The organism is Lactobacillus kitasatonis DSM 16761 = JCM 1039, assembly GCF_000615285.1.
GTDB lineage: Bacteria > Bacillota > Bacilli > Lactobacillales > Lactobacillaceae > Lactobacillus > Lactobacillus kitasatonis.
The window spans coordinates 111,870-169,540 of the sequence record NZ_BALU01000004.1 but is presented as its reverse complement, the minus strand read 5'-3'; the positions used below and the strand labels follow the sequence as shown (position 1 = coordinate 169,540).

Here is a 57,671-nt window from a genome sequence, read left to right as displayed (position 1 = left end):
GTTTTAAAATAACTTGCTAGATACAATAGAACTGTTAATAATAGGAGGAACCAACTTATGAAGAAGAGACTTTTGACCAGCATTGCTAGCGCAGTTATGTTGACTTCAGTAGCTACGCCAGTTGTAAACAATGCTATTAATATCGTTCACAGCCAAAAAGTTTCCGCAGCAACCACCGATGAACAAGCAGATTTTTTAAACAAGGCCGCAAAGCAAGCAGTAAGAGCTGCTAAGAAGTACGGTACTTATCCATCAGTCATGATCGCTCAAGCTATCGTTGAATCTGGCTGGGGTCAATCAGGTTTAGCAGTTAATGCGAACAATCTTTTTGGCATGAAGGCTGATGATAGTTGGACTGGTGCCACTTATACTTCTAAGACGCGTGAAGAAGATAAGAACGGCAAGAGTTATTACGTCACCGCTAAATTTAGAAAATACAATACATTGGAAGAATCATTCGAAGACAACGGACAAAAGTTGCGTGAAGGTGTGTCCTGGCAACCACTTCGCTACAAGGGTGCCTGGATCGAAAATGCCGACAACTATGCTCAAGCTACCAAGGCTTTAACTGGTACTTACGCAACTGATTCCAAGTATGATGCAGCTCTTAACTCAAGAATCACCGCTCACAATTTGAGCAAGTATGATCCAGTTGTCACTAAGACTGCTAAGGTTTACACCGTCGAAAAGGGCGGCTCAGTCTACAACTGGCCAACCGACCACTCAGTTGCTAGTCCAGTCGGCTCAGTTAAGCAAGGCGAAAAGGTTATTGTAACCAAGACCATTACCTATAATGATGGCTCATCCAGAATGTATATCGACGGCAAGGGCTGGATCAACGGCAGTGCTCTTGGCAAGGGCAAGAAGAGCAGTAGCAGTGAACCAATCACTCAAGCTCCAAAGGGTGCAACCAAGATCCAAAAGAACTTGATGCACAATGCCTACGTTTATGACAAGAACGGCAAGAAGCTCGCTGGCAAGATGTTCAAGGTGAGCGACGAAGAAGGCGCTAAGTTAATCAATACCTATGGCACCAAGACCATCAAAGGCAAGAGCTACTACCGTATTGGCGAAAATGAATACATCGCAGCCGGCAACATCGACGGTACTCTTAAGTTCTTGAAGCGTAATTCTTACGTTTACAACCAATACGGCAACCGTGATAACAGCTTGAAGCGCAAGAAGAACGAACAAGTTGCTACCTACGGTAGCGCCGTAACTATTAACGGTGCCAAGTACTACAGAATTGGTATCCGTCAATACATCAAGAAATCTAACTTCATGTAATAAAGGATGGTTTAGTGAAGCTAAAGAAATTAACGATCGCATTTATTGCGGCAATCAGTTTTATTGGTGCCTTTAGTTTTAATAATGAAGAAACTCAAGCGGCATCGATTAACACTGAAGCTAAGAAATATAAGTACAGCGGTGTTACTTATTTATACAAGGTGCTCAAACTTGAGGGTATCAAGTACAACAAATTCCCTGGCGTTGAATACCAAAATGGTAAACCAGAGGGAATTGTCGTTCACGAAACCGATGACCTTGGTGCTACTGCCCACGATGAAGCAATTTACTTCAACCGTGAATGGCAGAACATCCAGGCCTATGTTCATGCTTTCGTCGACAGTAAGCAAGTAATTCAGATGCGCTCACCCGACATGGGTACCTGGGGTGCAGGTCAGCAGGCGAACAACCGATTTATTCAAGTTGAATTGTGTGAAGAAGATAGTAGGGATGCATTTATTAAGTCAATTAATAATGATGCGATCTACATTGCTAAGCTTTTACACCGTTACGATTTGAAGCCGGACAATGCCTGCGATGATGGTCAAGGTACGATTTGGTCGCACCACGCCGTCAGCGACTTCCTTGGTGGCACTGACCACGTTGACCCCGATGGCTATTTTGAAAAATGGGGCTACAGCATGGATCAATTTTATTCATTGATTAAGTATTACTACGACTTGCAAAAGAAGAATACTCAATCTCAATCTAACTTGAAGAACAAGGATAAGGATCCAAACAAGACTAAGGAAGAAATCCCAGTTGTTCAAGGTGCTGTAACTTTAGGTCACGATGCTTACATCTATGATGCTAAGGGCAATAACACCAAGAAGCTCAAGTACGCCGGCAGTCCGGTTGTGGTCATGGGCTACAAGATGATCAATGGCAAGAAGTACTACCAGATTGGCAAAGACCAATACGTAGTTGCTTCTAACATTGACGCAACGCCTAAGACCGTAAATAAGGATACTTACTTACGTACTCGCACCGGTGAGATCGAGAAGCAAAACAAGGTCAATAAGGGCAGTCGAGTATTAGTCTACGGCAGCAAACTTACAATTAAAGGTCAAAAGTACTATGCACTTAATGCTACACAATATGTTTTAGCAAGTGACGTAAATTAAGAGAAAAATATGTCTTATTCCTAAAACGATGGGAATGAGGCATATTTTTTGTATAATGCATGTTGATTGAATGAGAAAAGGTGAGAGATATGGCACAATTATCGCTATTCTTAGTCGTATTATTGGCATTAATTATTCCAATATTTATGGCTCGTTTTCAAATTAGCAATGTCCCAACCGCGATAGCCGAAATTATCGTGGGGATTATCATGGGATCGAGCGGTTTCAACCTGATTTTTTCGACGCACGATCTGACTTTTTTGTCTAATCTGGGCGTGACCTTACTGATGTTTTTATCAGGGATGGAAATCGACTTCGATTTATTGCAAAGAAAGAATAATCCGAAGGGGAGATCACAAGCCGGAAAAATGGTGGATCCGCTGAAGACAGCCGTGATTGCCTTTAGTGGAATCGTCGTCATGGCTGTGGCCTTGGCCTTTGTTTTGAAATGGATCGGTTTGTTCAGCGAAGTTATGCTGGCTGCGATTATCTTGATGACCGTTGCTCTCGGCGTGGTGATTGCCACCTTGAAGGAAAAGGACATTTTGGGTCGGCCAATTGGCCAGACGATCCTGTTGACGGCTGTTCTTGGTGAAGTTATTCCACTGCTTTTGCTTACCATTTATGCATCAATCAACGGTGGTAATGCAGAACAATTATGGTTGATTATCTTGCTGTTTTTGGCCGCAATTTTTCTTTTGCGTAGATTTAAGCAACCATATTTGTGGTTTGCCAAGGTAACTAAGGCAACGACACAATTGGATATTCGTTTGGCATTTTTCTTGATTTTTGCTTTGGTTACCGTTGCCGAAACTGTTGGTGCCGAGAACATCTTGGGTGCTTTCTTGGCAGGTATGGTCATGAAGCTGCTTGAACCAAGTGAAGCAACTAAGGATAAGCTGACTTCAATTGGTTATGGTTTCTTTATTCCTATTTTCTTCATTATGACAGGGGTAAGATTGAATTTGCGTTCATTCTTGACCCATCCCTCAGCCTTAATGCTTTTGCCAGTCTTGGTTATCTTCTTATTGCTCGCTAAGTTGCCGGTTGTTTTAACCTACATGAGATTCTTTGAAAAGCGCAATGCTTTTGCCGGCGGCTTCTTAACTGCAACGACAATTACGATTGTTTTGCCAACCTTGCAAGTTGCGAGAAGATTGCACGCCATTACTTCAACGCAATCTGATGCCTTTATTTTGGCTGCAGTTATTGTATGTATTTTGAGTCCGATTGTCTTTAACTCAAGCTTCGTTTTGTCACCGGAAGACAGAATCAAGAAGACCGTTACCTTTATTGGGGCCAATGCCTTCACGGTGCCGGTTGCCCACGACTTGCACGATAATTGGTACTCAGTCAAGATTTATACTGCTAACAAGGTCAGTTATGAAACTTACGATAGCCGCGTTGATAATATTACCTTGTTGCCTGATTTGAATAAGGAGACCTTGGAGAAGGCCGGCGCATATGATTGTGATATCTTTGTGGCTGCCAGTCACACGGATGAGAATAATGCCGACTTGGCAAGGGATGCTAGAGAGATCGGAGTAGAGCGGGTTATTGCACGACTTAGTCAGGTTGATAGTGATATTGTTGATGAATTTAACCAAAGAGATATCGAGATTTTCAACTTTACCAATATTCGTTCTGCCTTGATGCGTGCGTTGATTGAATCACCAACTGTTTACCGGATTATTACTGATACGAAGAATGTGCTTTACTCAGTTAAGGTTACGAACACGCGGTACACTGGGCGTCCTTTGGCCGATTTGGACTTTATCGACAAGATTACGGTCAGTCGAATTTGGCGTGGAGATCAGTGGCTGGCTCCGCACGGCTGGACTGTGATTGAGCCGGGGGATGTTTTGGTCTTCTCTGGTGAATTCAAGGATGCTGATCAGGTACGGAATTTGTTGAGTAGTCATGAATAATTTTAGGGAAGTCATCCATTTGGATGGCTTTTTTGTTTGGAATGTATTCCAAATGAGAGGCAAAAGTGGCATTTATTTGGAATATGTTCCAAATAAAGGGCAAAAATCAGGTTTTTTTGGAGTATATTCCAAATGATGATAAAATTAAAGCAAGGGAAGTGAATAATATGGTAGAAAAACGATACGTTGCTAGAACTGAATACCTCGATTTTTTGAAGAGACACCAAGGTAAACACATTATTAAGGTCGTTTCTGGTGTAAGAAGATCAGGTAAATCAACTTTATTTTTACTATTTCGAGAATATCTTCGAGCTAGTGGTGTAGCACCTGAGCAAATAATTACCATTAATTTTGAAGATATGGCTAATGAACCTTTGCGTGATCCTCATGCTTTATATAAATATTTAACCAATCGTCTTGATGATGGCAAGATGACCTACATTTTTTTGGATGAAATTCAGCACGTTACTGATTTCGAAAAAGTAGTTGACTCATTGTTCATTAAAGACAACGTGGATTTATACATCACAGGCTCTAACGCTTATTTCTTAAGTGGTGAAATTGCGACATTGCTGACGGGTCGCTATGTGCAAATAAATATGTTGCCACTATCTTTCAAGGAATTTGTGGAATGGCACAAGCAGAACGATTTATTCACTAACGATACAGATATGTTCAATGAGTATTTGAAGAGCTCATTTCCTTATACATTGTTTGTCCAAGATGAACAAGAAAGAATGGAATATCTGCAGGGAATCTATTCGACAATTGTTTTAACCGACATTGTTACCAGACTTAAGGTGAGGGATGTCCCTGTTTTGGAGAGAGTAATCCGTACTTTGTTTAGTGATATTGGTAGTGCAATTTCAATTAGCAATATTGCTAATACCTTGAAAAGTGCTAAGCTGCCAGCAGACAATAAGACGATTGACCGATATGTGGAAGGCATTCTGAACAGCTTGCTAATGTACGAAGCTAAGCCATATGATATTCACGGCCGTTCGATTTTACGTGCTAACAGTAAATATTATGCTGTTGATTTGGGCTTGCGGCGTTTGCTTTTACCAGATCACCAACAAGATTATGGTCACATCATCGAGAACATTGTCTTTTTGGAATTGAAGAGCAGATATCCGCATGTTTATGTCGGTCGAAGCAATGATTTGGAAGTTGATTTTGTGGCATTGAATGTCAAAAATGAAGCAAGATATTTCCAAGTTGCTTTGACTACATTAGACGAAAAAGTGCTGGAAAGAGAGTTACGTCCGTTGAAACAAATCCATGATTCTTATCCGAAGTATTTATTGACGATGGATACTTTGAATAAGGATGTTAATTATGATGGTATTCAGAAGATGAATATTTTGGATTGGCTTTTGGAAAGAGATTAGAGAGCAAAAATAAAAGATTGATTATCAACGCTTTTGTAGCGAAGATAACCAATCTTTTTTAGTTTAATTTTTTATTCCTCAGAATTTCTTGCAGCGGTCAAAATTTGCATTGACTCAAGCGTATTTACAAATGCTTCATCAGCGTTCACCATATCATGATTATCGATGATCTCACTAAACGCATTAAACTCGCTCGTCATACGGTGGTCGTATTTATTCAAGTTGTAACGCTTAGGTTCTTTGCCTCGCATTTGTACTGTAAAGTTGTTAAGTTCGCCAGTTGAACCATCGATATAGATGCTGCCTTTTTCACCTTCAATGAATGAACGTGGCGTTACGTAACTATCCTTTGATGCGGTGAGGGATGCTTGCTTGTCAGGGTAGGACAAGTGCAAGATGCCTGATGTATCAACACCTTTTTGCATGTTTGCGTAATATTGAACCTTATCAGGCAAGCCGAACAAGGCCGCTACAAGGTGAATGTTATAGATGTTCAAATCCATCAAGGCACCACCATCTTTATTTGGATCAAAGACTGGTGCAATCTTACCTTCAAGGAAAGCATCATAACGGCTTGAGTATTGCGTATAGTTCATGTTGATAATATGAATTGGGGCAATATTCTTGAGCTCTTTTTGAATTTGCTTGAAGTTCTCCAAGTAAAGATTGGTGATTGCTTCAAGGATGATCAAATCTTTTTCATCGGCAAGTTGCTTCAATTCCTTGGCTTGAACCGTACTCTCAACAAATGGCTTTTCGCAGATGACATTTTTGCCGTGTTCTAGTGCCTCTTTGGCAATGTTATAGTGCAAGAAGTTTGGCACAGCAACATAAACCGTATCGACATCAGGATCTTCCATCAATTTTTTGTTGTCGGTGTAAGTTTTCTTAATGCCATATTGCTTAGCTAATTCCTGAGCAATATCTTTACTGCGAACAGTCGATGAAATTGCTACAAGTTCAAGATTGTTAATCTTATCTGCAGTCTTCAAAAAATCGTGGACGATCATTCCACTTCCGATAATTCCTAATTTCATAATTTAACCTCTACTTTTTCTTACTATTATTATCAGTTGTTGGCAATGACTTAGCATTAGTTGCGGAAGTTGGTACTTTTAAGAAGTCGTGGCTGCCAAAGTTACCGTAACTTTGACCAACCTTAACCGTCATCATCTTGCCCAGCTTCATGTTCACGAAAACGTTGAAGCCAGCCAATTTGTTGTCTCTAACGACAGTTTTTACAGTCATCTTCTTGTACTTGCCGTACTTTTGAATTTGCTTAAAGACCTTAGCTTGGTTTGAACTTTGAGCCACAGTGTTGAAAATAGGTGAAGCAGCTTTTTCCATTAAGTCCTTGTCTTTGATATTAGCAGTCAAAGTGTAAGTCTTTTCCTTCTTATTCCGCTTCATCTTGTACGCCTTAACCAAAGTATCGCTTGGGTTATGGATCAAGCGGTTATTCATAATTGCGTCAGTTAAGTCCGCATATGAGTGGCCCGTCAATTTTTCTAGATCAGCCTTGTACCAGGTATCACGACCATTTATGTAGACATTGTTCAAGTTGATCCATTCTTCACTAGAACTGGATTTACCCTTGCTGGTTGTTTGGTTAGTAATATGGTAGACAGTTGATTCACCACCAAAGGTAGTGTTAGCCAGAGCCACTTGGCTGGAAGTGTCAGTGCCCAATGTGACCGATTGAATGACCTGACCACTTCTAAAGCTCTTCTTCGCTTTTTGTACGACCTGACTCTTAGTTAAAACAGGATTGGGATTGGCCTTTTTCTGCTGACTGCAGCCGCCTAGTAAGAAGAGGGCGGCAAGTGAAATGCCAATAAATGTTTTTTTAAGTTTTGAATTCATAATTTTTCTCCTATTATTCCATACCTTTATTATAACTAAAAAAGCCCGAATCAACTTGGATTCGGACTTAGTATTAGTTGCTTTTGCTCATTTTTCCTAAATCGACTGCACCTTTTTTAACATTGGCTGGAACTTCCAGATGCTTAATTTGGTCGATTTGATCAGCATTCATGGTAAAGGTTCTATTTGTGCCTTCATCTTTATAGGTAGAAACCACCTTCACATCAGTGATGTGGTAGCTGTTATCAACGTCGATCAAAATTTCGTTGTTGATTGGTTTCACGTTGTCTAAATCGATGCCGATCAAAACCGTGATCGCAGAATCGGAGACGATGGCATTCCAAATTTTCTTATTGTTTCCTTTATAAGAGAGGGCATAATCGTTGCCATTGGGTTTAACTTTAAAACTCTTGCTGGTAGCAACGAATGGATCAAGCATGTTGTTTAAGCTATCTGTTAATACAGTATATGAATTGCTTTTACCAAGTTTTGTCTTAAACCAGTGGTTAGAACTAGTGCCTTTCATTTGGATGTAGCTGGTTTTGCCTTCGATCCACATCTTATAGTGGTTGGAAGCCGCTGCCACATTAGCGTAGATGACCGTTGGATCATTAACGTATTGGACTTCAGCTTTTTGGATCGTTGCGCCATTTTCAGTTTCGTCCCAAGTAGCATGCATAGAATCGAATTTAGTCTTTTGCGCCTTAGTTAAAATCGTCTTTGCACTTTGCAAAGTATTTTCTTTTTTAGTAGTAGTTTTATTGGTTGAACAGCCCGCTAAAAGCAGAACAAAAATGCCAATCAGGCCGATGATGAATTTTTTATTTTTGAATACCATAATTCCGCACTTCTTTTTTGATTAATATTTCTGTTCTAAGTTAGCACAAAAGGGCAAGTATTTGAAACAATGTCTAAAAATTAATGTTTTTTTGTCATTTCTCTATGAAAAAAACTGCGAAATGTGTAAAATATGGTTGAAACATTGAATTTTAAAAGGAGATATTTCATGTCAAAATTAGTTTTAATCCGTCACGGTCAAAGTGAATGGAACCTTTCAAACCAATTTACTGGTTGGGTTGACGTTAACCTTTCAGAAAAAGGTGTTGAAGAAGCTAAGAAGGCTGGTCGTTTAATCAAGGAACACGGTCTTGAATTTGACCAAGCTTACACTTCATTATTAACTCGTGCTATCAAGACTTTGCACTACGCACTTGAAGAAAGTGGCCAACTTTGGATTCCAGAAACTAAGACCTGGAGACTTAACGAACGTCACTACGGTGCTCTTCAAGGTTTGAACAAGAAGGCTACTGCTGAAAAGTACGGCGACGAACAAGTTCACATTTGGCGTCGTTCATACGATGTTTTGCCACCAGCAATTGATGACGACAACAAGTACAGCCAAGCTCACGACCGTCGTTACGCAAACTTGGACCCACACATCGTTCCTAAGGCAGAAAACTTACACGTATGTCTTGACCGTGTAATGCCATTCTGGGAAGATCACATTGCTCCAGACTTACTTGACGGCAAGAACGTAATTATCGCAGCTCACGGTAACTCACTTCGTGCTTTGACTAAGTACATCGAAAACATTTCTGACGATGACATCATGAACCTCGAAATGAAGACTGGTGAACCAGTAGTTTACACATTCGACGAAAACCTTGATGTTGTTAACAAGGAAAAGTTGGACGACTAATTAAATAGTGGTTATTCACACAAAAAGGACTTCGAATTTTCGGAGTTCTTTTTTTTAGGGTAAAAAAAGACATCCCCGGAAGGGATGCCCATTTTCATCAACTTGTTCCAAAAATTTTAATATATTATTCTATTTCATATTTTTTGAAACAAGTATATTATATTATAAATAAAGAAAAACTGCCATTTTTTTCTAAGAAAGGGGGCAAAAACATGAAGATCTTAGTAACTGGATTCGATCCTTTTGGTGGTGAAAAAATTAATCCAGCCATTGAAGCTGTAAAGAGACTGCCAGATGAAATTGATGGCAACCAAATAGTTAAGCTAGAAGTACCAACAATTTTTTATCAAAGCACAAAAGTTGTTAAAGAAAAAATTATTGCGGAAAAGCCAGACATGGTGATCAATGTTGGCCAAGCTGGCGGCCGAGCTGCAATTACACCAGAGCGAATCGCAATTAATTTTCAAGCAGGATCAACTCCTGATAATTCAGGCAAAGGTCCTAAAGAAGGCAAGATTGAATCTGATGGTGCTGATGGCTATTTCACTCAATTGCCAATTAAAAAGATGGTCACTGCAATGAGAAAAGCAGGTATCCCTGCCGAAGTCTCAAACTCAGCTGGGACTTACGTTTGCAACCACCTTTTCTACGAGGTGCAATATATGCGTGTGCACGATTTCCCTAAGTTAAAAGCCGGCTTCGTTCACATTCCATTTTTGCCTAGTCAAGCTAAAAATGGACGCCGTCCTTCCATGAATTTAGACGACATGGTGAAAGGTTTAACCGCTTCCATTAAAGTGGCAGTAGCTGACTAAAAATTGACAGTGACCCCTTTCAAGTGCTATTTTTGTCTTTGGAATTAAAGTTGGGAGAAAAATATGCAAACAATTGATGATTCTCTCTTTCAAGTCTCTGTCGATGAGAACGGGGCCAAAATGGCCCACTTAATATCAGTAACTGATAATTACGACTATCTCGGCGAAGACGGGACTAAAGAGGGTACGGCAATTGCTTTTCCAGTGATCAATCATGATAATGACTGGGCCAGCAAAATGCCTTGGACTGTCGTTGATAAAGGCGATACTCGAGTGAGTTTGACTCTAATTGATACACCGGAAAGCTACAAGAGTTTCCCGTATCACTTTGAAGTAATGACCACATATGTCTTGGAAGGTAACCAAGTCGAGATACGCTTTTTTCTAAAGAATTCTTCACATAAAGAAATGCCATTTTCACTAGGCTTTGTTCTACCAAATAATTGGCCGACCGAAGAGGGCATTAATAAGATTAGTTTAAATAATGGAAAATACGGAATTGATGTTGCTTCAACTGATTTTAAGTTAAATGTAGAAGAAGATCATGTTGCCGCATTTATAGATAAGATTAAGCTTGAAGCAGAAAGCAGTAAGACTTTTGCTTTAACCTTGACTTTGAAATAAAAATAAGTAACGATTTTAATAAGATATAGGAAGCAGGTCAGCGATGATTTGCTTTTTTTGTTATAATACACTAAATGTGAATTTACATATAGGTATGACTTATGGAGAAAAAAAGACAATATCATCCAAAAAGCACGCGAGTGCAAAATCATAAATATAGAAAACACCGCATTTGGCCGTGGATTCTTGGATTAGTTGTATTGGCTGCGATTGGTGTAGCAATTGCGTACTTTACTTCGGTTTACTTTAAGACGAAGAACGCAGTTGATAAGACCTACGATCCGCATACTGCAGTGAAAACTACAGGTGAATTTAATGGAAAGAAACGCTTCGCTGTTTTGCTCATGGGTACTGATACCGGTGCCTTAGATAGAACGGAAAAGCGGGGCAGAACCGATACCATGATTTTAGCTGTAGTTAACCCTACAAAGAAGCATTACACCTTGGTATCTATTCCGCGTGATACGATGGCGCAGATGATTGGTTATAAGGACGGTTTTAAGACCGAAAAGATCAATGCGGCCTATGAATTCGGTGGAGCCAAGATGTCGATGGACAGTATTTCAAAATTGATTAACGTGCCGATTAAATATTATGCCGTAGTTAACATGGGCGGAATCATGAAGATGATTCGTTATGTTGGCGGCATTAACATTCGACCAACACTCAGTTTTGAATATGGCGGCTATATCTTTAAGAAGGGCAAGTTAACGCACATGGGTGGTGCAGGTGCACTGGCCTACTCAAGAATGCGTTATGACGACCCACGAGGCGACTACGGCCGACAAGAAAGACAGCGTCAAGTTATTACGACTTTGATTAAAAAGGCTATTTCTGTCAGCTCGCTCTCGAATTTGGATTCAATCTTAACGTCAGTTTCAAGCAACGTTCGTACTAACTTGCCATTCAGCGCTTTGCAACAGATTGCGACGAATTATCGTGGCTGTGCTAAGACCTCTTCTAGTGACTATCTGCATGGTTATAATGCGATGATCGATGATGCTGCATATCAGGTTCAACCAACCAGTGAATTGCAGCGGATTTCTAATAAGGTTCGCTCAGAACTAGGCCTTGAAAGAGCAATCGTTGATAACAACGAAACTTACCAAAATGAGCGCAATATTGCTAATGGCTTTGATTTCAAGAGCGGCAAGACGCAAGACTATCATATTTATGACTACACAGAAAATACGACTACAACAGGAGATGATGATAATTGATGACGCCTATTTATGCGACGCTGATCGGTTATCTCTTTGGTAATTTCCTGACAGCGATGATTGTCGGAAAGATCTTTTTGAAAATAAATCCTACCCAATATGGTTCACATAATCCAGGAACGGCCAACATGGGTGCTGTTTTTGGTAAAAAATGGGGCATTCTAACATGTCTCGGTGATTTGCTTAAAAGCTTAATTGCCTTATTTATTGTTTACTTTGCTTTTCCAGCTCATATCAACATTGCCTTTTGCGGTTTAGGTTTGATTTTAGGACATTGTTTTCCGTTCTGGAATCATTTCCAAGGTGGCAAGGGAGTTGCGGTTGCAGCTCAGATCACAGTATTTTATGATTGGAAGGCTGGTTTTGCGACCTTGCTGGTGGCACTCGTGCTGACAGCAATCATGCAAAATTTGACGATTCCGCCTTTAGTGTTTATGCTTTTATTCGGTGTTTATGAATTTTTGCAAAACCAAGAGGCAGGAATCATCTTCATGGTGATTACTTTGATCATGGTCTTCAAGTTCTGGAAGGATATCGTTGATTTCTTTACCGGTCACGGCAAGAAGGTCGATATCTTGTACTCGATTAAGAAGAAGCTTGGGATCAAGAGCAAGTAATTGGCAAAAAAGAATTTTTAGTAAGGACATAGACTAAGAAAATGAGTGAGATTAAGAATAAAAAATCACTAAATGTTGTCCAAATTATTTGTATAATTGTGGCAGCATTTTTCATGCTAGTGCAAATGTTCTCATGGGGAAAGCTGTTTGGTAGATTGCCACTCAGCACTTTAATGAGATTCATTCCAGGGCTGCTTGGTCGAAGCACAATGGTGCTGGTGCCAATGGTCTTTGGGGCTGTCTACAGCAAGAAGAAGGTCCATCCAACTGAGGCCATCAGATTCTGGATTATGGCAGTTGTCACACTAGTATTGCTGTACTTGGCTAACTTTATTAAGCGGCCAGGCAGCTTTAACATGTGGAAGTTGTGGGGCGTATTTTTCCCAGTATTGACTAGTACGTCAGTACTGCTTGCCGGACTGATCTTCAGTATGCTGGCTCAGCCTTATATCTACGAACTGCAACACCGCATTACCGTTAAGCAAAACCTGCTTTTGCTTAGTGCATTGACTTTGGTTGGCTTTGCGACTAACGCAGGTACAATGATTTTCAACTACTCCATCTATGGGATATACCTAATCTTGTACTTCGCATGGGGTATGTTTTTAGCCAACGTTAAGATTCCTAAGAAGGTCTTCGGCTGGACGATCGGTGCCGGCATCGTATCATTCTTCGTAATGTTTATCGGTGTTCCCGGTTTTAACGGTGTTTACTGGTACCAACGTTTATCTGGTCGTAGTGGTGTTTATTCTTGGAATCCAAGATTCTTAAGCAACGTTACATCACCATTTCTATTCTTAATGGTTCTTGCCGCATTTCTGATTTTCAGAAAAGTAATCGTTAGCTTCTCTGCTAAAGAAATGCACTTCTTTATTCCGGTAGTCATCTTTATGGATGCACCAGTCATTGGTGGGTTCGTAAGATCATTCTGCTTTACTGGCAGTGCCGGATTTAACAAGTTCTTGATGATTGTCATCATGACGCTTGTTGCCTTTGTTTTGAGCTACTTGTATGAAAAATACCTGTTCAAGATAAAGCCAGTTAAAAACGCAATTACATTCTTTAATAAACATGATAATCTTGCGCAAATCGTCGAAGATCTTTGGGGTAAGTTCACTGCTTGGGTTGTAGAAAACAGAGTAAGACTTCTTACTTGGGGTTGGTTCTACATCTTGAGTTTTGCCTCATTCTTGATCGAATCAGACAATTTACGTATTCAAATTACGACTGCTACTGATATCAACGCAGTTATCTTCTTGCTCGGGACTAGATTCTTCGCCATCATTTTGACGGCTATCTTCCTCGATGCAATGTTTGCGATTTTCTACTTCATTACTACACGTTACTGGACTTCAACAGTTTTAGTCAGCGTAATCACTATTGGTTGGCTATCGCCAACAAGATTAAGTTGAACCTTCGTGGTGAACCAATTTACCCAACTGAAATTGATGAAATCGTAAACTGGAAGACTTTACTTCCAATGGTCGGTGAAAAGACAGTAATTATGGTTGCTGTTGCTTTGATCATCATCATTGCATTATGTGTCTTCCTTGAAATCAAGTTTCCAATTAAGAAAAAGGGCTCATGGAAACGTCGTGGTATTTGGGCATTGCTCAGCTTGCTCTTATTCATGACTCCGATGCGCTTCAACCACGATGGCGGTATGATCTACCACATTAACCGTGGTTTCGACAACAAGCAATCATTCAGAAACCCTGAACGTGATATTCAAATTAACGGTCCATTATTGAACTTCTTGAACTACTTCGACTTGCAAATCATGAACAAGCCGGCCAACTATTCACAAGCTACAATTAATCATTTGGACCAAAAGTACAGCAAACTTGCTGACGAAATTAACAAGACAAGAAAGAATACTTTAAAGGATCAAACTATTGTCTACAACTTGAGTGAAAGCTTCGTTGATCCATATACTTTCCCAACTATCAAGATTGATCCAAAGGCTCCAAACCCAGTTAAGTTTATCCAATCAATGAAGAAACGTGCCACATACGGTAGCATGCTTAGTGCCGGTTACGGTGGTGGTACTGCCAACATGGAATGGGAAACTTTGACCGGATTTAACATGGGTATGTTCAAGTCAACCTTGACTCCATACGTTCAAGTTGTACCAAACTATGACTTCTACCCAACCATTGGTATGGACTTCAACTACAAGTCAGCTGTCCACCCATTCATTGGTACTTACTACTCAAGAGTAGAAGACTACAAGAGATTTAAGTTTAACAAGTTCGTTTACCTTGGTTCTAAATACAAGATCATTGATCAAAAGAAACTTGGTAAGAGTACTTACAACTCTGACTTCACTACTTATGCTAACGGTTTGAGACAAATCAACAGCATGAAGGGCGGTCAATTTATTAACTTGATCTCAATTCAAAACCACATGCCTTACAACAACTGGTATCCAAACAACGAATACATGGGTAAGGTATCTGGTGAACTCTTCAACACTGCCGCTGTTCGTGAGCAAATGGCAACTTACATCAAGGGTACGCAATACACCGACAAGGCAGTTAAGAAGTTTATTGGTCAAATTGATAAGATCAAGAAGCCAATTACCATTGTCTTCTACGGTGACCACTACCCAAGTATCTTGTCACAAAACTACACTGGCAGATATCCTGTTCAAATGCACTCAACTCGCTACTTCATTTACTCAAACAAGTACGCAAGACAACACGGTGCTAAGAACAAGTTGACTCACAACACTAACTTCGTCAACACTAGTGACTTCACTGCTATGATGCTTGAACAAACTAACACTAAAGTAACTCCTTACCAAGCACTTTTGACTGAAGTTCACGAGAAGCTTCCTGCAATTACCATTAACTTCAATGGTGACAAGGGCTTCCAATTGGTTGACCAAAAGGGTCACTTTGTAGATCCTAAGAAGTTGACTTCAGAACAACAAGCTATATTGAACGATTACGAAATGGTTCAATATGATATGACCGCTGGTCAAGCTTATGGTTTGAAGGCTAAAGGCTTCTACAAGATGAACAATTAAAGTAAATAAGAAAATCCCACTAAAGTGATTATTCACTAAAGTGGGATTTTTTCTGTCTAGAAATATATTAAACTCCTAAGTTTTTAAAGTAACCGTCTAGATTATCTATCTTGTTATCATCATCAGGAATTGAACCATTTATGATAGCAAGCTCTTTAAGCATTGTCTTTTTACTTTCTTCATCGATTTTGAGATTTTTTGAATCAGTTGTCATAGCTAATCCTTCTTTCGAATGCTTTGTTTATAAATATTATACTAACTGAGAGTCTATGAAATAGCGAAAATGCTATATCGTTTTACGCTATTTAAGTAAATGATAAAATAGACATAAGTTCAAAAAGAAAAAACTAATTTTAATATAGGTGAATAACATGAAGAGATTTATGACGATGGCACTTGCTAGTGCTGCAATGCTTGGACTTACTTCTACAACTGTTCAAGCTGGTACATATAATCCTAAGAATACAACTAGTTTTAGTATTAATCAGCGTAACTATGTAGCTAAGGGCAGGGTCTACAAGTTGCGCTTGCCGGTAGCTGGTCGTTTGATTACTAACGGCGATGTTACTTTGAAGAATAGTATGGAATGGACATGTATTCCTTATGGTAAAAACAAAAACACATATTACTTGCGTAAGGGCACATACTACTTGACTAGTTCAAAGAATGCTAATGTGAAGACTACTTTCACTCGTTTGACCAAGGTTCGCAAGAGTTTAGAAACTTACGTTGAAACTCAAAAGAATAATGACAATAGTGGTCAAAATGCTAGAAAGATCGAAGTTGGTCAAAAGATTAAAGCCATGGGTGAGATGTACAATTACGATAATATCGATTACTATCGCTTTACGATTGATTCACCTCAAATGGTCACAATGAAGATGACTAACAATCCAATTTATCAATCTGGAAAAGGCAATATCTTCAGCAAGATGGATGTAGTTATGTTTAATGATAATAATCCTGTTGGGGATGGTACTATTCTTTATCCAGAGCAATTTAAAGTTAACGGCAATAAGACTGCTAGCCAAAGTTGGTATTTAGCTAAAGGTACTTATTACTTTAGCGTAAGTACACGTGGTCTTTATAATTTCCAATTGACTGCAGTTACTGATACACGTATAGTGCCAGCTGATACTGAGATTGAATCTTTGAAGGATACTAAAGATGGCGTAGTTGCTACGTTGAGGGATGCACTTCATGCCAAGACTTATGAACTTGCATGGCGTGAAAAGGGTTCAAAGAGAGCTGCATTTTCTTCTAGCAGCAATACTACAGAAGTAAGCACAGCTCCAACTACACGCAATTTAGAAGTGAATGGCCATGAAATTCCAGTAAGAATGGGTAATAAATTGGTTAATGGTCAAACTTACGAATTTGCTGCTCGTGGCGTAAGTAATCCAAAATATATTCGTTACGGTAACCCAGAAACTAACAATTACTTTGGCGCTTGGACTAAGATTGTAGAGCACACTTACTATGCTCCTTCTGATGCAACACCAGGTGCGGTTAATTTAACAACTGCTCAAGCAGACAATACTTACCATAATATCCACGTTGCTTGGAACAAGATTGATTCCGCTCAAAGTTACCGTGCTGCATATCGTCAAAAGGGTACAAGCAAGTGGTACTACGAAGTTACTGACCAAGCTTCTAATGCCGTTACAGGTATTACTAGAAATAGAACTTACGAAGTGAAGTTGCAAGCTTTAAACGGAAAGCAAGAAGGTCCATGGTCAGCTGTAAAAGAAGTTTTCTTGAAATAGTAGTTGACTAAAATAGTTTTTCTAGTTAAGATCATACTTAACGATAAGTAGCAAATCGATTCAGCGTTCAGAGAACTAGCGGTAGGTGTGAGCTAGACAGGTCGATTTTGACGAAATACTGATAGGGTGGTTTCTTTATCAACCATTATGAGATGCCAATTTGGCATGAACGTGGTGGTACCACGGCTAAAGATGATAATTAGTCGTCCCTTGAGATTTATTCTTGAGGGACGTTTTTTATTGGAGGAAAAACATGGCAAAATTTGATATTTTAGAAGACTTGAAGTGGCGCGGCGCCATTAACCAAGAAACTGACGAAGAAGGTTTAAAGAAGTACTTAGCTGAACATGATAATTTGGCTCTTTACTGTGGTACTGACCCAACTGGTGACTCACTTCACATCGGTCACCTTATCCCATTCATGATTTTGAAGAGATTCCAAATGGCAGGTTACCACCCAGTAATCTTAATCGGTGGTGGTACTGGTGCAATCGGTGACCCATCAGGCCGTAAGACTGAACGTGTTCTTCAAACTGCAGAACAAGTTAAGCACAACGAAGAAAGCTTAACTAATCAAATGAAGAAGTTGTTTGGTACTGAAAACTTCGAAATCAGAAACAACGCAGAATGGCTTAGCAAGCTTAACTTGATCGACTTCTTGCGTGACTACGGTAAGTACTTCCAAGTTAACAACATGATCAACAAGGACGTTGTTGCTAGCCGTCTTGAAAATGGTATTTCATTTACTGAATTTACTTACCAAATTTTGCAAGCTATCGACTTCTACCACTTGAACAAGGACGATGGCGTTCAATTACAAATCGGTGGTAGTGACCAATGGGGTAACATCACTGCTGGTATAGACTTGATCCACAAGCTTGAAGGTCCAGATCGTCCAGCATTTGGTTTGACTATTCCTTTGATGCTTAAGGCTGACGGTACTAAGTTTGGTAAATCAGCTGGTGGTGCTGTATGGCTTGATCCTAAGAAGACTAGTCCTTACGAATTCTACCAATTCTGGATTAACCAAGACGACCGTGATGTTGTTAAGTACCTTAAGTACTTCACTTTCCTTAGCCGTGAAGAAATCGAAGACTTGGCTGAAAAGACTGAAAAGGAACCTTGGAAGCGTGCAGCTCAAAAGAAGCTTGCTGAAGAAGTTACTAAGTTCGTTCATGGTGAAGATGGCTTGAAGGAAGCTCAAATGATTACTGACGCTTTATTCTCAGGCGATATCAAGAACTTGTCAGTAACTCAAATTGAACAAGGTTTGAAGAATGCTCCAAGTGCTGAAGCAGGTAGCGAAAAGAAGAACTTGGTTGACTTTTTAGTTGATACCAAGATCGAACCTTCAAAGCGTCAAGCTCGTGAAGATATTAAGAACGGTGCCATCTACGTTAACGGTGATCGTGAACAAAGCGTAGACTTTGACGTTGATCCATCAAGCGCATTTGATGGTAAGTACGTAATTATCCGTAAGGGTAAGAGAAAGTACACTTTGGTAACTATTAAGTAATTAAAGATATATTTTTAAAATAAAATATATCTTTAAAAATAGAGGGTTTTGACCCTCCATTTTTTTGCCCTTTTTTAATGCTATACGATTTTTGAAAAATATTTTTTATGCCTAAAAAAGTAAAATAATATTTTACTAATTAAATTGTTATTTTTAATATTGTTCAAGTAGTTTAGAATTGTTATTCACAAATTCACATTATAACTATATTAATACACAAATATAAATAATACTAGTGTATAAATATGCACATATATAATTTAGAAACGGTGGTATATAGCAATATTTAAAGGCACATCCTTATCATGAAAAATTGTGAAATTATTAACTAAATTATTTACTTTTTGATGAAAGGTGTTATAGTAAAAGCGTAAAGAAAAAACGAGTAAATAAAAAGAGGTTATTAAAATGCTAGAATCTAGAAAAGCTTTAAAAGTTATTTCAAGTTTGGTAATCGGTTTAAGTCTTGTCGGTGTTGGTAGTGGCGTTGTTCAAGCTACTTCATTCACTGCTCCAAAGCTAGGTGCTGCAGAAGTTGTTCCAACTGACCCTTCAATTAAGAAAGGCGACAAGATTTTCGTAGTTGTAAAAGATACTAAGAATCAAAAAGTCGCTGTTTACAACCAAGACGCTAAGAAGACCGGTGCTAAGGTAACCATGGCTCAACTTACACCGCTAAGGCAGTTAAGAAAGTTAACAGCAAAAAGATTGTTAAGATCAACAAGAGTCAATGGTTGAACACCAAGGACGTTGTTAAGATCTAACTTCAAAATTTTACTTAATATGAAATTTAATAACCTCGAATTATTTCTTATTTTCGAACTCTTGGATTAGGAAATTTAAAAAGGCGAAGGTATTCACTTCGAATATCCTTGCCTTTTTTGTTACAATAAAGACGCCGCTTTAGCTCAATAGGTAGAGCACCGCCGTGGTAAGGAGGAGGTTCCCAGTTCAAACCTGGGAAGCGGCTTTTTTTAATGGGCAAAATAATGCTAAAATGATGGCAATTAGTATTAAATGATTTTTAACGAGAAAGGATCTCATATGAAACACGAGCTGACAATGGCAGAAATTGCCAAATTCCAAAAAGAATATGAAAAAGAACCACAAAATCGCGTAGCAGAACTTGCAGTCGTTAATAACGGCGTACAAAAGGCAAGTTTTAACACTGAAGGCGTAAGAAAATTAAACCGCACTTTTTCAATTGAAATTCCAACTGACAACGTCACTGATCAAAAGCAATCAGGTCGTTGCTGGTTGTTTGCGGCATTGAACACACTTCGTCATGATTTTGCTAAAAAGTACAATGCTAAGAACTTTACCTTTTCACAAAACTACCTCTTCTTCTGGGACAGAGTAGAACGTGCTAACATTTTCTTTGATAATATCTTGAATACTGCCGACCGTCCACTTGATGACCGTACCGTTCATACTTACATGCAAGGTCCAGATACTGATGGTGGTCAATGGGCAATGGCTGTTTCTTTGATCAGAAAATATGGTTTAGTGCCAACTTATGCTCAAGATGAAAGTTTTACTGCTAACAACACTGCAATGTTCAACAGAACTTTGAACATGAAGTTGCGCGAAGATGGTCTTGTTTTGCGTAAGCTTGCTCAAGAAAATAAGACTGATGAAATTGAAGAAAAGCGCCAAGAATTTTTGAGCGAAGTTTACCGCATGGCTGTGATTGCCTTTGGTGAACCAGTTCAAAAATTTGATCTTGAATTTAAGGATGACGATGGCAAGTATCACTTTGATGGTGATTTGACTCCACTTGATTTCTTCCACAATTACTTTACTGATGATCTTGATGACTACGTTGTTTTATTTAACGCACCAGACCACGAATTTGATAAGCTTTACGCTCTTCCATTCGAAGACAACGTTGAAGGCGGTACTCCTGTTCAATTCTTGAACACTGAAATCGACAACTTGAAGGAAGCTGCAATTAAGCAACTTGAAGCTGGCGAAACTATTTGGTTCGGTTGTGATGTTGGTAAAGACAGCGACCGTCAAAAGGGTATTTTATCTAAAGGCCTTTACCAAACTGATGCCATTTTCAACATTGAAACTAAGTTGAATAAAAAAGAGCGCCTGCAAACTGGGGCATCTGGTTCAACTCACGCTATGACTTTGGTTGGTGTTGATGTCGTTGATGGCAAGCCTCGTCAATGGAAAATTGAGAACTCATGGGGCACAAAAGTTGGTGAAAAGGGCTACTTCGTAATGGATGACGACTGGTTCAACGAATACCTCTTCAAGGTTGTGGTTAAGAAGCAATACGTACCAGAAAAATTGGTTAAGATTTGGGAAGGCGAAGCTACCCCAGTAGAAGCATGGGACTCAATGGCATAATGGACATCGATCAAGTCATTCAATTTACCAAGGATCATTTAAAAGACGAAAAAACCGGACATGATTTTTATCACGGTCAACGTGTAGCTAACTTGGCTAGCAGGATGTATCTGGAAGATCATCCTGATGCTCATGAGGATAGCCGGATAGTGGCCATTATTAAAACTGGCGGCTACTTGCACGACACGATTGATGAAAAGATTTGTGCCGATCCAGAAAAGGTCGTTGCCGAGATTAAAGAATTATTGCCTAAAGTGGGCTTTAATGATTTGGAAATCTGGGACATCTTGTTTACGATCCAGCACATGTCCTTTTCTGCCAATATTGAACATCACTATAATTTGCCTCTGTCAGGCAAGTATGTTCAAGATGCGGACCGCTTGGAAAGTCTCGGTGCCATCGGCATTGCTCGTGCTTTTACCTATGGTGGTAAGCATGGTAACAAAATCTATGATCCTGAGATTAAGCCAGTCAAGTTAGTGAGTCATGACCAATATCGTGGTCATGTCGAGACAACGATTAACCACTTTTATGAGAAACTTTTTCATTTAACCGATTTAATGAACACCTCAGCCGCTAAAAAAGAGGCTGAAAGACGGACCGATTACATGCGTAATTTCGTTCAAGAGTTCATGGATGAGTGGAATGTCTGAAAAAAAGTTTAATAATTAATAAGCCTTGATGCTGTAGCATTGAGGCTTATTTCTTTACTTAAATATTTACTAAAGATTAAAAAAAACTTGCAAATTAAAAAATAGCAATATATACTTATAAACAACTTAAGAAATTCTATTATTTTTTTCATAAATGAGAGGGGAAATAATATGAAGTTTACAAAATTATTTGCTGCAGGGGCAACAGTTCTTATCGCTGGTGCCACACTAGCAGCGTGTGGTAGCAACAGTAACAGCAGTTCATCAGGCAACTCTTCTGCAAAGAAGAGCATCAACTGGATGGATTCAGCCGAAATTCCAACTATGGATATTTCAAAGGCTACCGACGTTACTAGTTTTAACCAATTGGGTAACGTTGAAGAAGGTCTTTACCGTTTAGGCAAGAACTCCAAGGTTGAAAATGCTTTGGCAACTAGCACCAAGGTTTCTAAAGACGGCAAGACTTGGACTTTTACTTTACGTCCTTCAAAATGGTCAAACGGTGACAAGTTAACTGCTAAGGACTTCGTATATTCTTGGCGTAGAACTGTCAACCCAAAGACTGCTTCACAATATGCCTACTTATTTGAGGGAATTCATAATGCCACTCAAATTTCAGCTGGTAAAGCCCCAGTTAACAGCTTAGGTATCAAGGCCGTTGGTGATAACAAGTTAGTTGTTACATTGGATAAGCGTATTCCATACTTTAAGCTTTTGATGGGCTTCCCACTATTCTTCCCACAAAACCAAAAGGTTGTCGAAGCTAACGGTTCTAAGTACGGTACTTCATCAAGCACCACTGCTTTCAACGGTCCATTCGTACAAAAGGGCTGGACAGGTTCAAACCTTTCATGGAAGTTAGTTAAGAACAAGAACTACTGGGACAAGAAGAATGTTAAGTTGAACACCATTAACTACAGTGTCCAAAAGACTCCTTCAACAGCTTACAACTTGTACCAATCAAACAAGCTTGACGCAACTGTTTTGGACGCACAACAAACTAAGAACTTGAAACACAATGCAGGCTACACATTGCGTGACACAGCTGCAACATTCTACGTTCAATTTAACCAAAGAAGAAAGATCTTCAAGAACGAAAACTTGCGTAAAGCTATCTCAATGTCAATTAACAGAAAAGCTTTGTCTAACGCTTTAGGTGGTTCAAACACTCCAGCTGACAGTTTAACTGCTAAGGGTGTAGTTAACCACGATGGTAAGGATTGGGCTTCAGTAGTTGGTGATAAGGAAAGTGCTTCTTACAACCCAACTGAAGCTAAGAAGCTTTACAAGAAGGCTTTGAAAGAATTAGGCGTAAAGAGCGTTTCATTCTCAATCCTTTCAGACGATACTGATGCAGGTCAAAAGACTACTGAAACTCTTCAAAGTCAATTAGAAGAAAACTTGAAGGGCATGAAGGTTTCTGTCGCAAACGTACCATTTAAGACTCGTTTGAACCGTTCAACTAACGGTAACTTCGACCTCGTAGTATCAGGTTGGTCAGCTGACTTCGCCGATCCAATTTCATTCGTTGACTTGTTCACTAGCAAGAACGCTAACAACAACGGTAAGTGGAGCAACGCTCAATACGACAAGTTGATTGCTGATTCTAAGACTACTGCAGATACTACTAAGCGTTGGAACGATCTTGAAAAGGCTGAAAAGATCTTGCTTAATGAAGAAGGTATCGCACCTCTTTACTACAAGACTGAAGCATGGCTTGTACGTCCAGACATCAAGGGTATCGTCTACAACGGTGCTGGTTTGAACTATAACTTCAAGAACGCTTACGTAGATTAAATTCATAGTACTTTGACAGGAAAAGAGTAGCTTTAATCAGCTACTCTTTTTTGCATATTCGGAGGATAAGAAAATGAGTAAATTCCGAAAATTAATGGCAGCCGGTGTTGTAACTTTAGCCGGAGCTGCATTGGCAGCCTGTGGCAACAATAGTAGTTCATCATCAGCCGGTGGTGGTAAAAAGACTTTAAACTGGATGGATAAAACAGAAATTGAAGGTATGGATGTAGCTAAGGTTACAGATGCCACTAGTTTTACCCAATTGAACAATACGATGGAAGGTCTTTATCGTTTAGGTAAAAATTCTAAAGTTGAGAATGCTTTGGCTACTAAAACTACTACCAGTAAAGATGGCAGGACTTGGACATTTACTTTACGTAAAGATGATAAGTGGTCAAACGGTGATCCAGTAACTGCTAAGACTTCGTCTATTCTTGGCGTAGAACCGTTACTCCAAGCACTGGTTCACAATATTCATACTTATTCTCGGGTATTGAAAATGCGGATGCCATTGTAGCTGGTAAAAAGAAGCCAAATACTCTGGGTATTAAAGCTGTTGGTGAAGACAAACTTGTTGTAACTTTGGATAAACGTATTCCATACTTTAAGCTTTTGATGGGCTTCCCACTATTTTTCCCACAAAACCAAAAGGCAGTAGAACAATATGGCAAGAGCTATGGTACTTCATCAAAGACTACTGTTTACAACGGCCCATTCGTACAAAAGGGTTGGACAGGTTCAAACCTTTCATGGAAACTTGTTAAGAACAAAAACTACTGGGACAAGAAGAACGTCAAGCTGAATACAATTAACTACAGCGTGCAAAAGACGCCTTCAACCGACTACAACCTTTACCAATCAGGCAAGCTTGATGCAGCCTTGCTTGGTCCTCAAGCTTCAAAGGAATTGAAGAATCAAAAGGGCTACACTTTGAGAAAGACTGCATCTACGATTTACCTTGAAATGAACCAAAAGAAAACACCATTTAACAACGAAAACTTCAGAAAGGCTCTTTCTTTAGCAATCAATAGAAAAGAATTGGCTAACTCTGTTGGTGGGGCCGCAGAACCTGCCGACACGCTTTCTCCAGAAAACATGACCGAAGTGAAGGGTAAAGACTACACCGACCTTGTTAGAGGTACTGCTACTAAGCAATTTAATACCTACAACAAGAAACAAGCTCAAGCCTACTGGAAGAAGGCTCAAAAAGAGTTGGGTAAGAAGAGCGTAAGCTTCTCAATCTTGACTTACGATGACGATGCTTCAAAGAAGGGCGGCGAATTCTTGCAAAGTTCAATCGAATCTGCTTTGAAGGGTGTCAACGTCAGAGTTCAAAGCATTCCTAAGAAGACTGCCTTAGACCACGCCGGAAGCGGTGACTACGATGTCTTCTTGATGGGGTGGACTGCCGACTTCTCAGACCCAATTTCATTCTTGGACTTGAACACTTCTAAGAACTCGCAAAACTGGGAAAAGTACTCAGATTCGACTTATGATAAGCTTGTCGCAGAATCTAAGGTAACTCCTAGTGAAACCACTCGTTGGAACGACTTGGTTAAGGCTGAACAAAGAATTATCAGCACTCAGGGTGTTACTCCTTTGTACCACCCAGAAGAAGCTTGGATGGTTCGTTCAACCGTCAAGGGCGTTGTCTACAACGGTGCCGGTGCTCCTTACAACTTTAAGGAAGCATATGTTGAAAACTAATCATAACAATAAACAAAAATAATCTCCTCTCTTAAGTAAAAAGCAGACTGAAAAAATTCAGCCTGCTTTTATTTTTACCCTTGAAAATTGGTTGATCTCCTAGTAAAGTATAGCTAATAATTTTTATTTGTATGAGAAAAGGAGAGCATAATGCCTAATTGGGATACAAAATTTGCCAAAAAAGGTTTAACTTTTGATGATGTTTTATTGATTCCAGCAGAAAGCCATGTTTTGCCAAACGAAGTCGATTTGAGCACACAACTGGCTGATAATATTAAATTGAATATTCCATTAATCAGTGCTGGCATGGATACTGTCACTGAAGGAGCAATGGCAATTGCGATGGCTCTCCAAGGTGGACTTGGCGTAGTGCACAAGAATATGTCAATTCAAGCCCAAGCAAGTGAAGTTGCTAATGTTAAGAGCGTAGTCGTACCAAGCAATGCCGCTAAGGCTGCAGTTGACGACCAAAACAGATTGCTTTGTGCCGCAGCTGTTGGTGTAACTAGTGATACTTTTGAAAGAGCAGAAGCACTTCTTGAAGCTGGTGCCGATGCAATCGTTATTGATACTGCTCATGGTCACTCAGCAGGTGTTTTGCGTAAGATTAAAGAATTCCGTGAACATTTTCCAAAGCAAACTTTAATTGCCGGTAATGTGGCAACTGGGGATGCCACTCGTGCATTGTTCGACGCTGGCGTTGACGTAGTTAAGGTAGGTATTGGACCTGGTTCAATTTGTACTACTAGAATCGTTGCCGGTGTTGGTGTACCACAAATTACTGCTATTTATGATGCTGCTTCAGCTGCTCGTGAATACCACAAGCCAATTATTGCCGATGGTGGTATTAAGTACTCAGGTGACGTTGTTAAGGCCTTAGCTGCTGGTGGTAACGCAGTTATGCTTGGTAGCATGCTTAGTGGTACCACTGAAGCACCTGGCGACATCTTTGAAGATAATGGCAAGAAGTACAAGCGTTACCGTGGTATGGGTTCTGTCGGTGCCATGGCACAAGCTCACGGCTCAAGCGACCGTTACTTCCAAGGTGGCGTTAACGAAGCTAACAAGCTTGTTCCAGAAGGTATCGAAGCTCGTGTTGAATACAAGGGTGACGTTTCTGACGTTGTCTTCCAAATCGACGGTGGTCTTCGTTCAGGAATGGGCTACTGCGGTGCAGCTAATATTCCAGAATTAATCGAAAAGGCCCAATTTGTTCAAATCACTAATGCTGGTTTGCGTGAATCACACCCACACGATGTGCAAATGACTAAGGAAGCACCTAACTACAAATAAAGTACAAACAATCAAAACAATAAGTAATAACAACAGCTTAAAAATAAGAGAAAAGCATATTCTTTTCTCTTATTTTTTTAATTTTTCATTGGTTTACACTAGAAATTTGAAAATCATTTGGTATAATTAAAACAACATTAAAAATTAAGTAATAAAGCAAAAAGAAAATGAGGGAGAAATTAATATGGCTAGATACCTATTAAAACGTATTTTTTATATGATCCTCACTTTGTTTATCGTAGCACGGTAACTTTCTTCTTAATGAAGTTAATGCCTGGTTCACCTTACGCTAACGAAGCGAAGATGACGCTAACGCAGCGACACATTATGGATGAACAATACGGTTTGAATAAACCAGTATGGCAACAATATTTGATTTACATCGGTGGGATGTTTCACGGAGACTTCGGTACATCTTTCCAATACAGTAATCAACCTGTTGCAACATTGATTGGCTCACGTTTGGGTGCCTCAATGCAACTTGGTCTTCAAGCTTTGATTCTTGGTGTTGTACTTGGCGTTATCGTTGGTGCCATCGCTGCCGTAAATCAAGGAACCTGGGTTGACTCAACTGCAACTGTAATTTCTATTATAGGTAAGTCAGTACCTAACTTCGTTTTAGCGGTACTACTTCAATACTACATCGGTTTGAAACTGGGGCTTTTCCCACTAGCCGGTTGGGGGCAATTCTCCCAAACAATTATGCCGACGATTGCTTTAGCGGTAGGGCCATTCGCCGAGACGGCCCGGTTCATTAGAACGAGCATGGTTGATACTTTGAGTAGTGACTACATTGAGTTAGGTAAGGCTAAAGGTTTAAGCCGGATGGAAGTTATTAGAAAACACGCAATGCGTAACTCAATGATTCCACTTGTTACTTTGATTGGTCCTTACGCAGTAGCTTTGATGACTGGTTCAATGGTTATTGAAAACATCTTTAACATCCCAGGCATCGGTGAACAATTTGTTAAGTCAATTTTAACTAACGACTACCCAACAATCATGGGAATCACGATGGTCTACTGTATCGGATTAGTAGTAATTCTGTTAGTAACTGATATCATTTACGGATTGATTGATCCAAGAATCAGATTAGATGAAAGCGAGGCTTAGAAGACAATATGGCTGAAGAAAAATTAAACCTTCCTACAGATGCCTTTGAACCTTTACCAAAGGATGAGGCGCAAGATAACGAAAATATTGCTGGTCCATCATTGTCATTTGCTCAAAACGTTTGGATTCGTTTTAAGCAAAGAAAAGCAGCTATGATCTCCGCAATTATTGTTATTGTCATGATCATTGTTGCCTTTGGTTCAACCCCATTCATCAATAACGCAACTTTGGTTAAATCACATCCGCAATATGCTAACTTGCCAGCCAAAGTTCCTGGCATGAGCGCAGTTAACGGTTTGAACGGTAAGATTAAGCAAAACGGCAAATGGGTTGATGCATATGCTCAAAACAATGTGCCAAAGGACAAGTACTTTATCGCAGGTACTGACTACCTAGGTCGTTCACTTGGACAAAGAATTATCTATGGTACTAAGATCTCATTGATCGTTGCCTTAGTTGCTGCCTTCTTTGACTTAACCATCGGGGTCATATACGGAATAGTGTCCGGATGGAAAGGCGGGGGAGTCGATAACGTCATGCAGCGAATTATCGAAATTATCTCCTCCGTACCTAATTTAATTATCGTTGTTTTGATGTTGGTTATTTTTAAACCGGGAATTAAAACAATTATTTTAGCCATTGCCATTTCAAGTTGGACAACAATGGCACGGCAGGTCAGAGCCGAGACGCTGAGTCTGAAGAACGAAGAATATGTTTTAGCAGCTCGTTCACTTGGTGAATCATCTTGGAAGATTGCGTGGAAGCACTTGGTGCCCAACCTTTCAAGTATCATCATTATTCAAACGATGTACACCATTCCAACTGCTATCTTCTTCGAAGCCTTCCTGAGTTTCATCGGTATCGGTATTTCAGCTCCACAAACTTCACTTGGTGTGCTTTTAAACGAAGGTCAAAAGAACTTCCAATTCTTGCCATACCAAATGTGGTACCCAGCAATTGTTCTGTGTATCTTGATGATTGCCTTCAACTTATTAGGTGATGGTTTACGTGATGCCTTTGACCCAAGAGGACAAAGATAGAAAGGATTAACCTAAATGCCAGAAGAAAGAGTTTTAGATGTTAAAAATTTAAAAATTGATTTTCACACTTATGCTGGTGAGGTTAAAGCTATCCGCAATGTGTCCTTTCACTTGAATAAGGGTGAAACTTTAGCAATCGTAGGTGAGTCAGGTTCAGGTAAGTCTGTTACTACTCGTAGTATCATTGGACTGCTTGCTCGTAACGCTAAGATCGAAGGCGGCGAGATCGATTTCCATGGTAAGAACTTATTGGATTTACCCGAAAAGGAAATGCAAAAGATTCGTGGTAATGAAATTTCAATGATTTTCCAGGATCCAATGACTTCACTTGACCCTACGATGAAGATTGGCCAACAAATCGCTGAACCTTTGATCAAGCACAAGGGTGCTTCAAAGAAGGAAGCATGGGCTAAGGCGCTTGAGATGATGAAGGCTGTAGGTATTCCTAACGCTGAAGAAAGAATTAACGAATATCCACACCAATTCTCAGGTGGTATGAGACAAAGAATCGTTATTGCGATTGCTTTGATCTGTGAACCAGAAATTTTACTTGCGGACGAACCAACTACTGCGTTGGACGTAACTGTGCAAGCTGAAATTTTGGACTTGATGAAGGACTTACAAAAGAGAGTAAAGACTTCAATTATCTTTATTACGCACGACTTAGGTGTTGTTGCAGGCATGGCTGACCGTGTAGCCGTAATGTACGCAGGTGAATTTCTTGAATTTGGTGGCGTGGATGAAATCTTCTATGATCCACAACACCCATACACTTGGGGCTTGATCAACTCAATGCCTACTCTTAACAGTGATACTTTGGAATCAATTCCAGGTACGCCACCTAACTTGCTTGATCCACCTAAGGGTGATCCTTTTGCACCAAGAAACAAATACGCTATGAAGATTGATGTTGAGCGTAAGCCGCCATTCTTCAAGGTTAGTGATTCACACTATGCCGCAACTTGGCTACTTGCACCAGGTGCACCAAAGGTTGAACCACCAGCAGAAATTCAAAGGCGCTGGAAGAAATACGATTTAATGAAAAAAGAGAACAAACTACCAGGAGTTAAATAGTCGCAGCAAAGGAGAATTTTATGCCAGAAAAAAAGAAAATTTTGGAAGTAAAACATCTAAAACAATACTTTAAAAATGGCCGTAATGTCACCAAAGCTGTTGATGATGTAAGTTTTGATATTTACGAAGGCGAAACTTTTGGTTTGGTAGGTGAATCTGGTTCTGGTAAGACTACTACTGGTCGTTCAATTTTACAATTGTACAAGCCAACTAGTGGTGAGGTTATTTTCGAAGGCAAGAACGTCGAAAATTTGAAGTCTCGTGCAGATAAGCTAGCTTTTACTAGGGATGCACAAATGATCTTCCAGGATCCATATGCTTCACTTAACCCAAGAATGACAGTTGAAGATATTATCGCTGAAGGACTCGATATCCACCATTTGGTTAAGGATAAGGCGGAAAGAAGCAAGCGTGTAGAAGAATTGCTTGAAACTGTTGGTTTGAATGAAAGTCACGCCAGCCGTTTCCCACACGAGTTCTCAGGTGGTCAGCGTCAAAGAATCGGTATCGCACGTGCCTTGGCCGTTGAACCTAAATTCATCGTAGCCGACGAACCTATTTCAGCTTTGGACGTATCAATTCAAGCCCAAGTTGTTAACTTGATGATTGATTTACAAAAGAAGCGTGGGTTAACTTACCTCTTTATTGCCCACGATTTATCAATGGTTAAGTTTATTTCTGACCGTATTGGTGTTATGCACTACGGTAAATTGCTTGAAGTAGGCCCAGCTGACGACGTTTATGATCGTCCGCTTCACGACTATACCAAGAGTTTGATTTCTGCTGTGCCAATTCCTGACCCAGAGGTTGAACGTAGTCGTACTAGAATTCCATACGATGCTCAAAAAGAAGAAATGGACGGAAAAGAGCGCAGCATGCACGAAATTCGTCCAGGTCACTTTGTTCGTTGCAGTGACGATGAAGTTAAACATTATGAAGAAGTAGCTGCTAGCTACGAAAACTAAGCCAAAACAATCTCTCTATGAATAATAAAAAATATCCTCAAGGAAAAATCCTTGAGGATATTTTGTTTTGTTTATTTATTTTTCGATTAAGCTAATGAATCCCATGCTGGTAAGTCAGTGATTGGACCTTCAGCCAATTCCTTTTGCTTGTCAGTCAAATACTTCTTGTGAACAACAACTTCGTATACGTAGTCGTTGAACCATTCGTTGTTCATTACGTAGAAGCCCTTTGAACCTGACTTGTCGCCCCATGAGTTTTCAACTTTCCATTGACGAACTTCGCCGTTGTCTTCATCAACACCAACTAAAGTCATAGCGTGTGAAACTTGGCCGACACCAGTTCTTAATCTGTCAGCCTTTGACATCTTGAAATCAACGCCAAACAAGTCGTCTAACTTGTAAAGGTTAGTGTCAAGGTAACCAGTCTTACGGTCCATTTGACGAAGAACATCGTTACCGAACCAAACAGCTTCGCCATCCTTCAATTGAGCGATAGCAGCTGAAGTCAAGTATTCCATTGGTACGTTCAAAAGCTTAATTCTGATTGAGCCTTCGATGTTGTCTTCTGCTGGAAGACCGTACAACTTGTTGTATTCGTGATCAGGTGCGTTAGTTAAAACAACGTAGTCATCAAAGTCAACATCGCCTAAGTACTTGTGCAAGAATTCAAGTGGAGTTAAGTCCTTGTCCAGGTGATACTTCTTGTCGTCATCCCGGTATTCAAGGTCAAACTTCTTAGGTGGTTCACCAACAGCAATAGCAGTCATTTGGTAAACTTGGCTCAAAAACTTTTCACGAGTCTTTTCAATTTCATCTTCCTTGCCGTATTGCTTAAGGTGACGAAGAACCAAAGCATCTTTCTTAAGCTTGTCACCAAGTGCAGTTGCGAAGCCAGTAGTGTCATTAGTATTGAAAGTTTCAGGCATTGCGTATGAAGGAACAACACCATACTTTTCAACTAATGCGGCTGCCATTTGGAATTGACCACCATCTGAACCGGCAAAGTCTAAGTCAGTCTTAACTTGACGAGAATCAAGTGGCATGTCAGCACTGTCCAAAATTCTGTTGTAGAACATGTTGGCACGTTCAATCTTATCCCAGAAGAAGTTGTAAGCTTGTGAGAAAGTGAAGTTCTTAGCCTTGTACTTCTTACCGAATGCGTGACGCAAAACGTTTAAGGTTGCGAATTCCCAGCAACGACCTGAATGCTTTTGGTTAGTAACATTGTCAGTGTCAAGTTCAGTAGAGAAGACACGGGTTAATTCGCTTTGTACGCGATCGTTGTATGATGCTTCAAGCACACCACTACGTTGTGCAGCACGAGCAATAACTTTGTTTTCTGAGTTCTTGTTAAAGTCTGCAGAAAACTTTTCCAGCTCTTGTACAGTTAATTCATGAGCCATAAAAAAATCTCCTTTTTAATTTTTAATTTTTTCTTAAATTAACTCTATTTTAAGCCAAAACAAAAGCGGGTTCAATCATGAACTCGCTTCAGAGAATTATTTATCCGCCAACTTATTAGACTTCTTGCAATTATCTAATAAATTAATCAATTTGGATAGAATTGCCATCATCGCCAGCAGTTTGCTTTGGCAAAGTGATGGTCAATACACCATTATCATACTTTGCATGAATATCACTTGCAACTACATTTGTTAATCTATAGCTTCTTGAAATGCTGCCTTCGCTTCTCTCTTGGTGAATGATGCTTCTGCTCTTGTCACTAGTGTCCTTGAAGGCTTGTCTAGTACCAGCAACACTCAATACACCATCTTTGTAGTTAAGCTTAATGTCATCTTTGTTCATACCTGGCATATCAATCTTAACTACATAATCTTTATCGGTTTCAGCAACATCTGATTGCATGATGTTTTCAATTTCACTGTCATCAAAGAAGTTTCTTGGAAAACCAAACCAGTCGTTCATTGCGTCCATCATATCATTACGACGATTCATCATATCGTTTGCCATAAATAAAACTTCCTTTCAATTTTTATAGTCTAAGTTAATTTGTAAGGAGTTGATCATTTGTTTATCTGATCTCTTTTTCCTTACACTGATTATTGTAGTCGTTTTTCAATAAAGTTAAACTATTTAGCACTTGAAAGCATATAGTGCTAATTTTTAATTAAAAAGTTGATCAAATCAATGATTAACACTTGTGGATAATTTTTATATAATTAGAAAGCAAAAGGAGAAATAACATATTATGGTATATTTTCAAAAAATGACGCCAGAAGGCTACAAACAAATTGAAGATGAAATTGCTCGCTTAAAGAAGGATCGTCCACGCAGAATCAAAATTTTGCAGGCAGCACGTGCTCTAGGCGACCTTTCAGAAAATACGGAATATACTGAAGCAAAACGTGACCTGGGTCACTTACAAAGTCGTTTGCGTTACTTAGGCAAACAATTGAAATATGCGGAAATCGTTGAAACTAAAGATGATGGCAAAGTAGATTTAGGTAAGACCGCTGTCTTGAAGTTCGACGATGACGAAGATACCGAAGAATATAAGATCGTTGGCCGAATGGAAGCTGATTTGGCTGATGGAAAAATATCCTTTGATTCACCATTAGGTCAAGCAATTATGAAAAAAGAGGCAGGTACTACTTCTACGGTTGAAGCACCTGCCGGAGAATATAAGGTAACTATTGTTGAAGTTAAGTAACCTATCTTATTCAATTAGCTCTACTTTTTTGGTATAATATAGGGTTTGTAGAATACAATCCAGAGTAGGAGTGAAAGTCTTGAATACGCCAGAATCAAGAGAGGGCAATGTTATTCGCTATGCAGTGTATTTGATCGGTTACGTGATGGTCTTTGCAGTAGTGAAACTTGTTACTAGAAAATCGCCATTGCATGTCTGGGACCTGATTTTATTCGGTGTCGTAGCTGCAATGATTTTGCTGTTTTATGTATATCGCTATAATCGTGAGAATCGCTTTTTTGCGCGTGATTTTAAATTACCGTGGCTAGGAAACTTCTCAGCGGTGGTTTTATTAACGCTAGTGATTACGGCTACTCGAATTTCGATTTCGTATTTACAGGCGTATGGCAAAATACCTTTTTATGACTTTCAAACGATTTATCTGAAGAACCAATCGACAGGGATGTTCTGGTTCTTGATCGTGGTTCAAGGGATTATCTTACCGATATTGCAAGAATTCCTAGCAACAGGATTTTTATTCAACTATGCTTTCCGAAGAGATAGCGTCCAAGTTGCAGTTATAGGAATCATTGTTTCTGGCTTGATTTTTAGCGTATTGAATTATCAAAGTTCACTCATTAACTTCTTTATTGAAGCACTTTATGGCATGCTCTTTGCTTGGAGTTACTTATATTCACAGACGATTTTTATGCCGATCTATCTGGCGATGTTGAGCAGTGTTTTAACTGTGATTATGGTTTAAAAAAGAAGAAAAAATAAAAACAGGGATGAAAATTTCATCCCTGTTTTTTGGTTATAGAAGGGAGCGGATAGCGTGAATCGAACCCGCATCTACAGCTTGGGAAGCTGTCGTTCTACCATTTAACTATACCCGCAGTATGCATCTATTTTATCATGCTTTCAGGTAATAGAACAATTATTTTTTGTGAGGCTGCTTTTGAACAGAGAGCGAAACATTGTCTCTGTTGATTAAGCTGGTAAAGTTTTGAAAGAGCCAGCGGCGCAGTTCGCTTGGTTCAATGACCAGTGGCATCCGGTTATGAATGGGCCGCATATCTGAGTTTGGATCGGTCGTAACCATGGCAAAGTTATTATGGTCATAAATACCAGCAATCATCGTAATTGGTTGTTTGCTTTTAAAACTATAGCGTTCATGGTATTTCTTACCATTATCTGCTTGATAAGTGTTTTTAGCGTATTCGAAGAATTCGCTAGCCAGGATAATGCAGCGCTGCTTGGCAAAGGACTCATCCCACATTGATGGTCTTTGTTCATAAAAACGCTCAATTCTGGCGTTAAACAGCGGCTTATTTGCATCGACTGGACTAGGATAGCCCCAGTTTTTATTTACTAATTGCAGCTGGTTATTTTGATAAAGCAAAACTGGCGCTGTTTGATTAGGAAAGACGTCTTTTTCTTCATCATTTATTTTGGGTTCGACTAAAGGTAAATCTAGGTCTTTAGTCAGATATTGTTTGATTAGTGCAAGTTTAGGCACACGAAATTGATTACACATTTTGATCACCTACGTTTAGTTTAATCATAGCCTAATATTTGTTAAAATTAAGTAATTACTAAATAATAAAAATAAAGATTAATAAATAGGAAAGAGTAAAAAGCATGGCAAAAGAAATTTTATTAACAGGTGACCGCCCAACCGGTAAACTTCACATTGGTCACTACATCGGTTCTTTAAAGAATAGAGTAAAATTACAAAATTCAGGCAAGTATGATCCTTATATTATGATTGCCGATACACAAGCTTTAACTGATAATGCTCGTAATCCAGAAAAGATCCGTAACAGTTTGATCCAAGTAGCTTTGGACTACTTAGCTGTTGGTCTTGATCCAAAGAAGTCTACTATTTATGTGCAATCACAAATTCCAGCTTTATTTGAATTAACTGCTTACTACATGGACCTTGTAACAGTTGCTCGTCTTGAAAGAAATCCAACTGTTAAGACTGAAATTAAGCAAAAGGACTTCAAGGATTCTATTCCTGTAGGTTTCTTGAACTATCCAGTTTCTCAAGCTGCAGATATTACTGCATTTAAGGCAACTGTTATTCCTGTTGGGGATGACCAAGAACCAATGCTTGAACAAACTCGTGAAATCGTAAGAACCTTCAACAGAGTTTACAACACCGATATTTTGGTTGAACCTAAGGGTTACTTCCCACCAAAGGGTCAAGGTCGTTTACCAGGTCTTGATGGTAACGCCAAGATGTCTAAGTCACTCGGCAACGCTATTTACTTAGCTGATGACGCCAAGACTGTGCAAAAGAAAGTTATGTCAATGTACACTGATCCAAACCACATTCACGTGGAAGATCCAGGCAAGGTTGAAGGTAACACCGTCTTTACTTACCTTGATGTCTTTGACCCAGATAAGGATAAAGTTGCGGAACTTAAGGAAGAATATCAAAAGGGTGGTTTGGGTGACGTTAAGATTAAGCGTTACTTGAACAAAGTCCTTGAAGCTGAACTTGCACCTATTCGTGAACGTCGTGAAAAGTTTGCTCAAGATGAAGATGCAGTTTACGAGATGCTTCTCGAAGGTTCAAAGAAGGCTAACAAGGTAGCTAACGAAACTTTGGAACAAGTTCGTGACGCCATTGGTTTGAACTACTTTAAGAATAGATAAATAAAAAGCAAGGAGCAAAGTCATGCATGATCGAATTCCATGGAAACAATATTTTATGATGCAGGCATTAGTAATTGCTCAGCGTTCTACTTGCAATAGAGCGCTAGTAGGCAGTGTTTTGGTTAAAGACAACCGGATTATCGGTACTGGCTACAACGGCTCGGTATCAGGGCAGCCGCATTGTGATGATGGTGGTCACCAAATGGTTGACGGACACTGCGTTAGAACGATTCACTCAGAAATGAATGCCATCATTCAATGTGCCAAGTTTGGCGTTTCTACTGATGATACCGAAATTTACGTGACTCATTTTCCTTGTTACAACTGCTGCAAGGCTTTAGTCCAAGCAGGTATTAAAAAGATAAATTATTATTTTGACTATCGTGATAATCCACTAGCATTGAAGTTGCTTCATGATTGCGGGGTACCATATGAGCAAATTAAAATCGATCGAAAATATGTGGAAGGTTTGGCACATAAACTTGAAGAAGACGAAAATTAATTTAGCTGGTCTAGTAGGCCTGTTATTAGTCTTTTTGACGACTACGGGATTTGTGCAGCCTAACATTGAAGACCATGCTCATATTTTAAATAAAGAAACTAAAACTTTAATTACCGAAAAAAATAATCGTTACTTTCAAACTAAGGAGCAGCCACAGATTTCTGTGATTACAGTGAAGCGGCTGAACAAGTTAACTCCAAAGGCACTGAATCGTTCAAAGCGGTTGGTATTTATCGTAGTTGGACAAAAAGGCGAAAAACGCAACGTACAAATCTTTTCTACTAAGGATTTGCATGGCGCATTTACCGCCGATACGCGGGCTAACATTATTCGAGCTGAAGTAGATAAATTACGTAGCCATAATAATGCCACATTTAATGAAGGGTTGCGCTTTGTCTTTAGAGCATGTGCTACTAGGGTGGATCAGCAATATCAATATGCACTAGACAAATATGATTTATCGACTAGCGAACAAAATAAAATTTCGCATCCACATCGCGTAGCGCTTCCGATTGCTTTAGCACTAGCATTTTTGATCATCGGAATTGTCTATGTTTTGAAGCGATTTGGTCGCAATAGTTACAATCCACGCAATTAGATGGCTTGACTTATTTAAATTTAGTCCTTACACTTTCTTGTGGATATAATTAGCAAAAAAAAACTGTTAGGTGAGACTCCTACGTGAACACACGCTATCGCCCAGAAACATCCAGAGATGCCAACGGGTTAAATAGGTGTCGTCGACTTAAGGCGAGATCCAGATAGCTAGCATGTGCTTACGTCACGTAGTGTTAAAACTGAACGACGAGTATAACAGAAGCCTTGTTTGGCGAAAGTCACCTGCAGATATTACAGGTGGCTTTTTTGTTTTGCTTGTCAATCGAATGAGAGGGGCAAAGAATGTTAAAAGCAGCTGGCAAAAAGCGGTCAAATATCGACATTCAAAGGATTCAGCGCATCGCGCGAGAATCGCGTAGTGATACACTAGCGCGACTTCAGGCGAGTGCTGAAGGACTTTCTACGAATAAGGCTGAAGAAAATAGAAAAGAGTACGGCGAAAACAAAATTAGAACTAACTCCAATGCTTCTAATTGGCGATTGCTGTGGGAATCAATCGCTACCCCATTTACGCTGGCTCTGATCAGTTTAACTATTTTAACTTTATTTACCAGTTACATTTTGGTGCCGCAGAATAACAGCGATCTTGATACGGTGATCGTAATGGTCATCATGTTGATCATTTCTGTGGTAGTAAATTTTGTACAAAAAATTAGGATTGCTAAAGTAACTGGAAAACTGATGGATATGGTGTCTGTTACGACTAATATTCGTAGGGATGGCAAGAATGTGGAACTGCCTACCGATGAAGTAGTTGTAGGGGATGTAATTAATTTGTCCGCCGGTGACATGATTCCTGCGGATATGAAGCTTTTGACAAGTAAAGACCTGTTTTGTTCATACAGCTACTTGGACGGTGACTCGGAACCAGTAGAAAAGATGGCCAATGTGACCATTAAACCGAGTATGCAGGATTATTTGAATTATCCAAATATTTTGTATGAGGGCACGACTATCGTGTCTGGCTCAGGTAGTGGTATCGTTTTTGCAGTCGGCAATAACACCGTTTTTGGTAAAAAAGTGCAGGAAATTTCACGCAAGAAGGTTAAAACGACCTTGTTTGATCGTGAAATGCGCCAACTGGGCAAAGTGCTCATGGTGGTAGCTGCTATTTTGATTCCGCTTTTGTTCCTTATTAATGGCCTGACTAAAGGCGATTGGGGCGAAAGCTTGATCTTCGCTTTAGCTGCCGCTGCTGGTCTGACACCTGAAGTTTTACCAATCATCGTTAACGGCAACTTGACTAAGGGTGCACTCGAAATGTCTAAAAAGGGTGCCGTAGTCAAGCAGATGAATGCCATTCAAAACTTGGGCTCAATTGATACTTTCTGTATTGATAAAACAGGTACTTTAACCCAAAACAAAGTGGTGCTTGAACGTCACTATGACTTGGACATGCAAGAGACGCCACGAATTTTGAAGTTTTCATATTTGAATGCTTACTATCAAACTGGAATGAAGGACTTGATTGATAAAGCCGTGATTGATGCGGCTGGCGACGAGCTCGATGTCAATGAAATCCAGCGTGACTACAACAAGATCGATGAAATTCCGTTTGATTATACGCGTAAAAGAATGAGTGTTGTGGTGGTTGATAACGATGAACACCACGGCCAACACATGCTGGTAACAAAAGGTGCCGCGGAAGGGATGCTTGATATTTCTAGTAAGGTAGAAATCAACGGCAGAAGCGAAGAATTAACCGATGAGTGGCGCAAAAAGATTTTAAAGCAGATCGATGAATTAAACGATGATGGTTTGCGTGTGCTTTTGGTCGGCTACAAATTAAATCCAGCTCCAGTAGGTGAATTTTCAGCCAAAGATGAGAATGATTTAACAATCGTGGGCTACTTGGCATACTTAGATCCACCAAAGGAAAGTACTAAAGAGGCTTTGCAAGCTCTTAGAGCTGATGACATTGATGTTAAAATCTTTACTGGTGACAACGAAGCGGTAACGCGTGCGATTGCTTTGCAAGTAGGATTAAACGTCGATACTGTTTACGATGGTGAACAAATTGAAGAGGCTAGTCCAGAAGAACTATCTAAGATCGTTGAAAATTGCGACATTTTTGTTCATTTAACGCCAGAACTTAGAACTAAAATTATTAATACTCTGCAGAAGAACGGCCATACTGTTGGCTATATGGGTGACGGCAACAAGGATGCTCTTGCCATGAAGGTGGCTAACGTAACGGTTACCTCAGAAAATTCAGTTGATATTACAAGAGAATCTGCGGATATTATTTTTAAGCAAAAGGATTTGCAGCTGCTTGAAGAAATGATTATCACAGGTAGAAAGGTCTTCTCAAATACGATGAAGTACATCAAGACCTTCTTGGTAACCAACCTCGGTAGTATCATCACGATGGTAGTAGCTTCACTGATTTTGCCATTCTTGCCACTTTTACCATTACAATTATTGATTCTTAATTTGATTTACAGCATCAGCTGCTTGGTTATTCCATTTGACAGCATTTCAAAGAACTACGTTAAGAAGCCACAGAAATGGTCAATCAGAAAGTGGCCTAAGTTTGTTTTGTCCTTTGGCCCGATTCCTGCAGTTATTGACTTCATTACGATGGCTTTGATGTTTTACGTTGTTTGTCCATACTTGGTTGGTTCAAACTACCATCACTGGGTCTTCATTTCACTGTTTTACTCAGGAATTTTTATTGAGTCATTATGGACAAGGGAAATGGCGATCCACGTTTTGCGTGACGAAAGATTCCCATTCTTTGGTCAACACGCAACGCCAATCGTTTTCTTGGTTACCTTTGCCTTGGCAATTTGGGGCACGGCACTGCCATCTTCCAGCATTGCATCAAGCTTAGGCATGACGGACTTGCCATTCAGCTTTATGTTAATTGTTTTGGCACTAGAAATAATTTATATCTTGCTTAACACGATCGTGAAAAAGATATATTTAAGAAACGGAAAATTTTAGAAAAAAAGGGATTGGATCATTTCCAATCCCTTTTTAATATTGTTTTCGTGGTAAGATAGAATAGATATTTTAGACAATAAAGGAGCATGAATTATTAATGGCTGATAAAGATACTTTTTACATTACAACCCCTATTTACTACCCATCTGGTAGATTAACTATTGGTAATGCTTATACTACAATCGCAGCTGATACTATGGCCCGCTACAAGCGTGCACAAGGCTATGACACTTTCTTCTTAACAGGTACTGATGAACACGGCTTAAAGATCGAACAAAAGGCTGAAGCACAAGGAATTAAGCCTCAAGAATTCGTTGACAAGATGGCTGCTTCTTACAAGAAGTTATGGAAGAGTCTTGATATTTCTTACGACAAGTTCATTAGAACTACTGACGAACAACACGTTAAGGCTGTTCAAAAGATCTTTGAAAAGCTCTTAAAGCAAGGCGACATCTACTTAGGCGAATACACTGGTTGGTACTCAGTTGAAGACGAAGAATACTTCACTGAATCACAACTTGCTGAAGTTTATAAAGATGACGACGGCAACGTAATCGGCGGTAAGGCTCCAAGTGGCCACGAAGTACGTTTGGTTAAAGAACCTTCATACTTCTTCAAGATGAGCAAGTATGCTGACAGATTGGTTGAATACTACAAGGAACACCCTGACTTTATTTTGCCTCATTCTCGTGAAAAGGAAATGATCAACAACTTCATTAAGCCAGGCCTTGAAGATCTTTCAGTTACTCGTACTACAGTTGACTGGGGTATTCCTGTACCAAGCGATCCTAAGCACGTTGTTTACGTTTGGATCGATGCACTTTCCAACTATATCACTGCATTAGGCTACGGTTCAGACGATGATTCATTATTTAAGAAGTACTGGCCTGCAGATGTTCACTTGGTAGGTAAGGAAATCGTTCGTTTCCACACTATTTATTGGCCAATTATGTTGATGGCTCTTGGTTTGCCACTTCCAAAGCATATTATTGGTCACGGCTGGGTATTAATGAAGAACGGTAAGATGTCTAAGTCTAAAGGTAACGCTGTTTACCCAGAATCACTTACTAGCCGCTATGGTGTTGACCCACTTCGTTACTACTTAATGCGTGCACTTCCATTTGGTGCTGACGGTATCTTTACTCCAGAAGACTTCGTTGAAAGAATTAACTACGACTTGGCAAATGACTTAGGTAACTTGTTAAACCGTACTGTTTCAATGATTAACCAATACCAAGACGGCCACGTTGATCCAGTACCAGTTGCTCAAGACAAGTTTGGCAAGGACTTGCAAGACACTGCTGCTAGCGTAATTGACGAATACAGAGAATACATGGATTCACTCCACTTCTCACAAGCTTTAGACAGTATCTGGAAGCTTGTTGCACGTGCTAACAAGTACATCGATGAAACTACTCCTTGGGTTCTTAACAAGGAAGGCAAGAAGGATGAACTTTCACACGTAATGTCTAACTTGGCAGAAAGTCTTCGTTTGATCGCAGTTATGATCGAACCAGTTATGACTGAAACTGCTCCTAAGATGTTTAACCAACTCGGCTTAAACTGGGGCGATGAAGATCAAAGAGGCTTATCATTCGGCGACTTCGCTTGGGACGCCAATGCAATTGAAAAGCCAAAGCCAATCTTCCCAAGACTTAAGGCTGATGAAGAAGTTAAGTATATCAAGGATGAAATGGCTAAGGCTAAGCCAAAGAAGACCACTAGAAGCGAACAAAAGAAGGGTAACGAAATTACCATTGATGACTTCGACAAGGTTAAGATCCAAGTAGGTCAAATTTTGTCAGTAGAACCAGTTCAAGGCTCAAATAAGTTGTTGATGTTCAAACTAGACTTTGGTGACGGCAAGGAACGTCAAATTTTGAGTGGTATCCGTAAGTTCTACCCAGACGCAAGCGAATTGCTTGATAAGAAGGTTTTGGCAGTTACTAACTTGAAACCACGTAAGATGCTTGGCCACTTAAGTGAAGGTATGCTTTTGTCTAGTGAAAAAGACGGCAAGGTTAAGTTGGCAATTGTTGATGACAAACACGCAAACGGAGCTGAATTAGGTTAATGGAACTCATTGATAACCATACTCATTTAAACGATGAGCCATTCCGCGGCAAGGAACAATATTACCTTGAACGTGCGAAAGCTTTGGGTGTAACCAAGGTGATTTGTGCAGGACAAGATCCTGATTTTAATAAACGCGCAGTCGATTTGGCACAAAAATTTGATAATGTTTATGCGATGGTCGGTTACTGTCCCGATGTTGCTAAAGACTATGATCAAAAGACCGAAGACGAGCTAGTTGAACAATTGAAACAGCCTAAGGTAGTTGCAATGGGTGAAATTGGGCTCGACTATTATTGGGACGAATCACCACGCGATGTACAACGGGAAGTATTTGCTCGACAAATTGAAGTAGCACATGATTTGAAGATGCCGGTTGATATCCATACTAGGGATGCTTTTGATGATTGCTATGATATTTTGAAAAACAGCAATCTAGAATATGGTGCTATTTTGCACAGCTTCAATGGCGGCGTTGACTGGCTAAATAAGTTCTTAGACTTGAATGTTTACTTTTCATACTCTGGCGTTGTTTCTTTCACTAAAGCAACCGAAGTCCATGAAAGTGCTAAGGCAGCTCCACTTGACCGCATTTTGGTCGAAACTGATGCGCCATATTTGACGCCCAAGCCATACCGTGGTCATCAAAATGAAACAGGCTATGTTCGTTATGTGGCAGAAGCGATTGCTAAGTTAAAGAATATTCCACTTGAAGAAGTGGCAGACGCTACTTATAAAAATACAGTGAGAGTTTATGGTCTTAAATAAAAAGAATTTTGATGCGGTAATCGTCGTTGAGGGGAAAGACGATACTATCCGTTTAAAACAATTTTTCCCAGGAATTGAAACGGTTGAAACAAATGGTTCAGCTGTTTCTGATGCTGTTTTAAAGCAAATTAAAAAGTTAAGTCAGACCAGACAAATTATCGTGTTTACGGATCCTGACTTTAATGGCGAACGTATTCGTAGAATCGTAACCAATGCGGTTCCTAACGCAAAGCAAGCCTTTATTACGCGTAAGGAAGGCGAACCTCATAAAAAGGGTAGCCTTGGTGTAGAACATGCTTCAAAAGAAGCCCTTGAGCGTGCTTTGAAGGACTTGCATGAAGTTGATCCGCAAAAGAGTGATTTAACTAAGGAAACATATCGCGAACTTGGTTTAGCTGGCGGCAGTGGTTCACGGAAACTTCGTGAACAAGTCGGCATCAAGTTAAGCGTAGGCTACGGTAATTCCAAGCAATTTTACAATCGTCTGCATACCTTTGGCGTTTCACTTAATGAACTTAAGCAAGCTGTAGAGGAGGCTGAAAATGGCAAATAATATTCCAATTGGCTCACCAGTCAGAACAAAAGCAATCATTAACCGCTACTTTGTTAAGGCTAAGAAAAATTTAGGACAAAACTTTTTGGTTGATCAAACTGCTATTTTAGGGATTGTAGAAGCAGCTGATATTCAACCTGGCGATCAAGTAATTGAAATCGGTCCTGGTATTGGATCATTAACAGAACAATTGCTGTTAGCTGGGGCTAAGGTTTTTGCCTATGAAGTCGACGACAGTTTACCAGAGATTTTGCATAATGAATTGCCCAAAAAGATTGGGGATGCGCCATTAGATGAACGCTTTAAGTTGATGCTTAAAGATGTGCTAAAGGCTAACTTTAAAGAAGACTTGGCTGGCTTTTTCGATATGGATAAGCCAATCAAGGTTGTAGCTAACTTGCCTTACTACATCACCACGCCAATCATTTTTGCTTTAGCTGAATCAGATTTACACTTTGCAAGTTTGACCTTAATGATGCAAAAAGAAGTGGCTGAACGTCTTGAAGCAAAACCAGGCAACAAGGAATACGGTCCATTAACCATTTCTGTTCAAACTGAAATGAACATTAAATTGGCACTTGAAGTAAAGAGTTCATCATTTATGCCACGTCCTAAGGTTGATTCTGCAGTAGTTGTTTTGACTCCACTTAAAGAAAAGCCTGCAATTAAGAATAGAAAACACTTCATTTGGGTAGTAAAGATGTGCTTCTCACAAAGAAGAAAGACACTTAACAACAACTTGAAGACATTGATACCAGATAGTGATAAGCGTGCTGCTTTGATTAAAGAATTAGGCGTTGATCCAAGAGTTAGACCTGAAGATTTAACAATTGAACAATTTATCAAAATAGCTAGCAATATTCCTGCCAAGTAGTGTATAATATTGATTTTATTATATAATTATGATAAAATATCCACGAAGGAGTTGTTGCTTAGTGCCAACGTCAATTATGACAATTAAACAGAAGTTGGATTCTCACTTAGGTGATACCATAACAGTAGTAGCTCAAGCGGGTCGTAAGAAAGTTACAAAGAGACGGGGAGTTTTAAGAGAAACATTCCCTGCAGTGTTTGTAGTTGATTTAGATCAACATCAAAATAACTTTAAACACGTTTCTTACAGTTATACAGATTTATTAACTAAGAATATTGCATTAGAGTTTGATGATGAGGCTGAAGAAGCCGAAGCTTAATTATAATTTTGAAAAAGTCACTAGCATTTTTGAAATGTTAGTGATTTTTTGTGTCTTTTAGAGTATATTTATTAAGTATAAAGCCAAACATTAGAAAGGAAATATCATGAAACGTTCAGAAAGATTGGTGGATATGACCAAGTATTTAATGGAACGTCCTCATACGCTAATTGCACTACCATTCTTTGCTAAGCGTTATGGTGCAGCTAAATCATCTATCTCAGAAGACTTAGCTATTTTGAAGCATACGCTTGCAAGCAATCAAGACGGCGTGTTGGAGACCGTGGCAGGAGCAGCTGGTGGCGTACGTTATATTCCATTTTTAGGTCAAAAGCACGCAGAAAAGTATTTATCAGATTTATCATCAAGAATTGAAGATCCAAGTAGAATTTTGGCAGGTGGCTTCGTTTATCTGTCAGATGTTTTAGGCGACACGCAAGACTTGCGTCGCATCGGTGAATTAATTGCGACACGTTACGCATATGAAGACGTAGATGCCGTAATGACCGTTGAAACTAAGGGGATCGCTTTGGCACAAGCTGTAGCACGCTACCTTAATGTGCCATTTGTAACTGCAAGAAAACGCTCAAAGGTAACAGAAGGGGCAACAGTTTCAGTTAACTACATTTCTTCATCTTTATCTCGTGTATCAAAGATGGAATTGCCTACTCGTGCACTTGAAAAGGGCTCTAAAGTTTTAATCGTCGACGACTTTATGAAGGGCGGCGGTACCTTAACTGGAATGGAAGAGCTGGTTAAGGAATTTGACGGAACTATTGCCGGCGTTTGTGTACTTTGCGAAGCTGATTTTGATAAAGAAAAATTGATCAATAATTATCTTTCATTGGTTAAGATCAGCAAGATTGATACTGAAAAGAAGCTTATTTTGGCAGAACCTGGCAACTTCTTAGATGAAACTGATTTTGACCGTTTCTAAAATGGTATACTAGAACCAAGTTTTAATTATTAAGAGGTTAATTACTAATGGAAAAATATGTTGTTGTTCTTGCTGCAGGCAAGGGCACCAGAATGAAATCAAAGTTATATAAGGTTTTGCACAAAGTTTGCGGTAAGACTATGGTTGAACACGTAGTTGATGCTGCACGTGGCGTTAATCCAGCTAAGATCGTTACTGTTGTTGGTACCGGTGCTGGTGAAGTAGAAAAAGTTTTAGACGGCAAGTCTGACTTTGCTTTCCAAGAAAAGCAACTTGGTACTGGTGACGCAGTAATGACTGCTAAGGAAGAATTAGGTGACAAAGACGGTGCTACTTTGGTAGTTACTGGTGATACGCCTTTGTTTACCACTGAAACTTTCGATGAATTGTTCAAGTACCACGCAGAAAAGGGCAATGCAGCTACTGTTTTGACTGCTGAAGCACCTAACCCATTTGGCTACGGTAGAATTATCCGTGATGACCAAGGCAATGTTTTAAGAATCGTTGAACAAAAAGACGGTAAGCCAGAAGAATTAAAGGTTAAGGAAATCAACACTGGTGTATTCTGCTTTGACAACAAGAAGCTTTTCGAAGCTTTGAAGCACGTTGACAACAACAACGCACAAGGCGAATACTACTTAACTGATGTGCTTGAAATCCTGCGTAACAGCGGCGAACGCGTTGGTGCCTACAAGATGCCAGACTTCAGTGAAAGTCTTGGTGTAAACGACCGTATTGCTTTAGCACAAGCTACTAAGACTATGCAAAGAAGAATCAATGAAGAACATATGCGCAATGGTGTTTCATTCATCGATCCTGACACTGCTTATATCGATGCTGGCGTAAAGATCGGCAACGATACTGTAATTGAAGGTAACGTAGTAATTAAAGGCAACACCGAAATCGGTAGCGATTGTCACATCACTAATGGTTCAAGAATTGTTGATTCTAAGATCGGCAACAACGTAACCATTACTTCTTCAACTCTTCAAGAGGCTGAAATGGATGACAACACTGATATCGGTCCTAACTCACACCTGCGTCCAAAGGCAGTTATTCGCAAGGGTGCTCATATTGGTAACTTTGTTGAAATTAAGAAGGCTGAAATTGGCGAAGACAGTAAGGTAGGTCACTTGACTTATGTTGGGGATGCTACTTTGGGTAAGGATATTAACGTTGGTTGTGGTACTATCTTCTCTAACTACGATGGTGTTAAGAAGTTCCATACTAATGTTGGTGACCACGCATTCATCGGTGCCGGCTCAACTTTGATCGCTCCAATCAACGTTGCAGATCACGCATTTATTGCTGCTGACTCAACTATTACTAAGGACGTAAACAAGTACGACATGGCGATTGCACGTGGACGTCAAGTTAACAAGCCAGATTACTGGCACAAGCTTCCCCTTTCAAAAGATAAAGATTGGGAATAATTAATAGATAAAGAAGTAACCCTAGTTCATTTGAACTAGGGTGCTTTTTTGCTAAGAAAGTATTAAGGCTATAGTATTTATTTGCAAAATTATATAAGAGCCCTACAATAGATTTACAAAGATGTTTTTAATGAGGTAGGTATTATTTATGAAGTTAAGTCATAAGTTAATGATGGTATCAGCAGCAGTTTTAATGGGTGTTAGCCCAGTTTTAGGCATGTCAGCAAGCGGCGTACAAGCTGCACCAGTTGCACATGCTAAGGGTGTTAACAACACCTACGGCAAGAACAGCCGTGTTGAAATGACTAAGACCATGAAGTTCGTTGATAGAAATGGTAAGAGAACTTCAAAGACTGCAACTAAGGGTGGCAAGTACACCATTTGGAACGTTAAGACTATTAATGGTCAAGTTTACTACAGTATCCAAACTGATTTGAAGTACTGGATTCCAGCTTCAGCTACTGAAGGTACTGTAACTTACAAGTCAGGCAACACTACTTACACTCTTAAGTCAAACGGCAAGAAGGTAACTACTTCTACTTCAACTGCTAAGAAGAGTACTTCAAAGAAGGCAAGTACCAAGAAGACTACTTCAAGCAAGACTACTAAGAAGTCAACTAAGTCAGCTAAGACTACTAAATCAAACACTTCTTCAAAGAAGACCACTGCTAAGGCTTCAACTAAGAAGTCAAACGCTAACTCAAAGGCAACTGCAAAGAAGTCAACTTCATCGAAGACTGCTACTAAGTCAACTAATTCTTCAAAGAAGACTACTAGCAAGAAGGCAGCTGTTAAGCCTGTAAAGATTACTATGAAGAACAGAGCTTACGTTTACGACAACAACGGTAAGCGTGTAAACAATTACTTGAACACTAAGTACATCGGCAAGGGTGTAACTGTTAAGGGCTTAGGTACTAAGACTATTAAGGGTGTTAAGTACTACGCTTTACAACCAAACCGTTACTACGTTAAGGCTTCAGATGTAACTGTTAAGTAATTAAAAATTTATAGAGAAAGATACCTTTTCATTACGAAAAGATGTCTTTTTTTATATAAAATTGGCAAAATTCGGTTTTCGATTTACAATATATAAATGAATTTAATTTTTAAGTTTTAGATTTGAGGTAAATAATAGATGAAATTAAATCATAAGTTGATTATGGTATCAGCAGCCGCATTGATGAGTGTTAGCCCACTTGTACCTAACCCATCAAACTCAGTTCAAGCTGCAACAACTACTAAGTCATCAAGCAAGACCACTGCTAAGAAGACTGCTTCAACTAACAAGAAGTCGACTAGCAAGACTACTACTTCAACCAAGAAGACTACTGATAGTAAGTCAAGCTCAAAGAGCACTTCATCAAAGAAGGCAGCAGCTAAGATTACTGCTAAGAAGTCAACTTCATCAAAGACTACTTCAAAGGCATCTTCAAACGACATTACTTTAGCTCGTAATGCTTATGTTTACGACAAGAATGGTAAGCGCCTTGACAAGTACATGGGTAGCGCAAAGTACACTACTATTGCTAAGGGTATTACTGTAAAGTCAAACGGTACTACTAAGATCAATGGCGTTCTTTACTACAGCTTGGCAACAATGCTTACATCAAGGCCGCAAATGTAGTTGGCGGTGCAAATGCTTCATCAAGCAAGACTACTACTTCAACCACTAAGAAGAACACTTCAACCAAGAAGACTACTTCAACTAGCAAGAAGCCTGCATCAACTACCAATAAGAAGCCTTCAAAGAAGGATCCAGAAGCTTCAGACATGGATGCCATAAAGGTTAAGTTGATCCACAACTCATACGTATACGACCAAAACGGCAAGCGTATTAAGAAGTACAACGGTAAGGCTAAGCTTACTAAGGGTACTACTGTCGATTCATACGGTACTGACACTATTAACGGGAAGGATTACTACCAACTTAACGCAGAAGGTACTGCATTCGTTAAGGCAAGCAACGTTGACTCATCCAAGAGCGCAACTATTACTTTAAAGAAGAATGCCTACGTTTACGATGGTAACGGTGATACTGAAAAGAAGACTGTTAAGAAGGGCAAGAAGGTAAGAGCTACTGAAGCAAGATACATTGGTACTAAGCTTTACTACAAGATCGGTGACGACCAATTCGTAAAGGCTGCTAATGTTGGTAAGGTTTCAGGTAAACTTGATCCAGTTAACGAACCAGACGGTAGCGCAACTGTAGATGACGACTCATCAGACGATGTTGATTTAAACGCATCAATCGTAACCACTACTAAGGTTGCTCCACTTTACAACATCAAGGGTCAAGCTGACTCAACTAGATCATTTGGTGCTGGTCAAAGACAACAAGTTTCAGAATTAAGATACATCGCAACTTCAGCTAACAGCACTCCAGAATTGTTCTACAAGTTAGCTAGTGGCAGAGGTTACTTAAAGGCTACTGACGTTACCTACAGCGGCAAGACTTTAAGTCCTGTTAACACTCAAGAACAAGCTTTGACTGAAGTTACTGTAGCTACTGTAGCTGACAAGGCTAAGCTTACTCCAAGCATCAACGAAGCAAACACTGTTAAGAACTCAGACGCTTACAAGCTTGCTTCAGCAACTGCTAAGAGCGCATACGACAAGGCTATTACTGACGCTACTACTATAAACAACAACGCTAGCGCAACTGTTGCTCAAGTTAACGAAGCTATTGCTAACATCACTAGTGCTAAGGCTAAGCTTGACGGTAAGAAAGTTATTGTAACTAATTTAAGCAGCTTAACTCCAGACGAAGTTTCAGCAATTGTTAAATTAGCAGCTGCTGTAAACAACGTTCCAGAAAGCAGTGTTCAATTTACTAACAACAACACTACTTTATCAATCGTAACTAACGGTTACACTCAATCATTGAACATTAACGACTATGCTCAGGTAGGTACTACTAGCAACAACTAATAGTACTGAAACCAAAAATAAGGCGTACATCCAAAAGATGTTACGCCTTATTTTTTAGGATATTTTCGTTGTACTCGAAAGTACACATATATTCTAACTGTTTTAGTGCTTAATAGTTAGTCCTTTTGCCTTGTTTTTTACTGTAGAAGCAAAAATATTGTTATAATTAAGGAGTACATGGTTCTTTTTGGAACAACTTTTGCTAAAATAGAGCTGGTTAATTATTTTTACGGAGGAAATTATGTCCTATAAAGACGATATGATGATTTTTGCCCTCAACTCAAACGTGCCATTGGCTCAAAAGATTGCGGACCGTGTTGGTGTTCCACTTTCTAAGTCAAGCGTTGAACGTTTCAGTGACGGCGAAATTCAAATTAATATTGATGAAACTGTACGTGGTAAAGACGTATACCTTGTTCAATCAACTAGTGACCCAGTTAACGATAACTTGATGGAACTTTTGATTATGATCGACGCCGTACGTCGTGCTAGTGCTCGTACAATTAACATTGTAATGCCTTACTATGGTTATGCTCGTCAAGACCGTAAGACTCGTGCACGTGAACCAATTACTGCTAAGCTTGTAGCTGACATGCTTCAAACTGCAGGTGCAAACCGTATTCTTTCACTTGACTTGCACGCACCACAAATCCAAGGTTTCTTCGATATTCCAGTTGATAACTTGATGGGTGCTCCGCTTCTTGCTGATTACTTCTTATGTAACCACTTGGAAGAAGATGCAGTTGTTGTTTCACCTGACCACGGTGGTGTTAACCGTGCTAGAAAGCTTGCTGAATTCTTAGGTTGTCCTATCGCTATCGTTGATAAGCGTCGTCCTAAGGCTAACGTTGCCGAAGTTATGAACATTATCGGTGATGTTAAGGGCAAGCGTGCAATCATTATCGACGATATGATCGATACTGCTGGTACTATTACTTTAGCAGCTCAAGCATTGATCGATGCAGGTGCTACTGAAGTTTACGCTAGTGCAACTCACGCCGTTCTTTCAGGCCCGGCCATCAAGAGATTGAATGATTCACCAATTAAGAACTTAGTTCTTACTGACTCAATCAACCAACCAGCTGAAAAGAAGTTGGACAAGATGCTTTTAGTATCTGTTGGCCCACTTATGGGTGATGCCATTAAGTGCATCCAAGAACACAAGGCACTTAGCCCATTGTTCGATAACAGATACGAAGCTGACAAGAATAAGTAAAAATTATTTGAAGATAAAGAAAACGACTAGTCTAGTTGACTAGCCGTTTTTTTCATATGTTTGAGAGAGTTTTTGAAATAAATGTAATGAAAAGTAAATATTTTATAAATCGGTTCCGTTAGATTCGATAACCTTCTTGTACCAGTCGAATGAATCCTTCTTGTAGCGCTTCATAGAGCCGTTGCCATGATTATCTTCGTCAACATAGATAAAACCGTAACGCTTGTTCATTTCGCCGGTTGATGCACTTACTAAGTCGATGCATCCCCATGGCAAGTAGCCCCATAAATCCACGCCATCTTCTGTGACAGCTTTTTTCATCTCCTTGATATGACTACGCAAGTATTCGATGCGGTAATCATCATGAACCTTGTGATCGTCTGTTAGTTTGTCGTAAGCGCCAAGACCATTTTCAACGATGAATAATGGCTTGTGCCAGCGAGTAGTCATCCAGTTTAAGGAGTAGCGCAAACCAACTGGATCAACAGGCCAGCCCCAATCGCTTGCCTTAACGAATGGATTTTCAACTAAATCACTATATTCGCGATAATCCATGTGGTCAGTGTATTTAACTGCAAAGGACATGTAGTAGGAGAAGGCGATATAGTCAACTGTACCATGTTTCAAGATTTCGAGATCTTTATCGGTGATGTCTAAGTTGTAGTTTTTGTTTTTGAAGTATTGAGTAAGCCATCTTGGATATTCACCGTTAACTTGAACGTCGCCGAAGTAGAGGCGAGAGTCCATTGCTCTTTGGGCAAAGAGGATGTCTTCTGGCTTAGGGGATGCAGGATAAATTGGGCAGAAGGCAAGCATACAGCCGATTTGCATATCTGGATCGATTGCGTGACCAATTTGTACGGCTTCAGCACTAGCGATCATTTCATAGTGAGCAGCTTGGTACATTAGCTTTTGCTTGTCGTCACCTTCCTTGAATTTGATGCCTGAGTTTTCGTAAACGGAGATATCACTTTCATAGTTAGCTTGATTGTTAATTTCGTTGAAGGTCATCCAGTACTTGACTTTGTTGTGATAGCGTTCGAAACAAACGTGAGCAAAGCGAGTGAAGAAGTCGATCAATTTTCTGTTGCTCCAGCCGCCATATTCAGTGACTAAATGATATGGCATTTCGAAGTGGGAAAGAGTCACAACAGGTTCGATGTTGTACTTTAAGCATTCGTCAAATACTTTATCGTAGAATGCTAGGCCTTCTTCGTTGGGTTGTGTTTCGTCGCCATTAGGGAAGATTCTGGTCCAGGCAATTGATGTGCGAAAAGCCTTGAAACCCATTTCGGCCATTAATTTGATGTCTTCTTTATAGTGATGATAAAAATCAATGGCTTTGTGGTTAGGGTAGTATTTATCCTTTTCAATGGTGGCAGTCAATTCACGAGGGTGATTTGGTCCGCCGAGAGTCATGAGGTCGGCGATTGAGATGCCTTTGCTGCCTTCATTGTAGCCACCTTCGAGTTGGTGAGCGGCGACGGCGCCACCCCATAGAAAGTTTTTAGGGAAAGTAGATTCAGTCATAATAAAAAACTCCTTTTGTCTAACTTGTTATAAGCATTATATGAAATCGATTTCATAAATGATAGACAAAAGGGGCTTTTAGGAATGGTTCGATAAAATGGCTGGTTGTACCTAAAGTGAAACAGGGTGTTTCATCTATTTATTGTTTTTCTTTTTCAATTAAAATATTGACGATTCCTTCAACCAAATACATTACAGGTACTTGTGAAGAAAAGTCGTAAGCTTCTTTTCTAACCATTTGTTCATGGTAGGTAAGGGAATAACGACTCATTTTTGCGATAGCGCTAGTTTCATCGCCGGTGATGCTGATAAGAAGGATATCGTCATTGTTGACAAATCGATTGATCATTTCCACCATTTCAGTGGTATTACCTGATACAGAAAAGCAAATAATGACGTTATTGGTAGTATTTTCCAATTTGAAAACGAGCGGATAGAACGGATCCGTGACAGGAGAGGTATTTAATCCTAGAGCCGCCATCTTTCTTGCGGCATATTCTGCTAAAAAGGCTGAATCACCCATTCCGATAGTAATAATGTTGTCTGCTTGATAGATTTTATCTGCAACGATGTTCAGCTTGCTCAAAGTATCACTAGGGAAGTTATCTTCGGTAACGTAATGTACTTTCACGTTGTGCAGGCTTTGGTGATTGTTTTTTAAATAAGCTTTAAATTCAGGGAAGCTGTTAAAACCTATCTTATGAATAAAGCGCATAACAGAAGAACTAGAGACGTGCGCTCCTTGGGCAATGTCTCTGACGCGCATGTAAATTACCTTATCATTGTTTTGTTCGATATAACGATAGATAGTCATATCAACGGTAGATAGTTTTGATAAATCTTTAAATCCAAAAAATGCCATAATCTTATTCCTTAATGTGAAAACTTTAAACTAATTGTACTATATTGGAACACTGTGTTCCAATCACGAAATATTGAGCTTAAAAACAGAATGATACCTATCTCCTCCAAAAGCCTTGTCTAACAGCAAACGCTTTCATAGAATTAAAGATGTCAAATGAAAACACGTTAATAAAAAAAGTTGGAGGAATTTTTTTATGAAGAATTTTATTAACAATAAAATATTGCCGCCAATTATGAAATTTGTTAATACAAAAGCTATTATTGCCTTAAAGGACGGTATGCTTTTGTCATTACCATTCATTATGATCGGTTCTTTATTCTTACTACTTGCTTCATTCCCAATTCCAGCAGTTGCTAATTGGATGAATCAAACAGGTTTGACTCCATTTTGGAATCAAGCTTACAATGCTTCATTTGGTATTGTATCTGTATTTGCCGTTGTTGGTATTGCTTATCAATGGGCTAAGAATGAAGGGGTCGAAGGACTCCCTGCTGGTATGACTGCTTTCGTAGGATTCCTAATTTTGATGAATTCTACTACTCCAGTTATGAACGGAACTAAAACCGTTGTTTCTGCTCAACAGGCTCCAACTCTTTTAACAGGATTTATTGATCGTACTTGGCTTGGGGGTCAAGGGATGATCGCTGCGATCATTGTTGGTTTACTTACTGGTTGGATTTATACTTGGTTTGTTAAGCGTAAGATTACTATTAAGTTGCCTGAACAAGTTCCACCTGCAGTTGCTAACTCATTTATTGCTTTGATCCCAGCAACTGTATTGACTGCATTATGGCTTCTTGTATATATCTTCTTTGAAAAGGTAGCTCATACTACTTTAACTCAATGGATTTACGCAACTATTCAAACACCACTTCAAGGTATAACCGACTCATTTGGTGGTATCTTAGTTTTGACTTTGCTAGTACCATTCTTCTGGTTCTTTGGTGTTCACGGTTCAACTTTGGTTGGTGGTATTGCTGGTCCAATTTTGGGTGCCAACGCTTTGCAAAACGCAGCTATCTTTAAGAAATACGGTTACGTAGACGCTGCACACGGTGGTCACATCGTTATTCAAGGTTTGTTTGACCAATTCTCAACTGTAACTGGTGCAGGTATGACTATCGGTTTGGTTGTCTTCATGTGTTTCATGGCTAGATCAGCTCAAATGAGAAGTATTGGTAAGTTGGCATTGGTTCCTGGTATTTTTAACATTAATGAACCTGTATTATTCGGTATTCCTATTGTTATGAACCCAATGCTTGCACTTCCATTCTTTATCATGCCACCACTTTCAGCTGGTTCAACTTACTTATTAATCAAAGCAGGTATCTTGCCATACCTTAACGGGGTCCAGGTTCCATGGACTACTCCACCTGTAATTTCTGGTTTCTTAATCGGTGGTTGGAAAGTTGCTATTTGGCAGGCTATTATCTTAATCATTTCATTCTTTGTATATTTGCCATTTGCACGTAGCTATGACAACGTGCTTTACAAACAAGAACAAGCTGCCAAAGCTAAAGAAGAAAAATAATTTAAAGTAGAAAAAATGAGCTTTTATCTCTATCATTTAATTTGTAGAATAGAAGCTCATTTTTAATAGGGGAAAATAATGAAAAAATATCTCTCAATTGACATTGGCGGAACGAATCTGAAGTATGCCTTAATCGACGAAAAAGGACATATTCTAGAAAAAGACCGCGTTAAAACAGATGTAAAAAATCTTACTGCATTTATGGAAAACATGTATGAAGTGATCGATTCATATCAGGATCAATTTGAAGGTATCGCAATCTGTGCACCAGGTAAGATCGATACTGAAAATAAGATCATTTATTTCGGTGGTGCGTTAAAGTTCCTTGATGGTTTAAATCTTCAGGAAGCTTTAGGTGACAAATACAATGTGCCAATTAGCGTAGAGAATGATGGCAAAGCAGCAGCTTTATCAGAGCAATGGCTTGGCGAATTGCGCGGAGTAGATACTGGTGTTGCAATTACTCTAGGCACTGGTGTTGGCGGCGGTGTCGTTGTTAATAATCATCTTTTGCATGGCTGGACTTTCCAAGCCGGTGAGCTTAGCTGGATGATTACTAATTCTGGTATCGGCACAAAGAACAAGGCTGCATATACTGGTGATAATTGTTCTGCCGTTAATATGGTTAAAAAGGTAAATCTAGCTCTTGGAAATAAAGATTTAGATGATGGACTTACTGCCTTTGAAGCGATCAATAATGGTGATTTACGTGCATTGGCAATTTTTAAACGTTACTGCCGCAACGTTGCGATTATGATTATTAATATTCAAACTGTGATCAATGCCTCGAAGTTTGTGATTGGTGGTGGCATCAGCAACCAGCCAATCTTGATTGAAGAAATCAATAATCAATTAGCTAAAATCCTGGAAATCAACCCAATGATTGGCAAGCAGATGATCCCACCAAAAATTATTGCCGCAAAGCATGGCAACGATTCTAACTTATATGGTGCCTTGTATTCGCTTTTGCTTGAACTGAATAAGCAATAAAAAACAGCCTAGTTCGTTTGAACTAGGCTATTTTGATCTACTTATTTTTTAACGTCTGACATGAACTTAGCAATGCTTACGCTAGCTGTCGCAACACAAGCGACCATTGCTGTCTTACAACTAATGTCGACAATATCTTTGACTAAATCCTTATTTTCATGGATAAATTTGAAAGATGCATTAGTGTAATCCATGCAGTAGCCGTGAATAGTGTTCATCAGGTCTTTCACTTGAGTGTAACCACTCTTTTCAGCACGTTTTGGTTCATCCTCTGGGTTGATTTGAGTTCTTACATCATTGTTCATAACAAATACCTCACTTTCATTTATACTTATATTTTATTTCTTTCTAGGTCTTCTTAAGTACCTTAATGCACCATTTTTAATATATTTTTGAAATTGTTCATAAAGTGGTTCAAAGATTTGAGGTTGATCTTCGTTGTGAGACAACATTGTCTTAGGGAAGAAGAAACGCTCGTCACCTTGGAAGGTACCATTTAAGGCGCGAACCAATGGACTCAATTGCGATAATTCGATTAAGCTACCATCATCTTGCATGATTTCAATTTGGCTGTTGGCATTTTTACCAGTAGGCTTGTAAGCATCGTATGGTTCGTCAAAAGCTGAGTTAGTAGCGGTGTAGTAATCTGGGTTGAAGCCGGCTTGCTTGATCAAATTCTTCAATTTTGGCAACAAGTTCTTAGTTTCTTCATCGATTCTGACGCTAGCGAGTGGCTTTCTGTATAAATAGCGCTTGGCTAAATCAGATAAAATGGGATCTTGTGCTTCTGTCCACATCAAGAAGTTAGTTTCCATGACGCCGTCGTCTAACTTTAAGTAGTCTTCAAGCGTCCAGTTGCCAGCCAAAAACTTGGCCAAACTAGGTGTAACTTTTAAATTGCCTTCTTTGTAAATGTCTTGAGCACGTTCAAGCAAGTGGTGCAAGATAACTTCCATTGAACGACCAACGCGGTGGAAGTAGACTTGTTGGTACATTTGGTAACGTGACACGATATAGTCTTCTACCGCGTGCATCCCGTTATTGGTAAAGCAAATGCCACCTTGGTATGGGCGAATCACGCGCAAAATGTGGGACAAATCAAAGCGTCCGTAGTTAACGCCAGTGAAGTAGGTATCACGTTTCAAGTAGTCCATTCTGTCGGCATCAGCCTGACTTGAAATCATCTTAACTACTTGAGGGTTAGGGTAAGTTTTAGCAATTACGCTAGCAACTTGTTCAGGAAAATTTGGCGCAACTTGTTTTAATGCCTTGTTGATTTCAGTATTAGGATCCTTGATGATCTTTTGCCCAATCTTTTCGTGGTTGGTGCCAAAAAGGTGCTCGAATGTGTGCGAATAAGGGCCGTGGCCGATGTCGTGAAGCAGGCCAGCAC

At 39.5% G+C, this 57,671-nt stretch carries 46 protein-coding genes, 2 tRNA genes, 5 pseudogenes and 1 riboswitch (1 of these 54 only partly in view); of the genes and pseudogenes, 41 read left to right on the top strand and 12 right to left on the bottom strand.

From position 1 onward, the window contains the following. Window positions 1–57: 57 nt before the first annotated feature. The 4 genes from JCM1039_RS04335 (at window position 58) to JCM1039_RS04320 (ending at window position 5,730) form a co-directional block, all read left to right on the top strand. Window positions 58–1,287: a glucosaminidase domain-containing protein gene (locus tag JCM1039_RS04335; protein WP_025014800.1), complete on the top strand. Its 1,230-nt coding sequence runs from the start codon at window positions 58–60 to the stop codon at window positions 1,285–1,287. A 14-nt stretch (window positions 1,288–1,301) separates the two neighbouring features. Beyond that, window positions 1,302–2,411, top strand: coding sequence for an SLAP domain-containing protein (locus JCM1039_RS04330; protein ID WP_025014799.1), 1,110 nt, complete (start codon window positions 1,302–1,304; stop codon window positions 2,409–2,411). Window positions 2,412–2,500: 89 nt separating this feature from the next. After that, window positions 2,501–4,339 carry a monovalent cation:proton antiporter family protein gene (locus JCM1039_RS04325; RefSeq protein WP_025014798.1) on the top strand — a complete coding sequence of 613 codons (1,839 nt, stop codon included), beginning with the start codon at window positions 2,501–2,503 and terminating at the stop codon, window positions 4,337–4,339. Window positions 4,340–4,506: 167 nt separating this feature from the next. Next, entirely contained in the window at window positions 4,507–5,730 is a 1,224-nt protein-coding gene (locus tag JCM1039_RS04320; RefSeq protein ID WP_025014797.1) for an ATP-binding protein, read from the top strand. Between the two features lie 71 nt (window positions 5,731–5,801). On the opposite strand, the gene JCM1039_RS04315 is transcribed toward JCM1039_RS04320, so the two are convergent. The 3 genes from JCM1039_RS04315 to JCM1039_RS04305 all read right to left on the bottom strand — a co-directional run bounded on the left by JCM1039_RS04315 (window position 5,802) and on the right by JCM1039_RS04305 (window position 8,431). Then, window positions 5,802–6,767, bottom strand: coding sequence for a Gfo/Idh/MocA family protein (locus tag JCM1039_RS04315; protein WP_025014796.1), 966 nt, complete (start codon window positions 6,765–6,767; stop codon window positions 5,802–5,804). A 10-nt stretch (window positions 6,768–6,777) separates the two neighbouring features. Beyond that, window positions 6,778–7,593 carry a hypothetical protein gene (locus JCM1039_RS04310; RefSeq protein WP_025014795.1) on the bottom strand — a complete coding sequence of 272 codons (816 nt, stop codon included), beginning with the start codon at window positions 7,591–7,593 and terminating at the stop codon, window positions 6,778–6,780. Between the two features lie 73 nt (window positions 7,594–7,666). Beyond that, window positions 7,667–8,431 carry a DUF6612 family protein gene (locus JCM1039_RS04305; RefSeq protein ID WP_025014794.1) on the bottom strand — a complete coding sequence of 255 codons (765 nt, stop codon included), beginning with the start codon at window positions 8,429–8,431 and terminating at the stop codon, window positions 7,667–7,669. A gap of 168 nt (window positions 8,432–8,599) precedes the next feature. Between JCM1039_RS04305 and JCM1039_RS04300 the strand changes: the two genes are divergently transcribed. The 6 genes and pseudogenes from JCM1039_RS04300 (at window position 8,600) to JCM1039_RS10625 (ending at window position 15,599) form a co-directional block, all read left to right on the top strand. After that, window positions 8,600–9,292, top strand: coding sequence for a 2,3-diphosphoglycerate-dependent phosphoglycerate mutase (locus JCM1039_RS04300; protein WP_025014793.1), 693 nt, complete (start codon window positions 8,600–8,602; stop codon window positions 9,290–9,292). Window positions 9,293–9,504: 212 nt separating this feature from the next. Continuing rightward, window positions 9,505–10,107, top strand: a complete 603-nt coding sequence (gene pcp / locus JCM1039_RS04295) for a pyroglutamyl-peptidase I (protein ID WP_025014792.1) — start codon at window positions 9,505–9,507, stop codon at window positions 10,105–10,107. Window positions 10,108–10,170: 63 nt separating this feature from the next. Then, complete coding sequence (locus JCM1039_RS04290; RefSeq protein WP_025014791.1) at window positions 10,171–10,731, top strand: aldose epimerase family protein; 561 nt, start codon at window positions 10,171–10,173, stop codon at window positions 10,729–10,731. 101 nt (window positions 10,732–10,832) lie between these two features. Continuing rightward, on the top strand, window positions 10,833–11,951 hold the full coding sequence (locus tag JCM1039_RS04285) for an LCP family glycopolymer transferase (protein WP_025014790.1): 1,119 nt from the start codon (window positions 10,833–10,835) through the stop codon (window positions 11,949–11,951). Next, the gene (locus tag JCM1039_RS04280) at window positions 11,951–12,568 is read left to right on the top strand and encodes a glycerol-3-phosphate acyltransferase (RefSeq protein ID WP_025014789.1); all 618 of its coding nucleotides are present in this window, start codon (window positions 11,951–11,953) and stop codon (window positions 12,566–12,568) included. The genes JCM1039_RS04285 and JCM1039_RS04280 overlap by 1 nt, the downstream gene beginning before the upstream one ends. Before the next feature lie 41 nt (window positions 12,569–12,609). After that, a pseudogene (locus tag JCM1039_RS10625) lies at window positions 12,610–15,599 on the top strand (sulfatase-like hydrolase/transferase). Window positions 15,600–15,666: 67 nt separating this feature from the next. Here JCM1039_RS10625 and JCM1039_RS12370 read toward each other — a convergent pair. Next, complete coding sequence (locus tag JCM1039_RS12370; RefSeq protein ID WP_167330318.1) at window positions 15,667–15,813, bottom strand: hypothetical protein; 147 nt, start codon at window positions 15,811–15,813, stop codon at window positions 15,667–15,669. A gap of 157 nt (window positions 15,814–15,970) precedes the next feature. Here JCM1039_RS12370 and JCM1039_RS04265 point away from each other — a divergent pair, with 157 nt between their 5' ends. From JCM1039_RS04265 to JCM1039_RS04205, 13 genes and pseudogenes are all read left to right on the top strand, one after another. Further along, a complete protein-coding gene (locus JCM1039_RS04265) occupies window positions 15,971–17,365 on the top strand; it encodes a fibronectin type III domain-containing protein (RefSeq protein ID WP_025014788.1) in 1,395 nt (464 codons plus the stop codon). Between the two features lie 253 nt (window positions 17,366–17,618). Then, window positions 17,619–18,881 (top strand): tyrosine--tRNA ligase, encoded by a 1,263-nt coding sequence (gene tyrS, locus JCM1039_RS04260; RefSeq protein ID WP_025014787.1) that lies wholly within the window; start codon window positions 17,619–17,621, stop codon window positions 18,879–18,881. Window positions 18,882–19,289: 408 nt separating this feature from the next. Next, window positions 19,290–19,645: pseudogene (locus tag JCM1039_RS10620) on the top strand (hypothetical protein). 133 nt (window positions 19,646–19,778) lie between these two features. Beyond that, window positions 19,779–19,851 (top strand) — tRNA-Thr (locus JCM1039_RS04250). 74 nt (window positions 19,852–19,925) lie between these two features. Continuing rightward, entirely contained in the window at window positions 19,926–21,239 is a 1,314-nt protein-coding gene (locus JCM1039_RS04245) for a C1 family peptidase (protein ID WP_025014786.1), read from the top strand. Then, window positions 21,239–21,892 (top strand): HD domain-containing protein, encoded by a 654-nt coding sequence (locus JCM1039_RS04240; protein ID WP_025014785.1) that lies wholly within the window; start codon window positions 21,239–21,241, stop codon window positions 21,890–21,892. The genes JCM1039_RS04245 and JCM1039_RS04240 overlap by 1 nt, the downstream gene beginning before the upstream one ends. A 171-nt stretch (window positions 21,893–22,063) precedes the next feature. Further along, a complete protein-coding gene (locus JCM1039_RS04235) occupies window positions 22,064–23,689 on the top strand; it encodes a peptide ABC transporter substrate-binding protein (protein WP_025014784.1) in 1,626 nt (541 codons plus the stop codon). Window positions 23,690–23,762: 73 nt separating this feature from the next. Next, window positions 23,763–25,396, top strand: a pseudogene (locus tag JCM1039_RS10615) (peptide ABC transporter substrate-binding protein). Between the two features lie 150 nt (window positions 25,397–25,546). After that, entirely contained in the window at window positions 25,547–26,689 is a 1,143-nt protein-coding gene (gene guaB / locus JCM1039_RS04225; RefSeq protein ID WP_025014783.1) for an IMP dehydrogenase, read from the top strand. 184 nt (window positions 26,690–26,873) lie between these two features. After that, window positions 26,874–27,802: pseudogene (gene opp3b, locus JCM1039_RS10610) on the top strand (oligopeptide ABC transporter permease). Between the two features lie 8 nt (window positions 27,803–27,810). Continuing rightward, window positions 27,811–28,842, top strand: a complete 1,032-nt coding sequence (locus tag JCM1039_RS04215; protein ID WP_025014782.1) for an ABC transporter permease — start codon at window positions 27,811–27,813, stop codon at window positions 28,840–28,842. Between the two features lie 15 nt (window positions 28,843–28,857). Continuing rightward, window positions 28,858–29,916, top strand: coding sequence for an ABC transporter ATP-binding protein (locus JCM1039_RS04210; protein ID WP_025014781.1), 1,059 nt, complete (start codon window positions 28,858–28,860; stop codon window positions 29,914–29,916). Between the two features lie 20 nt (window positions 29,917–29,936). Beyond that, the gene (locus JCM1039_RS04205; RefSeq protein ID WP_025014780.1) at window positions 29,937–30,881 is read left to right on the top strand and encodes an ABC transporter ATP-binding protein; all 945 of its coding nucleotides are present in this window, start codon (window positions 29,937–29,939) and stop codon (window positions 30,879–30,881) included. A gap of 86 nt (window positions 30,882–30,967) precedes the next feature. Here the strand turns inward: JCM1039_RS04205 and JCM1039_RS04200 are convergent, their stop codons facing one another. Both JCM1039_RS04200 and JCM1039_RS04195 read right to left on the bottom strand, forming a co-directional pair. Continuing rightward, window positions 30,968–32,284 carry a C1 family peptidase gene (locus JCM1039_RS04200; protein ID WP_025014779.1) on the bottom strand — a complete coding sequence of 439 codons (1,317 nt, stop codon included), beginning with the start codon at window positions 32,282–32,284 and terminating at the stop codon, window positions 30,968–30,970. Window positions 32,285–32,426: 142 nt separating this feature from the next. After that, window positions 32,427–32,852 carry an Hsp20/alpha crystallin family protein gene (locus tag JCM1039_RS04195; RefSeq protein WP_025014778.1) on the bottom strand — a complete coding sequence of 142 codons (426 nt, stop codon included), beginning with the start codon at window positions 32,850–32,852 and terminating at the stop codon, window positions 32,427–32,429. Window positions 32,853–33,090: 238 nt separating this feature from the next. Between JCM1039_RS04195 and greA the strand changes: the two genes are divergently transcribed. Together greA and JCM1039_RS04185 are read left to right on the top strand one after the other, a co-directional pair. Continuing rightward, a complete protein-coding gene (gene greA / locus JCM1039_RS04190; RefSeq protein ID WP_025014777.1) occupies window positions 33,091–33,552 on the top strand; it encodes a transcription elongation factor GreA in 462 nt (153 codons plus the stop codon). A gap of 79 nt (window positions 33,553–33,631) precedes the next feature. Then, on the top strand, window positions 33,632–34,294 hold the full coding sequence (locus JCM1039_RS04185; RefSeq protein ID WP_025014776.1) for a CPBP family intramembrane glutamic endopeptidase: 663 nt from the start codon (window positions 33,632–33,634) through the stop codon (window positions 34,292–34,294). 62 nt (window positions 34,295–34,356) lie between these two features. Here JCM1039_RS04185 and JCM1039_RS04180 read toward each other — a convergent pair. Further along, window positions 34,357–34,427: transfer RNA gene (locus JCM1039_RS04180), tRNA-Gly, on the bottom strand. Window positions 34,428–34,468: 41 nt separating this feature from the next. Further along, window positions 34,469–35,068, bottom strand: a complete 600-nt coding sequence (locus tag JCM1039_RS04175) for an SOS response-associated peptidase family protein (protein WP_025014775.1) — start codon at window positions 35,066–35,068, stop codon at window positions 34,469–34,471. 104 nt (window positions 35,069–35,172) lie between these two features. On the opposite strand from JCM1039_RS04175, the gene trpS reads away from it, so the two are divergent. The 14 genes and pseudogenes from trpS (at window position 35,173) to JCM1039_RS04105 (ending at window position 51,362) form a co-directional block, all read left to right on the top strand. Then, window positions 35,173–36,195, top strand: coding sequence for a tryptophan--tRNA ligase (gene trpS, locus JCM1039_RS04170; RefSeq protein ID WP_025014774.1), 1,023 nt, complete (start codon window positions 35,173–35,175; stop codon window positions 36,193–36,195). A gap of 22 nt (window positions 36,196–36,217) precedes the next feature. After that, on the top strand, window positions 36,218–36,697 hold the full coding sequence (locus JCM1039_RS04165; RefSeq protein WP_025014773.1) for a ComE operon protein 2: 480 nt from the start codon (window positions 36,218–36,220) through the stop codon (window positions 36,695–36,697). Further along, window positions 36,654–37,295, top strand: a complete 642-nt coding sequence (locus tag JCM1039_RS04160; RefSeq protein WP_201780313.1) for a TPM domain-containing protein — start codon at window positions 36,654–36,656, stop codon at window positions 37,293–37,295. Before JCM1039_RS04165 ends, JCM1039_RS04160 begins: the two co-directional genes overlap by 44 nt. 55 nt (window positions 37,296–37,350) lie before the next feature. After that, window positions 37,351–37,514: riboswitch (M-box (ykoK) riboswitch) on the top strand. An 83-nt stretch (window positions 37,515–37,597) separates the two neighbouring features. Continuing rightward, entirely contained in the window at window positions 37,598–40,261 is a 2,664-nt protein-coding gene (gene mgtA / locus JCM1039_RS04155; protein WP_025014771.1) for a magnesium-translocating P-type ATPase, read from the top strand. A gap of 97 nt (window positions 40,262–40,358) precedes the next feature. Further along, window positions 40,359–42,335, top strand: coding sequence for a methionine--tRNA ligase (metG, locus tag JCM1039_RS04150; protein WP_025014770.1), 1,977 nt, complete (start codon window positions 40,359–40,361; stop codon window positions 42,333–42,335). After that, window positions 42,335–43,102, top strand: a complete 768-nt coding sequence (locus JCM1039_RS04145; RefSeq protein ID WP_025014769.1) for a TatD family hydrolase — start codon at window positions 42,335–42,337, stop codon at window positions 43,100–43,102. Before metG ends, JCM1039_RS04145 begins: the two co-directional genes overlap by 1 nt. Then, a complete protein-coding gene (gene rnmV, locus JCM1039_RS04140) occupies window positions 43,089–43,655 on the top strand; it encodes a ribonuclease M5 (RefSeq protein WP_025014768.1) in 567 nt (188 codons plus the stop codon). The genes JCM1039_RS04145 and rnmV overlap by 14 nt, the downstream gene beginning before the upstream one ends. Next, a complete protein-coding gene (gene rsmA / locus JCM1039_RS04135; RefSeq protein ID WP_025014767.1) occupies window positions 43,645–44,529 on the top strand; it encodes a 16S rRNA (adenine(1518)-N(6)/adenine(1519)-N(6))-dimethyltransferase RsmA in 885 nt (294 codons plus the stop codon). The genes rnmV and rsmA overlap by 11 nt, the downstream gene beginning before the upstream one ends. A gap of 61 nt (window positions 44,530–44,590) precedes the next feature. Continuing rightward, window positions 44,591–44,848: a Veg family protein gene (locus JCM1039_RS04130; protein ID WP_025014766.1), complete on the top strand. Its 258-nt coding sequence runs from the start codon at window positions 44,591–44,593 to the stop codon at window positions 44,846–44,848. 106 nt (window positions 44,849–44,954) lie between these two features. Then, on the top strand, window positions 44,955–45,785 hold the full coding sequence (purR, locus tag JCM1039_RS04125) for a pur operon repressor (protein ID WP_025014765.1): 831 nt from the start codon (window positions 44,955–44,957) through the stop codon (window positions 45,783–45,785). A 47-nt stretch (window positions 45,786–45,832) separates the two neighbouring features. Next, complete coding sequence (gene glmU, locus JCM1039_RS04120; RefSeq protein ID WP_025014764.1) at window positions 45,833–47,218, top strand: bifunctional UDP-N-acetylglucosamine diphosphorylase/glucosamine-1-phosphate N-acetyltransferase GlmU; 1,386 nt, start codon at window positions 45,833–45,835, stop codon at window positions 47,216–47,218. A gap of 148 nt (window positions 47,219–47,366) precedes the next feature. Beyond that, window positions 47,367–48,215, top strand: a complete 849-nt coding sequence (locus tag JCM1039_RS04115; protein WP_025014763.1) for an SLAP domain-containing protein — start codon at window positions 47,367–47,369, stop codon at window positions 48,213–48,215. Between the two features lie 138 nt (window positions 48,216–48,353). Further along, a pseudogene (locus tag JCM1039_RS10605) lies at window positions 48,354–50,146 on the top strand (SLAP domain-containing protein). Between the two features lie 241 nt (window positions 50,147–50,387). Further along, window positions 50,388–51,362 (top strand): ribose-phosphate diphosphokinase, encoded by a 975-nt coding sequence (locus JCM1039_RS04105; protein ID WP_025014762.1) that lies wholly within the window; start codon window positions 50,388–50,390, stop codon window positions 51,360–51,362. 102 nt (window positions 51,363–51,464) lie between these two features. On the opposite strand, the gene JCM1039_RS04100 is transcribed toward JCM1039_RS04105, so the two are convergent. Both JCM1039_RS04100 and JCM1039_RS04095 read right to left on the bottom strand, forming a co-directional pair. Then, on the bottom strand, window positions 51,465–52,892 hold the full coding sequence (locus JCM1039_RS04100; protein WP_025014761.1) for a 6-phospho-beta-glucosidase: 1,428 nt from the start codon (window positions 52,890–52,892) through the stop codon (window positions 51,465–51,467). Between the two features lie 139 nt (window positions 52,893–53,031). Beyond that, window positions 53,032–53,754, bottom strand: a complete 723-nt coding sequence (locus JCM1039_RS04095) for a MurR/RpiR family transcriptional regulator (protein WP_005724090.1) — start codon at window positions 53,752–53,754, stop codon at window positions 53,032–53,034. Between the two features lie 196 nt (window positions 53,755–53,950). Here JCM1039_RS04095 and JCM1039_RS04090 point away from each other — a divergent pair, with 196 nt between their 5' ends. Both JCM1039_RS04090 and JCM1039_RS04085 read left to right on the top strand, forming a co-directional pair. Beyond that, window positions 53,951–55,288, top strand: coding sequence for a PTS sugar transporter subunit IIC (locus JCM1039_RS04090; protein WP_025014760.1), 1,338 nt, complete (start codon window positions 53,951–53,953; stop codon window positions 55,286–55,288). Window positions 55,289–55,366: 78 nt separating this feature from the next. Beyond that, a complete protein-coding gene (locus JCM1039_RS04085) occupies window positions 55,367–56,278 on the top strand; it encodes an ROK family protein (RefSeq protein ID WP_025014759.1) in 912 nt (303 codons plus the stop codon). A 41-nt stretch (window positions 56,279–56,319) separates the two neighbouring features. Here JCM1039_RS04085 and JCM1039_RS04080 read toward each other — a convergent pair whose 3' ends face one another. After that, entirely contained in the window at window positions 56,320–56,583 is a 264-nt protein-coding gene (locus tag JCM1039_RS04080; protein ID WP_005724095.1) for a hypothetical protein, read from the bottom strand. A gap of 33 nt (window positions 56,584–56,616) precedes the next feature. Then, window positions 56,617–57,671, bottom strand: partial view of an HD domain-containing protein gene (locus JCM1039_RS04075; protein WP_025014758.1) — the 3' portion only. The gene runs 310 nt beyond the window's last position; 1,055 of the gene's 1,365 nt are visible here — the last part of the coding sequence; its start codon lies off the right edge, out of view; the stop codon is at window positions 56,617–56,619.

Bases quoted from the DNA above. Each gene is read 5' to 3' on its own strand.
- pcp (WP_025014792.1), top strand. From the start codon at position 9,505: ATGAAGATCTTAGTAACTGGATTCGATCCTTTTGGTGGTGAAAAAATT.
- rsmA (WP_025014767.1), top strand. From the start codon at position 43,645: ATGGCAAATAATATTCCAATTGGCTCACCAGTCAGAACAAAAGCAATC.
- JCM1039_RS04210 (WP_025014781.1), top strand. From the start codon at position 28,858: ATGCCAGAAGAAAGAGTTTTAGATGTTAAAAATTTAAAAATTGATTTT.
- JCM1039_RS04335 (WP_025014800.1), top strand. From the start codon at position 58: ATGAAGAAGAGACTTTTGACCAGCATTGCTAGCGCAGTTATGTTGACT.
- JCM1039_RS04240 (WP_025014785.1), top strand. From the start codon at position 21,239: ATGGACATCGATCAAGTCATTCAATTTACCAAGGATCATTTAAAAGAC.
- purR (WP_025014765.1), top strand. From the start codon at position 44,955: ATGAAACGTTCAGAAAGATTGGTGGATATGACCAAGTATTTAATGGAA.
- JCM1039_RS04195 (WP_025014778.1), bottom strand. From the start codon at position 32,852: ATGGCAAACGATATGATGAATCGTCGTAATGATATGATGGACGCAATG.
- JCM1039_RS04315 (WP_025014796.1), bottom strand. From the start codon at position 6,767: ATGAAATTAGGAATTATCGGAAGTGGAATGATCGTCCACGATTTTTTG.
- glmU (WP_025014764.1), top strand. From the start codon at position 45,833: ATGGAAAAATATGTTGTTGTTCTTGCTGCAGGCAAGGGCACCAGAATG.
- metG (WP_025014770.1), top strand. From the start codon at position 40,359: ATGGCTGATAAAGATACTTTTTACATTACAACCCCTATTTACTACCCA.
- JCM1039_RS04095 (WP_005724090.1), bottom strand. From the start codon at position 53,754: ATGGCATTTTTTGGATTTAAAGATTTATCAAAACTATCTACCGTTGAT.
- tyrS (WP_025014787.1), top strand. From the start codon at position 17,619: ATGGCAAAATTTGATATTTTAGAAGACTTGAAGTGGCGCGGCGCCATT.
- JCM1039_RS04165 (WP_025014773.1), top strand. From the start codon at position 36,218: ATGCATGATCGAATTCCATGGAAACAATATTTTATGATGCAGGCATTA.
- JCM1039_RS04175 (WP_025014775.1), bottom strand. From the start codon at position 35,068: ATGTGTAATCAATTTCGTGTGCCTAAACTTGCACTAATCAAACAATAT.
- mgtA (WP_025014771.1), top strand. From the start codon at position 37,598: ATGTTAAAAGCAGCTGGCAAAAAGCGGTCAAATATCGACATTCAAAGG.
- JCM1039_RS04325 (WP_025014798.1), top strand. From the start codon at position 2,501: ATGGCACAATTATCGCTATTCTTAGTCGTATTATTGGCATTAATTATT.
- JCM1039_RS04085 (WP_025014759.1), top strand. From the start codon at position 55,367: ATGAAAAAATATCTCTCAATTGACATTGGCGGAACGAATCTGAAGTAT.
- JCM1039_RS04105 (WP_025014762.1), top strand. From the start codon at position 50,388: ATGTCCTATAAAGACGATATGATGATTTTTGCCCTCAACTCAAACGTG.
- guaB (WP_025014783.1), top strand. From the start codon at position 25,547: ATGCCTAATTGGGATACAAAATTTGCCAAAAAAGGTTTAACTTTTGAT.
- JCM1039_RS04100 (WP_025014761.1), bottom strand. From the start codon at position 52,892: ATGACTGAATCTACTTTCCCTAAAAACTTTCTATGGGGTGGCGCCGTC.
- JCM1039_RS04145 (WP_025014769.1), top strand. From the start codon at position 42,335: ATGGAACTCATTGATAACCATACTCATTTAAACGATGAGCCATTCCGC.
- JCM1039_RS04235 (WP_025014784.1), top strand. From the start codon at position 22,064: ATGAAGTTTACAAAATTATTTGCTGCAGGGGCAACAGTTCTTATCGCT.
- JCM1039_RS04245 (WP_025014786.1), top strand. From the start codon at position 19,926: ATGAAACACGAGCTGACAATGGCAGAAATTGCCAAATTCCAAAAAGAA.
- JCM1039_RS04285 (WP_025014790.1), top strand. From the start codon at position 10,833: ATGGAGAAAAAAAGACAATATCATCCAAAAAGCACGCGAGTGCAAAAT.
- JCM1039_RS04115 (WP_025014763.1), top strand. From the start codon at position 47,367: ATGAAGTTAAGTCATAAGTTAATGATGGTATCAGCAGCAGTTTTAATG.
- JCM1039_RS04205 (WP_025014780.1), top strand. From the start codon at position 29,937: ATGCCAGAAAAAAAGAAAATTTTGGAAGTAAAACATCTAAAACAATAC.
- greA (WP_025014777.1), top strand. From the start codon at position 33,091: ATGGTATATTTTCAAAAAATGACGCCAGAAGGCTACAAACAAATTGAA.
- JCM1039_RS12370 (WP_167330318.1), bottom strand. From the start codon at position 15,813: ATGACAACTGATTCAAAAAATCTCAAAATCGATGAAGAAAGTAAAAAG.
- JCM1039_RS04090 (WP_025014760.1), top strand. From the start codon at position 53,951: ATGAAGAATTTTATTAACAATAAAATATTGCCGCCAATTATGAAATTT.
- JCM1039_RS04265 (WP_025014788.1), top strand. From the start codon at position 15,971: ATGAAGAGATTTATGACGATGGCACTTGCTAGTGCTGCAATGCTTGGA.
- JCM1039_RS04310 (WP_025014795.1), bottom strand. From the start codon at position 7,593: ATGAATTCAAAACTTAAAAAAACATTTATTGGCATTTCACTTGCCGCC.
- JCM1039_RS04160 (WP_201780313.1), top strand. From the start codon at position 36,654: ATGTGGAAGGTTTGGCACATAAACTTGAAGAAGACGAAAATTAATTTA.
- rnmV (WP_025014768.1), top strand. From the start codon at position 43,089: ATGGTCTTAAATAAAAAGAATTTTGATGCGGTAATCGTCGTTGAGGGG.
- JCM1039_RS04300 (WP_025014793.1), top strand. From the start codon at position 8,600: ATGTCAAAATTAGTTTTAATCCGTCACGGTCAAAGTGAATGGAACCTT.
- JCM1039_RS04305 (WP_025014794.1), bottom strand. From the start codon at position 8,431: ATGGTATTCAAAAATAAAAAATTCATCATCGGCCTGATTGGCATTTTT.
- JCM1039_RS04200 (WP_025014779.1), bottom strand. From the start codon at position 32,284: ATGGCTCATGAATTAACTGTACAAGAGCTGGAAAAGTTTTCTGCAGAC.
- JCM1039_RS04280 (WP_025014789.1), top strand. From the start codon at position 11,951: ATGACGCCTATTTATGCGACGCTGATCGGTTATCTCTTTGGTAATTTC.
- JCM1039_RS04320 (WP_025014797.1), top strand. From the start codon at position 4,507: ATGGTAGAAAAACGATACGTTGCTAGAACTGAATACCTCGATTTTTTG.
- JCM1039_RS04290 (WP_025014791.1), top strand. From the start codon at position 10,171: ATGCAAACAATTGATGATTCTCTCTTTCAAGTCTCTGTCGATGAGAAC.
- trpS (WP_025014774.1), top strand. From the start codon at position 35,173: ATGGCAAAAGAAATTTTATTAACAGGTGACCGCCCAACCGGTAAACTT.
- JCM1039_RS04215 (WP_025014782.1), top strand. From the start codon at position 27,811: ATGGCTGAAGAAAAATTAAACCTTCCTACAGATGCCTTTGAACCTTTA.
- JCM1039_RS04080 (WP_005724095.1), bottom strand. From the start codon at position 56,583: ATGAACAATGATGTAAGAACTCAAATCAACCCAGAGGATGAACCAAAA.